Here is a 56,095-nt window from a genome sequence, read left to right on the forward strand (position 1 = left end):
CGCAGCCACCCCGCGAGAAGCCCTGCATCAGCTACTCTCAGACCAAGAAAACAGCGGTGTTGCATCGACCAGTTGAATCCACCCCCGGTACGCCGGGCGCAATTGTCCGCACGGGCAACAGTTGTCCGCACGGGCGCGATTAGCGGGCGGGGTCGACCGGGCCGGCGATCGGCGGCTGCGGGTCCGACGGCCCGGCCGCGGGCGGCGCCGATACCGGCGGGGCCGGCTGACCGTAGGCGGGCGGCGCTGTCGGCTGGTCGCCCGCGGGGTCACGTGGTGCGTCCACCGGCGGCAGGGGCGCGGACCTCGGCGGGTCGGACGGGTGCGGAGCGGCAGCACCGTCGGGCTCCACGTGTCCGGCCAGCAGGTTGCGGGCCTTGTTCAGCAGCTCCACGTTCACGATCACCTGGTAGTTGCCGGCGATCACCTGCATTGTCGAGGTGAAGTCTTTGCGCCGACGGTTGACGGCGTAGCTGACCAGGCCGAAGAGCATGCCGAAACCGGCACCCATCAGCACGGCGGCGAACACGAACGGCAGGCCGGCCGCATCAGGGGAGAAGATGAAGAACAGCAGGCCGAAGAACACCCCGAGCCAGGCCCCGGATGCCGCGCCGGCCAGCGCCACCCGGCCCCAGGTGAGCTTGCCGGTGACACGCTCAACGGTCTTGAGGTCGTTGCCCAGGATCGAGAGCTGCTTCACCGGGAAGTCGGCCTTGGCGAGGACGTCCACGGCCAGCTGGGCCTCGTTGTAGGTCTCGTACGTCGCCACGACCTCGCCCTTGGGCAGAACGGGGTACAGCGCGGCGGCGGCACGACCGCCGAAGGGGCTCTGATTGCTCATGCAGCCATTCTTCCACGCCCACCGGGAATCCCCGATGAGCTGGCTGTGCATCCGTTGGGAGAATGGCTCGATGATCAGCCAAACGGTTGCGCCGCCCGCCCGGGCCCGCACCGTACCGGAGGTGCGGCTCCGCGCATCCGGCACGGCGGTTGTGGAGCCTGTACAAGCTAAGTTATAGGTGTGGCAAACACCAGAGTCTTCGTCGCCCGCCTGGCCGGGTGCAACGTCTTCGACCCCGCGGGCGACCGTGTGGGCAAGGTTCGCGATGTGCTCGTGGTCTACCGAAAAGACGACCCGCCCCGCGTGGTCGGCCTGATCGTCGAAATTCCCGGCAAGCGCCGGGTGTTCGTCTCCATCGGCAGGGTCACCAGCATCGGCAGCGGCCAGATCATCACCACCGGGCTGATCAATGTGCGCCGGTTCGAGCAGCGCGGCGGCGAGGTGCGCGTGATCGCCGAGATGCTCGGCCGTCGGGTCGCGTTCAACGACGGTACGGGCGAAGCCTCCATCGAGGACGTGGCCATCGAGGAGTCCGCCCAGGGCGACTGGGCCATCAGCCAGCTCTTCGTGCGCCGCCCCAAGATCAGTTCATCGCCCTTCACCAAGGGGGCAACGGCGTTCGCCAACTGGGCCGAGGTCTACGAGAAGGTCACGGCCGGTGAGGCCCAGTCCGCCGAGCAGCTCATCGCCACCTACTCGGACATGAAGCCCGCCGACCTGGCGAACACCCTGCTCGACCTGCCGCGCCAACGCATGTTCGAGGTGGCAGAGGAACTGCCCGACGGCCGCCTGGCGGACGTGCTCGAGGAGATGCCCGAAAGCGAGCAGGTGGGCATCCTCACCCGGCTCGGCGACTCACGCGCCGCCGAGGTGCTCGACCACATGCAGCCGGACGACGCGGCCGACCTCATCGCACAGCTGCCAGAGGAACGCGGCGAGCACCTGCTCGACCTGATGGAGCCCGAAGAAGCCGACGACGTCAGGTTCCTGCTCTCCTACGCTCCGGACACCGCCGGTGGCCTGATGACCACCGAGCCGATCATCGTCTCCGCCGACGCCACCGTCGCTGAGGGGCTGGCCCTCATCCGCCGGCACGACCTCGCGCCGGCGCTCGGTGCGGCGATCTGCGTCACCCTGCCGCCCTACGAACCGCCCACCGGCCGGTTCCTGGGCATGGTGCACTTCCAGCGGATGCTGCGCTACCCGCCGCACGAGCGCCTCGGCACGCTGCTGGACCTCGGTCTGGACCCGGTCACCGCGGACACCTCGGCGGCCGAAGTCAGCCGCATCCTCGCCAGCTACGACCTGGTCTCCGTTCCCGTGGTCGACGAAAACCACCGACTCGTCGGGGTGGTGACGATTGATGACGTGCTCGACTACCTGCTGCCGGACGACTGGCGAAGTCACGACGACGGCGACGAGGTACGCAAACGTGCCACGGCCAGAACCCAGCTGGTAACAGGAAGCATCCCGCTGCCGGGAGTACGGAGGCACGGCAATGGCACGCGCTAACAAGAGCGAACTGCGCCTCGACACCCCCAAGGGCCTGCGCACCACCAACCTCGTCGGTCGTAAGCGCAACGGGCGCAGCAACGACAGGTTCGGCCGGTTCACCGAGGCGATCGCCCGCGGCATGGGCACGCCCTGGTTCCTGCTGGGGCTGAGCGCCCTCGTGGTCTTCTGGGTCGGCTGGAACACCCTCTCCCCCGAGGGCCTCCGTTTCGACTCCATCGAGCTGGGCTTCATCGCGCTCACCCTGGTGCTGTCGCTGCAGGCGTCCTACGCGGCACCGCTGATCCTGCTCGCACAGAACCGGCAGGATGACCGTGACCGGGTGCAGTTCGAACAGGACCGTCAGCGCGCCGAACGCAACCTCGCCGACACCGAGTACCTCGCCCGTGAGGTCGTGGCGCTGCGCTTGGGCATGAAGGACCTCGCCTCGAAGGACTTCCTGCGCGCCGAACTGCGCGCCCTGCTCGACAACCTCGACCAGCGCGACGAACAGGAACGCCGCGAACGCGAGGCCGCCAGGGACCGGGACAGCCGGGAGCTGGAAAGCCGGGAACGTGAGGCCAGTCCCCGCGACAGCCGCGGCACCATCGAGCGCTCCGCCCCGCACGAGGCGCACCCGTTTGACTGACCACCACTCGGCCGACGACAGGGTGCGTGCCGCTCTGACCCGCGTCATCGACCCGGAGATCCGCAAACCCATCACCGAACTCGACATGGTCTCCGACGTCACGATCGACGCCGACGGCGGCGCGACGGTGAGCATCCGCCTCACCATCGCCGGCTGCCCCGCGGCGACCCGGATCGAAACGGATGTGCGCGAAGCCACCGAGTCGGTCGTCGGCGCTGGCCTGGCCCGGGTGCTGGTCTCGGTGATGACGCCGGAGCAGCGCCGGGCCATGACCGAGAAGCTGCGCGGCGGTCAGGGCGCGCGCAGCCTGCAGTTCTCCCCCGACTCGCTCACCCAGATCTACGCCATCACCAGCGGCAAGGGCGGCGTGGGCAAGTCCACCGTCACCGCCAACCTCGCGGTGGCCCTCGCCGCGCGGGGCCTGCGGGTGGGTATCGTCGACGCCGATGTGTACGGCTTCTCTATCCCCGGGCTGCTCGGCTTGGTCACCCCGCCGGCGACCCCCGGCGGTCAGCCCGGCATGGTCAAGCCCACCCAGGTCGGTGACATGATCCTGCCGCCGATCGGCTTCGACGTGAAGGTCATCTCGATCGGCATGTTCGTCGACGACACCTCGGTGGCCGTCGCCTGGCGCGGACCGATGCTGCACCGCACCATCACCCAGTTCCTCACCGAGGTGTACTTCGGCGATCTCGACATCCTGTTGCTCGACCTGCCGCCGGGCACCGGCGACATCGCCATCTCGGTGGGCCAGCTGCTTCCGCACGCCGAGGTCATCGTGGTCACCACACCGCAACCGGCCGCGTCCGACATCTCCGAACGAAGCGGCGCCGTCGCCAGGCAGACCGGCCAGAAGATCTACGGCGTGATCGAGAATATGTCGGGGCTGATGCAGCCGGACGGCACCCTGCTGGAAATCTTCGGCGCCGGCGGCGGCGCCGACGTGGCCGCCCGGCTCTCGGCGGGCCAGGACAGCCCGGTGCCGCTGCTCGGCCAGGTGCCGCTCAGCGTGGCCCTCCGTAGCGGCGGCGACACCGGACTGCCCGTGGTACTCGGTGACCCCGCCGACCCGGCCGCCGAGGCCATCCAGGCCATCGCCGCCACGCTGGCCACCAGGGGCCGCGGCCTGGCCGGGCTGAGCCTGGGCATCAGCCCGCGCTGAACGCCCCCGCCGCTTGTCGGTAAGCCTGTCTAAACTGGCCAGCATGACTGCGCCAACGCTGACCGCAACCGCCCCGGTACTCCCGTTCACCGTCGAATTGGCCCGCGACATCTGCTCGACGACGGGTGAGACCGTGGGCGTCATCGGCCCGTTCACCGGCACAGAGCTGCACTCCCTGCCGGTGAGCAGCACCGTAGATGTGGCGGATGCGTACGCTCGCGCCCGCCTCGCCCAGATCGGTTGGGCCCGCGCGGGTTTCGCGCACCGCCGGGCGGTGCTCTTGCGCGCCCACGACCTGCTGCTCACCCGCCGGGAGAGCCTCCTGGACACCCTGCAGACCGAGACCGGCAAGACCAGGGGGCAGGCGTTCGAGGAGGTCTTCCAGGCCGCCGGCGTCACCCGGTACAACGCCGTAGCCGCCCGCCGGGTGTTGGGCGGGGAAACGCGCCGCTCCGGTCTGCCGGTCCTGGTCACCACCCGGGTGCGCCACCGACCCAAGGGCGTCGCCGGGGTCATCACGCCGTGGAACTTTCCGCTGAGCCTGGCCGCGATGGACGTGGTGCCTGCGCTGGCCGCCGGCTGCGGGGTCGTGCAGAAGGCCGACAACCAGGGGGCGCTGAGCATCCTGCTGCTGCGCCGCGCGTTCATCGACGCGGGCGTGCCCGCCGACCTGTGGGCCGTGGTGACCGGCGACGGCGCCGAGATCGGCGGGGCCGTCACGGCCGGCGCGGACTACGTCTGCTTCACCGGGTCGACCGCCACCGGGCTGCGGGTAGGCGCCCAGGCGGCGAGCACCCTCACCGGGGCGTCGCTGGAACTGGGCGGCAAGAACCCGATGATCGTGCTCGACGACGTCGACCCGCACCGCGCCGCCGCGCAGGCCGCCTACGCCTGTTTCTCCTCGATGGGTCAGCTGTGCGTGTCGATCGAGCGCATCTACGTGCAGCGCGCGGTGTCCGATCAGTTCCTGCGCGAGTTCGTCACGGTCACCCGCGCCCTGATCCTCGGTTCGGCGCTGGATTACAGCACGGATGTGGGGTCGCTCACCTCACAGGCGCAGCTCGAGCGGGTCACCGAACACGTCGCCGACGCTCTCGCCCACGGCGCCACCGTGCAGGCCGGCGGGCGGGCCCGGCCCGACCTCGGCCCGTATTTCTACGAACCGACCATCCTCACCGGGGTCACCCCCGGCATGCTCTGCCACGCCGGCGAGACTTTCGGCCCGGTGGTGGCGGTGTCGGTCGTCGACTCGGAGCAGGAGGCCATCCTGGCCGCCAACGACAGCGACTACGGGCTCAACGCGTCGGTGCTCAGCGGCTCGGCCCGGCGTGGTCTGCGGGTCGCCGAGGCGCTGGAGGCCGGCAGCGTGAACGTCAACGAGGGCTACCGAGGGTCGTTCTCCGCCGTGGACGCCCCGATGGGCGGGGTGAAGGACTCCGGTCTGGGCCGTCGCAACGGACCGGAAGGCTTGCTGCGCTTCGTGAACCCGGTCACCATCTCCCGGGCCACTGGCGTGCTCACTCTGCCCGTCAACGGGCAGCAGTTCGGCCGCATGGTCGGCCCGATGCTCCTCCTGGCGCGCACCCTGAAGGCGGCGAGGCGGCGTTAGCCGCCCGCCGCCGACGCGAGTTGCCCCGCGGCGGACGAGTTGCCCCGGCACAGCCGGGCAACTCGTCCACAATGGGGCAGGTCGCGAGAGGACAGTTAGTTGTTGCCGTCGTTGCCGGTGACGTGCACCGCATAGCCCCAGCAGCCGGCATCCGCCCAGTGATAGTAGTCGCCGCCGCCGGTGTCGCCGTCCAGGGCGAGGGTGAACCCGGCCTGCAGTCCGGGTTCGACGTCTCCGAGCCTGGTCATGTCGACGCCCGCGAATTCACCGTCGACGGTGTGCCTGACGGCGTGCCAGTCGTAACCGGCCTCTGCCATGCACTGGCTGATCAATCCGTAGAAGTACTCGTACTCAGCGGGGGTATCGGGAATGGCATCGGGGTTGGGCGTGCGCACCTCGACGACGTTGCCGTCGCCCTCGGCACCGCTGCCGGATGCGTCACCGCCGGTCGCTTCGTCGCCGGCGGTGCCGTCGGTGTTCGTCGTCTCGTCCGCCACGACGACCTCGTCGGGGGTGTCCGCCCCGGCACCCGTCGCCGCCGCGGCGGCAGTCGGTGTCGCTACCGGCGCGGGAGCCGTCGACGGTGTCGCCGATGGCGTGGCCCTGGCGGTCGGAGCCGATGCTGCTGCCAGCACGTTCGTCGTGGGCCGCGAATCCTGCCCGGCCGCGTAGGCCGTCGCACCCACCGACAGCACGGCGACCCCCGCGACGATTCCCACCATGATGAGACGGCTACGTGTATTGCGCATGATGCGACCTTCCCCCGGGGTATTCAGCAACACGGTGCCGCCCCACTCTCTCTGGCAAGGCTACGCCTGGTCCACGCCGGAGAGCGCTCCACGACTCCCCCCTTCCGGGGCGACCGCGCACTGCAACTCGCGAGTTGCTCCCGTGCGGACGAGGTGCCCCGGCACACCGGGGCACCTCGTCCGCAGCAGGGCAACTCGGCGGCGCTAGGTGGCCTCGGAGTCGAACGGCGCGGGCCCGGTTAGGGCGCCTTCCCTGGCACGCTTCCGCTGCAGGTAGGCACTGTCGGGGTTCGGCCCGGCGCGGCCGACCACGGCGGACTTGCCCTTCACGGGCTCGTCCTCGATGAGGGCTTCACGGATGATCCGGCGCGGGTCATACTGCCTGGGGTCGAGTTTCTTCCAGTCGACGTCGTCGAATTCCGGACCCATCTCGTCTTTCATCCGGTCCTTGGCGCCATTGGCCATGTCGCGAAGCTGGCGCACCAGCCGGCCGAGTTGGGCCGCATAGTGCGGCAACTTCTCGGGTCCGAGCAGGAAGACGGCGATGATCCCGATGAGCAGGAGTTTCTCGAACGTCAGACCGAACATGCCCTCAGAATATCCCCCCGGCGAGGCATCCCCGAACCACGGGCCGCACAGCCGTAGTCTTGACCTAATCATCTACTGGAGTTGCGGAATGTCTGACAAAGATCTCAATTGGAAATTCGCCGACGACTCGGTGGTGGAGAGCGACGCCCTGGCACGAGCCCGGCAGCAGTCCCTCGAGCTCGGCATCGACGCCATCGCCCCCTCGGTGGGCGCGCAGTCGGCCGTCATCGCCGCGGCCACCGGAGCCCGCAGCATCCTCGAGGTCGGCACGGGTGCCGGCGTGTCGGGCATCTGGCTGCTCACCGGTGCTCCCGGTGCCACCCTCACCTCGATCGACATCGAGGTTGATCACCTGCAGCACGCCAAGGCCAATTTCCACGAGGCCGGCATCCCCACCAACCGGGTACGCCTCATCACCGGACGCGCCGCCGAGGTCCTGCCGCGCATGAACGAGAACTCCTACGACATCGTGTTCGTGGATGCCGACCCGCAGTCGGTCATCGAGTACGTCGAGCACGGCCTGCGCCTGGCCCGGCCGGGCGGCACCGTCCTGGTGGCGCACGCGCTCTGGCGTGGCCGGGTGGCCGACCCTGTGCAGCGCGACGACGTCGCCACGGGCTTCCGCACCCTGCTCAACGAGATCGCCTCGTCCAAGGCCGTGATCAGCGCGCTCTCCCCCGTCGGCGACGGCCTGCTCCAGATCACGAAGCTGCGCGCGTAGCCTCGCTCCGGATACAGCAATCGGCTGTGCGGAGAACCGCACAGCCGATCAGCTGAAAACCTGTCTTACAGAATTACTACACGGCCGGGGCAACTACGCCCGCGAGCGCATCGTGAAGCTCCTTGGCTTCTGCGTCGTTCACAGAGACGACGAGCCGACCCCCACCTTCGAGCGGTACACGCACGATGATCAGGCGCCCCTCCTTTACAGCCTCCATTGGTCCGTCTCCGGTCCGTGGCTTCATGGCCGCCATGAACTCCCCTTCCATTCGTAGTCTGTACTCCTATTATCGACCATTCGGCCGTCAGACAGTAATTAGGGCGGGGTCCAATCCGCACCGTCCACGCCCCAACAGAGCAAAAGCCAGCCCCACTGGGCGCAGATCAACGCCAGTGTGACCACAACGCGGTACACGGCGTTTCGCGGCGTGGCGAGCGCTCCGAGCAGCGGGAACATCGGCATCAGCAGCCTGAACACACTCGACTGCGGAAAGAACACCGCGAGCAGGTAGAGCGCGTACGAGGCTACCCAGAGCCGCAGGTCCACACCCAGGCTCTTCACCGCCGGCGAGAACATCACCAGTGTGAAGGCGACGATCAGCGCGACAACGGCGATGATGCCCAGAGGCGACCCCAGCCACCACACCCCGCTCTGGAACCAGGCCGCAAACGGCACCAGCTCCTGGTAGCCGATGTACGCCGACCGCCAGGCCAGTTCGGTGTCGGTGTACGCGGTGACGGACCCCGTCACCAGCCAGGCGATCCCCGGCCAGGCAAGGCCCATCACCCCACTGAAAACGGCCACGAATGAGGCGGTGACAGCTTCGCGCACCGGGAACGGGTCGCGGGCGCGGCTGTACCAGCGGTAGCCGACGTGCAGGGCCAGGAACAGGGCGAAGGCCAGCCCGCTGGGCCGGGTCAGTGCCATCACGGCGATCACAGGCACCAGCACCAGGTAACGCCGCTCCAGCAGGAGCAGCAGGGCCAGGGTGAGCAGCAGCAGGTGCATCGACTCGGCGTAGCCGAACTGCAGCAGCGGCGAGAGCGGGGCGACGCAGAACAGCAGCACCGAGAACAGCGCCGTTGACGGCGTCTGCACCCGCCGCATCAGCCGGTAGAACAGCAGCGCAGTGCCCAGGCTGCAGACCACCGACACGAACACCGCCACCGGCGCCCACGGGGCCCCGGTGACCAGCGTCAGAACCCGCACCACGGCCGGGTAGCCCGGCATGAACGCCCAGGCGTTCTCGCCGACGTGACCGTCCGCGGTGACCGGCAGCACCGACGGGTAGCCGCCGACACCGACGATGTTGTACCAAAGGCCGTCCCACATGGTGGCGAACGCCGTGTAGCCGGGCTTGGCCGGCGTCCAGGCGTTCTGCCCCTGCACGCTGGCCAGCACCAGCACCAGTGAGGTGGTCACCAGCCGGGAGGCCAGCCAGATGACAGAGACTTTCAGCCACCAGGGCACAAGCCGGAAGCGGGCCTGCCAGCGCGCAGGTAGAGCACCGGTGGGGCCTCGGCGAACCGGCAGGGCCGGTGAGCGGGTGTGCGCCACCGGTCAGCCGATGGGCGCGGTCAGCCAGGCGCGCAGGGCGTCCTCGCAGTCGGTGATCTGGGTCAGCGCCACCCGCTCGTCATCGGCGTGCGCCTTGAGCGGGTCACCGGGGCCGTAGTTGACGGCCGGGATGCCCAGGGCGGAGAACCTGGCGACGTCGGTCCAGCCGTACTTGGGGCGCGGCTCCGCGCCGACGGCCTCGAGGAACTTGAGCGCGAGGGGGGCGTCCAGGCCGGGGCGGGCGCCCTCGGCGAGGTCGACCACGGTGATGTCGAAGCCGGCGAAGAGGTCTTCCAGGTGCGCCACGGCCTCCGCGGCCGTGCGGCTGGGCGCGAACCTGTAGTTCACGTGCACCATGCACTCGTCGGGGATGACGTTGCCGGCGATGCCGCCGCTGATCCCCACGGCGTTCAAGCCCTCCCGGTAGACCAGGCCCTCCACCTCCACCTCACGCGGGGTGTAGCCGGCGAGGATGTCCAGGATCGGGGCGGCCTTGTGGATGGCGTTCTCGCCCACCCAGGCGCGGGCGGAGTGCGCCCGCTTGCCGAAGGTGCGCACCTCGATCCGCACGTTGCCGTTGCAGCCGCCCTCGACCTGGCTGTTGCTCGGTTCGCCGAGGATCGCGAAGTCGCCCTCGAACAGGTCGGGACGGTTGGCGGCCAGCCGGCCGAGCCCGTTGAGATCGGCGTTGACCTCCTCGTGGTCGTACCACATCCAGGTCACGTCGACGCTGGTGTCGGCGAGCTCGGCGGCGAGTTTGAGTTGCACGGCAACGCCGGCCTTCATATCCACGGTGCCGCGACCCCAGAGGTAGTCGACGTCGCCGTCGGTCTCGAACCGGGTGGGCAGGTTCTCGTTCAGCGGCACGGTGTCGATGTGCCCGGCGATCACCACGCGCTGAGCACGGCCCAGATTGGTGCGAGCCACGATGGTGTCGCCGTCGCGGATCACTTCCAGGTGCGCGGAGCCGGCCAGGGCGGCCTCGATCGCGTCGGCGAGCGGCGTTTCGTTGCCGGACACCGACTCCACATCGCAGAGGGCGCGGGTCAGCTCGATCGACGAGGCAGACAGGTCGAGGGCGGGAACGGACGGGTCTATCGTTCGGTCGGAAGGCACTGTACCAATCTACGGCTACTAATCTAGAGCCATGGTCACCGCCCCTCCCCCCGCAGAACAGACAGCCGCCACCACTCACGCCTGGGGGTATGGCCTGGCCACGATCGCCGGTGACGGCACCGTGCTGGACACCTGGTTCCCGGCGCCGAAGCTGGGTGCGCTGCCCGCCGACCGCGACCGGTGGATCGTGCCCACCGAGCTGGAAGAGGCCGCCGGCCCCGACGCCCGCCGCAACGTGCGTCTCGAGGCCGTCACCGTCGAGATCGACCTGCAGTCGCCCCCCGCGAGCACATCGGATGCCTACCTCCGCCTGCACCTGCTCTCACACCTGCTGGTCAAGCCGAACACGCTCAACCTCGACGGCATCTTCGGCCACCTGCCCAACGTCGTCTGGACCAACGCCGGCCCGGTGCTGCCCGCCGACTTCGATCGCCTGCGGCCGTCGCTCATGCGCCACGGCATCGCCGCCACGGGCCTGGACAAGTTCCCGCCGCTGCTCAACTACGTCTCCCCGGAGCGGGTGCGCATCGCCGACGCCTCCAGGGTGCGCCTGGGTGCCTACCTGTCCCCCGGCACCACCGTCATGCACGAGGGCTTCGTGAACTTCAACGCCGGCACCCTGGGCGTCTCGATGGTCGAGGGCCGCGTGTCCCAGGGTGTCGTGGTCAGTGACGGCGCCGACATCGGCGGCGGCGCATCCATCATGGGCACGCTCTCCGGCGGTGGCACCCAGCGGGTCACCATCGGGGAGCGCGCGCTGCTCGGCGCCAACTCGGGCATCGGCATCTCGATCGGTGATGACTCCGTGGTGGAGGCGGGCCTGTACGTCACCGCCGGCACCAAGGTGGTGCTGCTGGATGCCGCGCGCACGGCCGACGGCGCCCCGCGCACGGCCAAGGCCAAGGACCTCTCCGGTGTGCCGAACCTGCTCTTCCGCCGCAACTCCCTCACCGGCGCGGTCGAGGTGCTCCCCCGCACGGCCGGCATCGTGCTGAACGCCGCCCTGCACGCCTAACGACCTGCCCAAGAAAAAAGCCCCTTCCCGATGGGAAGGGGCTTTTTCGCATCCGCCGGCTTAGCGCTGCGGGTAGTCGCGGGCGACCGAACCCGTGTACAGCTGCTGCGGGCGGCCGATCTTGGTGGTCGTGTCCAGGTTCATCTCGCGCCAGTGCGCGATCCAGCCGGGCAGCCGGCCGATCGCGAACAGCACGGTGAACATGCGCGGCGGGAAGCCCATCGCCTTATAGATCACGCCGGTGTAGAAGTCGACGTTGGGGTAGAGCTTGCGCTCCTTGAAGTAGTCGTCGTTCAGTGCGATGAACTCGAGCTCCTTGGCGATGTCGAGCAGGTCGTCCTTGACGCCGAGGGCCTCGAGTACCGCGTCGGCGCTCTCCTTGACCAGCTTGGCGCGCGGGTCGTAGTTCTTGTAGACCCGGTGGCCGAAGCCCATCAGGCGCACGCCGGCTTCCTTGTTCTTGACCCGCTCGACGTACTTCTGCACGCCTTCGCCGGAGGCCTTGATCTCGTGGAGCATGGTCAGCACGGCCTCGTTGGCGCCGCCGTGCAGCGGGCCGGAGAGAGCATTGATGCCGCCGGAGACCGACGCGAACAGGTTGGCCTCGGTGGAACCGACCAGGCGCACGGCCGAGGTGGACGCGTTCTGCTCGTGGTCTTCGTGCAGCATCAGCAGACGTTCGAGTGCCTTGCTCACGACGGGGTTCACCACGTACGGCTCGGCGAGGGTGCCGAAGTTGAGCTTGATGAAGTTGTCCACGAAGCTCAGCGAGTTGTCCGGGTACAGGAACGCGTGGCCGATGCTCTTCTTGTGCGCGTATGCGGCCATCACGGGCAGCTTGGCGAGCAGCCGGATCATCGACAGTTCGACCTGTTCGGGATCCTTGGGGTCCAGGGAGTCCTGGTAGTAGGTCGACAGCGCGGAGACGCCGGCCGAGAGCACCGACATCGGGTGCGCGTTGTGCGGCAGGGCGTCGTAGAAACGGCGCAGGTCTTCGTGCAGCAGGGTGTGCCGACGGATGCGGGTGTCGAACGCGCTCAGTTCGGTTGCGCTGGGCAGTTCGCCGTAGATCAGGAGCCACGCGGTCTCGAGAAAGCTGGAATTCTGGGCGATCTGTTCGATCGGGTAGCCGCGGTATCGCAGGATCCCGTGTTCGCCGTCGATGTAGGTGATGGCTGACTTCGTTGCCGCCGTGTTCACGAATCCGGAGTCGAACGTGGTGTAGCCGGTCTGCTTGGTGAGCGTCGCGATGTCGATGCTGGACGGGCCGTCTGTGCTGCCCAGGATCGGGAACTGCGCCGTGCCCCCCGGGTAGGTCAGAGTGGCCACCTGCGGACCCGGTACGGGCCGATCGATGAACTGCGGCTCATTGGATGGTGTTCGCTGCGCGACGTCGCTCACGGCGCCTCCCTGGATTTCAAAGCCTTGCGGCTGTTGGTCTGTGGTGGTCCGCCGCAGCACGCTCGTGGTGCTTGGCAACGATAACCCGCTTACAGCCTATTCCGCCGAGGGGCATACTGTTGCATCCGCCAAGATCGACCAGAGTCCATTGGCCCTAGGTCACAGCCGATTTCGGACCGGGCGCGCCGAGCTTTCCGGCCCGCAGCCGCCCGCCGACCCGACCTCGTGGCTCAGCGGGTCGGGCGGGTCAGGCCGAAGTGATAGGCCTCGTCGAGCACCTCGATCCAGGCGCCCACCCCGGCCTCGGCCGGCAACCGCACCCATTCGCGCATGGTGCGCCGTCCCATCACAACAGGCCGCCCGGTGTGCTGGGAGACCAGCTGGCGCACCCGGGATTCCGGAACCTTGGCGACGAGGTCGCCGTTGCGGCCGATGAACGCGAACACCTTCTCCTGCACCTTCACACCGTCGCCGTTGAAGATCTTTCCCCGCGTCACGGGCGGATGGGCCTGCAGCTCGGACACGAGCGCGTACAGCGCCCCGACGCTCACGCCGTAGCTGTCCTGAGGAGCGCTGTCGTCGACCGGATGCGCGGTGTCAGCCATGCCCTCAGCCTAGGCAGGCCGCCGCTGGTGTCCAGCCCCGGCAATGGAGCCGGGTCAGGACGTGACGAAAGCCCGCAGCCGGGCGGCGGCGGCGTTGATGCGCTCGTCGTCGGCGGTGAGCGAGAACCGTACGTGCCGGGGATAGAAGTCGCCGTAGAACGGGCCGGGACCGGCCAGGATGCCGAGCTCGGCGAGCTGCCGGATCGAGTCCCAGGCGTCGACACCGGCGGTCGCCCAAAGGTACAGGCCGGCCTCGCTGTTCTCGATGCGGAATCCCGCGGCGACCAGCGCCGGCAGCAGCACCTCGCGGCGGGCGCGGTAGCGCTCGCGCTGCACCCTCACGTGCTCGTCGTTGCCCAGCGCGGCGACCATGGCGGCCTGCAACGGGGCGGGCAGCATCAGGCCGGCGTGCTTGCGCACGGTGAGCAGACGGCCGAGCACATCGCTGCTGCCGGCGGCGAAGGCGCCCCGGTAGCCGGCCATGTTGGACTGCTTGCTCAGCGAGTAGATCGCCACGATGTTGCGCGTGTCCCCGTCGGTGACGCGGGGGTCGAGGATGCTCGGGATCGGCTCCGCGTCCCACGGGGCGGCCCAGCCGAGTTCGGCGTAGCACTCGTCATTGACGATCACGGCGCCGAGTTCGCGGGCGCGGGCCACGGCGGCGCGAAGCACCTCGACGGGCAGCACCCGCCCGTCCGGGTTGCCCGGGCTGTTCAGCCAGATCAGCCGCGTCGTCTCCGGCCACTCGGCAGGATCATCGGAGGGGAACGCATCCGCCCCGGCCATGGCCGCGCCGATCGCGTAGGTGGGGTAGGCGGCGCGCGGGTGCACGACGGTGTCGCCCTCGCCGACGCCGATCATGAACGGCAGCAGCGCTACCAGTTCCTTCGAGCCGATGGTGGGCAGCACGTTCTCCTCCGCCAGCCCGGTCACACCGCGGCGACGGGCGTACCAGTCGATGATGGCGTGCTGGAGCGCCGGGGTGCCGGTGGTCTGCGGGTAGGCGTGCGCATCCGTCGCGGAGGCCAGGGCGGCCTGCACGACGGGCGGGGTGGGGTCGACCGGAGACCCGATGGAGAGATCGACGATGCCGTCGGCGTGGGCCCTGGCCTGCTGCGCGAACGGCAGCATCGCATCCCACGGGTACTCGGGAAGTGGTTTGAGCACCTTTAGTGCTGAACCTGGGGCGGGAGCACCGAGATCACCGGGTGGTCCTTGGCGATGACGCCGACCTTGGCGGCGCCGCCGGGCGAGCCGATGTCGTCGAAGAACTCGACGTTGGCCTTGTAGTAGTCGGCCCACTGTTCGGGCAGGTCGTCTTCGTAGTAGATGGCCTCGACCGGGCAGACCGGTTCGCAGGCTCCACAGTCGACACACTCGTCGGGGTGGATATAGAGGGAGCGTTCACCCTCGTAGATGCAGTCGACGGGGCATTCGTCGACGCAGGCGCGATCCTTGACGTCCACGCAGGGCAAGGCGATGACATACGTCACAGTGGCAGGATTCCCTTCACGAACAGAGTGATCAGTCTACGCCGTCGGCCGACGGGCGGGAATTCGGGGCCACGCGATGACGAGGGCGGCGAACAGCGCGGGCGCCATCGACCAGACCGTGCCTGGCACCCCGGCTGGCACCAGCACCGAGCCGCCGGTGCTGCGGAGCGACAGCAGGAACACCGTGGCGACCAGGCCGATCGCCGCGGCGAGGACCACGAGCCTGTCGTGCACAACCAGGCGTAACCCGAGCAGGAGGGTCCCGCTGGCCAGTAGTGCCAGGGTCAGGCCGACAGGGATCGTCAGGGAGCCCAGTTCGATCGTGGTCTGGTGCGCCACAGTGCCGAGAACACCGAAGAGCGCGCCGGCGAAGAGAGCCATCAGGACGGCCAGCAGCCTGGATCCGACCGTTGGCGCCTCGAGCTCGGCCGGCTGGGCGGGGCCGCTACCGCTGGCATAGGTTTCGGTGCCGGTGACGAGGGCCTCGGTGCCGTCGTCAAGACGCACCACCCGGCCGTCCAGCCGCCACCGGCCGGGATACGCGGCCAGGGCCGCCAGTTTCTGGTGAATGTGGTCGCTGACGTCGATCGCGGTGAGCCGCACGCCGGGAACCGCCGACACCCGGCTGCTGAGGAACACCGGCACACCCTGCTCGCCTGCCGCGTCGACGGCGGCCTGGCGCAGGGCCGGGTCCACGGCGGCGGCCACGACGGCGGTGGCGTGCGCTTGGGCGAAGGCCTCGCCCAGCACCGCGCGGCGCTGCGCACCCTGCGGCTCGCCGGCCAGGACCCGCCACTGTGCAGGGTCGGTCTCACCGAGTGCCGCCCGGGCGGCTGCCACATCCGCTGCGCCGGCGGATGCCGGAGTCGGTACGGATGCGTCGCTGTCGTACGGCGTCGCCGACCCGAAGAGCACGGTGACGTCGGCGCCGTCATCCAGGAGCCGGGCGATGGTGCCGCCGGTGTGCAACGATTCATCGCCGGGTGCGTCGAGCACGAAGACCACCCGTTCGCCGTTCCCGGACATAAGCATGGGTGACTCCTGAACAACGTGGACGAGCGCGGTTGGCAAGACGTGCTGCGGCACTGGGGCCGCTGACAAATCTTAGCTGGACACATCCGGCGTTCTTACGTAGAGTGGGTGGGTAAGGTAAGCCTTACCAATTGTTGGCCCCATCACCCCACCCACAACAACCGGGAAGCACTGTGCTCGCAAACTACCTGATCGGCCTGCGCGAAGGACTCGAAGCCGCGCTGATCGTGACGATCCTGATCGCCTATGTGGTCAAGATCGGCCGCCGCGACGTTCTCCCCCGGATCTGGGCGGGCGTCGGCCTCGCCGTGCTTCTCGCCCTCCTGTTGGGCGCCATCCTCACCTTCGGCACCTACGGCCTGAGCTTCGCCGCGCAGGAGACCATCGGCGGGCTGCTCTCCATCATCGCGACGGGGCTGGTGACCTGGATGGTGTTCTGGATGCTGCGCACCGCCCGCGACCTCAAGGGGCACCTGCACGGCAACATCGACAAGCACCTCACCGGCACCGGAATGGGCCTGGTTCTCGTCGCGTTCCTCGCCGTCGGCCGCGAGGGCATCGAAACGGCCCTGTTCATCTGGGCGGCCGTGCAGGCCACCGGAGCGACCACGCTTCCGCTGGTCGGGGCGAGCCTGGGCATCCTCACCGCAGTCGGCCTGGGCGCCCTGATCTACTCCGGCATGCTCAAGATCAACCTGAGCCGGTTCTTCACCTGGACCGGTGCCATCCTCATCATCGTTGCCGCCGGAGTGCTCTCCTACGGGGTGCACGACCTGCAGGAGGCCGGCATCCTGCCCGGACTCAACGCCCTCGCGTTCAACGTCTCCGCCGTGATCCCTCCGGACAGCTGGTACGGCACCCTGCTCAAGGGCACCCTCAACTTCTCGCCGGCCACCACCTGGCTGGAGATGTTCGCCTGGATCGCGTACGTGGTGCCCACCCTGACCCTCTTCATTGTGAAGAGCCGGCAAGCGAAGCCGACGCCGACGCCGTCCGCCGTACTCCCCCAGACCGCACCCGCGGTTGTCACCCACTGACCCCACGCCCCGCACCGCCTCCCTTCTAAGGACCCCCATGCGAGCCCGCCTCCTCCCCCTCGTAGCCGCCTCAGCCGTCGGCTTGCTTGCCCTCACCGGTTGCGTCGCCAACGCCACCGGCAGCGACTCGGCCCAGGCCGCCCTCACCGTCGACAGCAGCGCGGATGCCTGCACGGTGTCGGCCGCCGAGGCGCCGTCCGGCAACCTCAGCTTCACGGTCACCAACTCGGGCGACCAGGTCACCGAGTTCTACCTGCTCGCCGAAGACGGCCTGCGCATCGTCGGCGAGGTCGAGAACATCGGCCCCGGCCTCAGCCGCGACCTGGTCGTTCAGCTCATGCCCGGCCGCTACGTGACCACCTGCAAGCCCGGCATGGTCGGTGCGGGCATCGACCAGAAGGCCTTCACCGTCACCGACTCCGGCACTGACGTCACGGTGGATGCCGACCTGGACGCCCGCATCGAGGTCGCCAACGCCAACTACGCCGCCTACGTGCGCGATCAGGTCGCTCAGCTCCTCACCGGAACCCAGGCCTTCGCCGACGCCTACCTGGCCGGCGACGATGACACCGCCCGCGCCCTGTACGCCCCCACCCGCGCCCACTGGGAACGCGTGGAGACCGTGGCGGAGTCTTTCGGTGACCTCGACCCGCAGCTGGACCTCCGTGAGGCCGACCTCGAGGAAGGCCAGGACTGGACCGGCTGGCACGCGATCGAGAAGGACCTCTGGCCCGCCGACGCGGAGGCCGGCTTCGCCGCGTACACGCCTGAACAGCGCCAGAACCTGGCTACCTTGCTCGTCGCCGACACCACGACGCTGAACGAGAAGGTGCAGGATCTGGACTTCACCCTGTCCCAGCAGACCAACGGCGCGATCGGCCTGCTCGACGAGGTCGCCACCGGCAAGGTCACCGGCGAGGAAGAGTTCTGGTCGCACACCGACCTGTGGGACTTCCAGGCCAACATCGACGGTGCCAAGGTGCTCTACGCCGGGGTGCGCGACATCCTGCTCGAGGAAGACGCCGACCTGGCCGCCGACCTCGACAGCGAGTTCGCCGAGCTGCAGGAGCTGCTCGATGCCCAGCGTGTCGGCGAGGACTTCACCCTCTACACCGACCTCACGCCCGCCGAGATCAAGGCCTTCGCCGACCAGGTGAACGCCCTCGGCGAGCCGCTGAACCAGCTGACCGCAACGCTCGTGCTCTAACATGACCGGCGCCACCAGCTCCGATTCCCCCACCGCAGACGGCCCAGACACCGGCGCGGGTCCGCAGGCACCCCGCGGCCTGTCCAGGCGCGGTCTATTCGGCCTGGCCGGCGTCGGGGTGGCCGGCCTCGGGCTGGGCGTCGCCGGCGACAGGGCCGCGCTGGCCGTCGCGGCGTCCTCTGCACAGACCAATGCCGGCACCGTCTACCCGTTCTATCAGGAGCACCAGGCCGGCATCGTCACGCCTGCCCAGGACCGGCTGCACTTTGCCGCGTTCGACGTGGCCGACGGCACCACCCGCGCCGACCTCATCGAACTGCTGCAGGACTGGACCGTCGCGGCCGCCGCGATGACCGCTGGCCGTGATGTCGGCGACTACGGTTCGGTCAGCGGCCCGTACGACGCCCCGCCGGAAGACACCGGCGAGGCCCTCGGCCTGCCGCCGGCCGGCCTGACCATCACGTTCGGGTTCGGGCCCACCCTCTTCCAGACCGCGGCCGGCGTGGATCGCTTCGGCCTGGCCGCCCGTCGACCGGCCGAGCTGGTCGATGTACCGCATTTCCCCGGCGACATGCTCGAGGAGACCAGGAGCGGCGGAGACCTCTGCATCCAGGCCTGCGCTGACGACCCCCAGGTCGCCGTGCACGCCATCCGCAACCTGTCCCGCATCGCCTTCGGGCGTGCGGCGATCCGCTGGTCCCAGCTCGGCTTCGGCCGCACCTCGTCCACGAGCACCAGCCAGGCCACCCCGCGCAACCTGTTCGGGTTCAAGGACGGCACCGCCAACATCAAGGCCGAGGAGCCGGCCGCGGTGACGGAACACCTCTGGGTGGGAGCCTCCGACGGGCCCGCGTGGCTGGCGGGCGGGTCCTATCTCGTGGCGCGGCGCATCCGGATGACCATCGAAACCTGGGACCGCACCAGCCTGCGCGAGCAGGAGACCGTGATCGGCCGCAACAAGGGCGAGGGTGCGCCGCTATCCGGCGGCACCGAGTTCACCGAACCTGATTTTGAGCTCGCCGGGCGCGCCGACCAGCCGTTGATCGACACCGCGGCGCACGTGCGGCTGGCTCATCCCAGCCAGAACGACGGTATCCGGATGCTGCGCCGCGGCTACAACTTCGTGGACGGCAACGACGACCTCGGCCGCCTTGACGCCGGGCTGTTTTTCATCAGTTTCCAGCGCACCCCCGCCAGCTTCACGGCCGTGCAGCTGAATTTGGCCCGCCACGACGCCCTGAACGAGTACATCCGCCACGTCGGCTCCGCACTCTTCGCCGTCCCGCCCGGAGCAGCCAAGGGCTCCTACGTGGGCGCGCCCCTCTTCGCCTGACAACTGCGTCGGTCGAGCCTGTCGACGCCGTGCTGAGCCTGTCGAAGTGGAGCCGTAGACCGAGCCGCCGGGTCTCGACAAGCTCGACCGACGACGGAGCGCGTTATCAGGCCGGGGCGACCGTGTAGAGCACGCCGTCGGGAGTGCCGGCGATGGTCACGATGTGGGTGGCGTTTTTCAAGGCAACCACGCCGACGTCGCCCACGTTGGCCGAGGCGCTGGTGTCAGGTACGAAGCCGGCATCGACGAGCTTCTGCTCGGCGTCGGCCAGCGGGTCCGCTGCGCCGGAGGCGACCGTGACGACCCAGCCCTGGTCGCCGTTGGTGGTGTTGCCGGCGCCGAACTTGATCTCGCCGTCGATCACGGGGATCTCCGCCGGCCAGCCGTCGGGCAGCGCGCCGCCGAGGCTCACGTCGCCGTCGGTGGCTCCCTGCACGGCGCCGTTCACGGCATCCTGCACCTTCGCGTCGGAGCAGCCGGCCAGCGCCGGCGCTACGGCCAGCACCGCCGCCAGGGCCAGGCCCATCCGCAGCGGCGACATCTTCGTCTTCAATCCAGGGGTCATGGGGTCCTCACGGTGCGGGGCTCCCGCTTGAGCGGGAACGACTGACAAAAAAACGCAGGCACCCCGCGCCGGAAAACCGGAACAGGATGCCTGCGGTCAGATCAAGCTGCGAACTAGTTTGCGTCCTGCTTCTTCAGACGCGACACGTTGCGCTGACGAGCGGATGCGGCGAGCTCCACCTTGCGGATACGAACGACGGCGGGGGTGACCTCGACGCACTCGTCTTCGCGGGCGAATTCCAGGCACTGCTCGAGGGTGAGCTGCTTGGACGGCGTCATCGACTCGAAGGTGTCTGACGTGGACTGACGCATGTTGGTCAGTTTCTTTTCCTTGGTGATGTTGACGTCCATGTCGTCGCCGCGCGAGTTCTCGCCGATGACCATGCCCTCGTAGACCTCTTCGGTCGGGTTGACGAAGAACTGCATGCGCTCCTGCAGGGCGATGATGGCGAACGGCGTCACAACACCGGCACGGTCGGCGACGATCGAGCCGTTGGTGCGGGTGTTGATGGTGCCGGCCCAGGCCTCGTAGCCGTGGAAGATCGCGTTGGCGATACCGGTACCGCGGGTGTCCGTCAGGAACTCGGTGCGGAAACCGATCAGGCCGCGCGACGGAACGATGAATTCCATGCGGACCCAGCCGGTGCCGTGGTTCGCCATGTTCTCCATGCGACCCTTACGGGCGGCGAGGAGCTGGGTGATCGCACCGAGGTACTCTTCGGGCGAGTCGATGGTGAGGTGCTCGTACGGCTCGTGGATCTTGCCGTCGACGCGCTTGACGACCACCTGCGGCTTGCCGACGGTGAGCTCGAAGCCTTCACGACGCATCTGCTCGACCAGGATGGCGAGAGCGAGCTCGCCACGGCCCTGGACTTCCCAGGCGTCCGGACGGCCGATGTCGAGAACTCGGAGCGAGACGTTACCGACGAGCTCCTTGTCGAGACGGTCCTTGACCATGCGGGCGGTGAGCTTGTGGCCCTTGACCTTGCCGATGAGCGGCGAGGTGTTGGTGCCGATGGTCATCGAGATGGCGGGGTCGTCGACCGTGATGGTCGGCAGCGGGCGCACGTCATCGGGGTCGGCGAGGGTCTCACCGATGGTGATGTCGGGGAAACCGGCGACGGCGACGATGTCACCGGGGCCGGCGCTCTCGGCCGGGTACCGGTCAAGTGCCTTGGTGATCATGAGCTCGGTCACGCGCACGTTGGAAACGGTGCCGTCGTGCTTGACCCAGGCCACGGTCTGGCCCTTCTTGATGGTGCCCTGGAAAACGCGCAGCAGCGCGAGGCGGCCGAGGAACGGCGAGGAGTCGAGGTTGGTGACCCAGGCCTGCAGCGGGTGCTCGTCGTCGTAGACGGGAGCGGGGATGTGCTGGAGGATCGCTTCGAAGAGCGGCTCGAGGTCGTCGTTGTCGGGCAGTGAGCCGTTCTCCGGCTTGGTGAGGCTGGCGGCGCCGGCACGGCCGGACGCGTAGACGACGGGAACGTTGAGGACCAGGTCGAGGTCCAGGTCGGGCACGTCGTCGGCCATGTCGGAAGCGAGGCCGAGGAGCAGGTCCTGGCTCTCTTCGACGACCTCATCGATACGGGCGTCGGGACGGTCGGTCTTGTTGACCAGGAGGATCACGGGCAGGTGCGCCTCAAGTGCCTTCCGGAGCACGAAGCGGGTCTGCGGCAGCGGGCCCTCGGAAGCGTCGACGAGGAGCACAACACCGTCGACCATGGACAGGCCGCGCTCGACCTCGCCACCGAAGTCGGCGTGGCCGGGGGTGTCGATGACGTTGATGGTGATGGGGCCGTCAGTGGCGTGGATGCCCTTGTACGAGATCGCCGTGTTCTTGGCGAGGATGGTGATGCCCTTTTCGCGCTCGAGTTCGTTGGAGTCCATCGCACGCTCTTCGGTGTGCGAGTGCTCGGCGAACGAGTTCGTCTGCTGCAGCATCGCGTCGACCAGCGTCGTCTTGCCGTGGTCAACGTGGGCAACGATTGCAACATTCCGGAGGTTATTGCGGGTAGCAATCGCCATAAAAATAGATCCTTACGAAGAATGGATGCCGCGTAAAATCACGTGCGGCGCAGAGTGGATGAGTGGGATCTCTATGGACCCAAGGGTCTATCGTACCGTATTCGGCCCGCCTCGCGTCGGGCGAGTATCGATCGCTCCTATATACAGTGCGTTCCCGGCACCTGAACAGCCGGCAAACGCTCCCCACCCCCAGATGACGACTGCCCCCCGGCGCAGGCCGGGGGGCAGTCATTTCACACGCGGACCCTAGCGGCCGAACTGGAAGTTACCGCCGGGAATGGCGGCCAGCAGCTCCTGCGTGTATGCCTGCTGTGGGTTGTCGAACACGTCGTCAGTCGACGCGGCCTCCACGATCCGGCCCTTCTGCATCACGCACACGTTGTCGGCGACGAGGCGCACCACGGCGAGGTCGTGGGTGATGAACAGGTAGGTCAGGCCCAACTCGGTCTGCAGCTCGGTGAGCAGGTTCAGCACCTGCCCCTGCACGAGAACGTCGAGTGCCGACACGGCCTCGTCGAGCACGAGCACGTCGGGCTTGAGCGCGAGCGCTCGCGCAATGGCGATGCGCTGGCGCTGACCGCCGGAGAGTTCACTCGGGTACCGGAATCGCGACGACCACGGCAGCGAGACCTGGTCGAGGAGTTCCTTGACCCGCTCCTGTCGTTCTTTCGCAGTTCCGACGCCGTGCGCTAGCAGCGGCTCCGCGATGGTGTTGCCCACGCTGTACTGCGGGTCGAGGGACCCGTACGGGTCCTGGAAGACCGGCTGCACGCGGCGGCGGAACTTGAGCAGTTCCTTGCCCTTGAGCCCGGCGACGTCCTGACCGTCGAACTCGATCGAGCCGCTGGTGATGCTCTCCAGCTGCAGCACGAGCTTGGCGACTGTGGACTTGCCCGAGCCGGACTCGCCGACGAGGGCCGTGGTGGTGCCCTTCTGAATGCCGAAGGTGACGCCGTCGACGGCCTTGAGCTCCTCGCTGCGCAGACCCTTCTTGCGGATCCGGTACACCTTGGAGATGTTGTCGATCGAGATCAGGTCCTTCACGGGAGCGAGGCTCTCGCGCTCGGCAGCCCTGGCGACCAGGGTGTCGTCCAGGGAACCGCCGCCGTAGATCCCGGAGTCGCCGACGGACGCGTGCTTGGCCGACTGGATACGCCGGGAGGCCAGGCTCGGTGCCGCAGACACGAGCCGCTGCGTGTACGGGTGCTGCGGGTTCGCCAGGATCTCCTGCGAGGGACCGGACTCGACGATCTTTCCCTTGTACATCACCACGAGCTGTTCGGCGCGCTCCGCGGCCAGGCCCAGGTCGTGCGTGATGAACAACACGCTGGTGCCGTAGTCGCGGGTCAGGGTTCCCAGGTGGTCCAGGATCTGACGCTGCACGGTGACGTCGAGCGCCGAGGTGGGCTCGTCGGCGATGAGCAGCTTCGGCCGGGCGGACAGGCCGATGCCGATCAGCACGCGCTGGCGCATGCCGCCGGAGAACTGGTGCGGGTACTGCTTGAGTCGGTCCGCAGCGTCGCTGAGTCCGGCTTCCTGCAGCACCTGGATGGTGCGGGCGCGCGCTTCCTTGCCTTGAGCGAGTCCGTTGGCCTTGATGGCCTCCTCAACCTGGAAACCGATGTTCCACACCGGGTTGAGGTTGGACATCGGGTCCTGGGGTACGTAACCGATCAGGTTTCCGCGCACCGCCTGGATGTCTTTGGGGCTGAGCTTGGTGAGGTCACGGCCCTCGAAGAGCACCTGGCCGCCGGTGATCTTGCCCGCGCCGGGGAGCAGGTCGATGATCGCCTGCGCCGTGGTGGTCTTGCCGGAGCCCGACTCCCCGACGATGGCCAGCGTCTGGCCGGAGTACAGGGTGATGTCCACGCCGCGCACGGCAGGAACGAGGCCGCGCTGGGTCTGGAAACCGACCTCGAGGTTGCGAATCTGCAGCAGGGGCTGCTCGTCGCTCTCGACGCCCCCTGGGTTGGTGTCTGTCAGTGTCTGGCTCATCGAAGCGCCCTCGCCTTCGGGTCAAGCGCGTCGCGCAGAATGTCGCCGAGCATCAGGAACGCGAGCACCGTGATGGACAGGGCGGCCGCGGGGTACAGGAGCACCTGCGGGTTGGTGACAAGGGATGTCTGGGCCTGGCTGATGTCATTACCCCAAGACATCACGCTGGTCGGCAGGCCGATGCCCAGGAACGACAGGGTCGATTCGGCGACGATGAACGTGCCGAGTGACACCGTGGCGATCACGATGACCGGGGCGATCGAGTTGGGGATCACGTGGCGCAGCAGAATCCGGAACTTCGACACACCGAGAGCTGTCGAGGCCATCACGTAGTCGGAGTTCGTGGCCGACAGCACCGCACCGCGCATGATGCGGGCGATCTGGGGCCAGGCGAAGATCGACAGCACGAAGGCCACCGAGGTGGGCGTCGCGGCCGGAAGCACCGACATCAGCACGATGGCGCCGAGGATGGTGGGGATGGCGAAGAAGATGTCGCCGACGCGGGAGACGATTGCGTCGAGCCAGCCGCCGTAGTATCCCGCGAGGGAGCCGAGGATGACTCCCATGAGGGTGACGAGTCCGGTGGCCAGGAGGCCGACGGTGACCGAGGCCCGGGTGCCGAAGATGGTGCGCGCGTACACGTCGCAGCCCTGCCGGGTGAACCCGAACGGGTGACCGGCTTCTGGACCGCCGTTGCTGTTCGCCAGCTGGCAGTCGAGGTTCGGCGACACCGAGGTGAACAGTCCTGGGAACAGTGCGACAAGGGCGATGATCAGGATCAGCACTGAGGAGATCCAGAACATCGGCCGGCGGCGCATCGAGTCCCAGGCATCCGCCCAGGTGCTGCGAGCCTTCTGCGACTCGTCGAGACGGTCAATCGGGGCTACCGGGGTGTCTTCCAGCTCCGCGACGAAGTGGGCCTGGCCACTCTTATTTGGCATAACGAATCCTTGGGTCCAGAGCTGCGTACAGCAGGTCGACGAGCAGGTTGGCGAGAACGAAGATGACCACCATGACGGCGATGAATGACACCACTGTGGTGCTCTCGCCGAGGACGATCGCCTTGTACACGGTGCCACCGACGCCGTTGATGTTGAAGATTCCCTCGGTGATGATCGCACCGACCATAAGCGAACCGAGGTCGACACCCAGGAACGTCACGACGGGAACGAGGGAGTTGCGCAGCACGTGCACCGTGACCACGCGGCGCCTGGAGAGGCCCTTCGCGGTGGCGGTGCGAACGAAGTCGGCGTTGAGGTTGTCGGCGACGCTGGCGCGGGTGAGGCGCACGATATAGGCGAAGGACACACTGGCCAGAACCAGGGCGGGGAGGATGAGTTCGCCCCACGGAGCCTCACTGCTCACTGTGGTTCTGAACCAACCTAATTGCACGCCGAAAATGAGCCTGAACAGGAAGCCGAGTACGAAGGTCGGCACGCTGATCAGGAGCAGGCTCACCACGAGGGCGCTGGCGTCGAACCACTTGCCCTTGCGCAGGCCCGCGACGAGTCCGACGAGGATGCCGGCGAAGGCTTCGAAGACGAGGGCCAACATGGCCAGGCGGAAGGTGATCGGGAACGCCCCGGCCATCACGTCGCTGACCGGTCGTCCGGAGTAGGTGGTGCCCAGGTCGCCCTGGAAGAAGTTGCCGATGTAGATCAGGTACTGCTGCAGCAGCGGCTTGTCCAGGTTGTACTGGGCTCGGATCTGTTCGATCACGCCGGGTGCCGGCGGACGGTCGCCGTACAGCGCCGCGATCGGGTCGCCTGGTAGGGAGAAGACCATGAAATAGATCAAGAATGTCGCCCCGAAGAAGACGGGGATCATTTGGAGGACGCGCCTGCCTGTGTACCACAGCATCAGGTGAGCTCCGAGAATCTTTTATGCATGAGGATCGCAATCACTGAATGAGTCTAGTCAGTGCAATGTCCGGGGCTTGACGCCCCGGACATTGCACTGCGGGTGGAACTAGGAATTAACCCTTGGTGATCTGGTAGTAAAGCGGGACGGAATCCCAGCCGAACACCACGTCGCTGACGGTGTCAGCCCAAACGCCGTTGACGTTGGAGTACCACAGCGGGATGGACGGCAGGTCCTTCAGCAGAACCTCCTGTGCAGCCTGGTACTTGGCGGTTGCGTCCTCGACGGTTTCAGCCGCGGCGCCTTCCTTGAGGAGGGAGTCGAACTCTTCGCTCGAGTAGTCCTCGTAGTTCGAGCCGGCACCGGTCTGGTACAGGGGAGCGAGGAAGTTGTACATCGACGGGTAGTCGCCCTGCCAGCCGGCGCGGGTTCCACCGGTCAGTGCGTCGTTCGAGCGGTCTTCGAGTGCTGCGGCGAAGGTCGGGTACGGCTTGCCGGTCGCGGAGATGCCCAGCGTGTTGACGACGCTGTTGATCACGGCGTCGACCCAGGCCTGGTGGCCACCGTCGGAGTTGTAGGCGATGTCGAACGTGGAGTCGCCGTACGGTGCGATGGCGTCAGCCTTGGCCCACAGCTTGACGGCCTCTTCCGGGTTGTATTCGAGAACTTCGGCGCCTTCGAGCTGGTCGGAGTAGCCGTCGATGACGGGAGAGGTGAAGTCGGTTGCCGGGGTACGGGTGCCCTGGAAGATGACGTCGGTGATTTCCTCGCGGTTGATCGACATCGAGATCGCTGCACGACGCAGCTTGCCCTCTTCGCCGCTCCAGTGCTCGAGGTAGTACGGCATGTTGAAGCCCTGGAAGATGGCTGCAGCCTGGTTCACCGAACGCTCGCCGAATTCGGCCTCGTAGGTTTCGAACGCGGAGTCCGGAACAGCGTCCAGCACGTCGAGGTTGCCGCCCTGTACGTCCGCGTACGCGGCGTCCTGGGTGGAGTAGAACTTGATCTCGAGTCCACCGTTGACGGGCTTGCGCACGCCTTCGTAACCGGGGTTGGTCACGAGGCTGATCTTCTCCTCGTGAACCCAGGCACCCTCGCCATCGAGCATGTACGGGCCGTTGCCGATCGGGTTTTCACCGAAGGCGGCCATGTCGTCGTACGCGGCGGACGGCAGCGGCATGAAGGCCGTGTAGCCGAGGCGCAGCGGCCAGTCGGCCTCGGGCGAAGCGAGCTCAACCGTGAAGGTCGTGTCGTCGACGACCTTCAGGCCGGTCAGTTCGGAGTCAACCTCGTAGTCGAAGCCCACGATGTCGTCGAAGAAGTAGGAGGCGCTCTGGGCGTTGCTGAAGAGCGCGCCGTAGTTCCAGGCATCCACGAAGGACGAAGCCGTGACGGGTTCGTCGTTGGTGAAGGTCCAGCCCTCTTCCAGCGTGACGGTCCAGTTGGTAGCGTCGTCAGACTCGATCGACTTGGCGACCTCGTTCTCGATCTCGCCGTCAGCGTTGTACGAGACCAGGCCCGCGAAGATCGACGTGGCGATCTTGCCGCCGCCGGTCTCGGTGGTGTTGGTCGGGATCAACGGGTTCTGCGGCTCGCTGCCATTGGTGCTGACAACTGCGGACGCGTCGCCGGCCGAAGTGGCCTCTTCGTCGTTGGATGTCGCGCAACCCGAAAGCGCCAGAGCGCTCACCGAAATGAGCGCGAGGGCGCTGAGGCCCATGCGGGATCTCTTCAAAATTCCTCCTGTGCAAAGGTGAAGGCGCCGCCGTGGCCGAAGCCCATAGCAGCGCGCTAGTTATCAAAACCCTAGGTACGTCAGGCGCCGGGAGCAAAACCTGACGGTAAACGTTACACAGCAGTAATGAAAGACGCACGATTCTTGCGCTTCACGCCGATTTCGCGGTTTTTTCTGCGAATCCTGCGAGGATCTCTCACGAAGCTTGGGACCAAGGTCCCTCCGACGCATGCAAGCGTTTTCAAATCCCACCGCGTAAGGATCAATTGGCCCGAAAACACGCGCGCGAGCACCAAGGGCGCAAAATAGAGGAATGCCGACCACCCCGCCCGAACAGCCCGCCACGCTCATCTTCGACGGCGACTGTGGGTTCTGCACCACCGCGGTGCTGTGGCTCCAGCGTACGCTGCCCCGGGTGCCGGCCACCGCGCCGTTCCAGTGGACCGACCTCGCTGCCTTCGGTCTCACCGAGCAGCAGGCCAGGAGCCGAGTGTGGTTCGTCGCGGGGGGCCGGCACCACGGCGGCGCTGCCGCGGTGGCAGCGTTGTTGCGTGGCCAGCCGGTTGCCGCGCTGCGGGTGCTCGGTTGGCTCGCCACGGTGCCGCCGTGGTCGTGGGCGGCCGCGGCCGGTTACAGCCTCGTGGCCCGCTACCGCTATCGGTTGCCGGGAGGCACCCCGGCGTGCCGGATGCCGAACGCGACATGAGCGACTACTCCTCCGACCCGGCCGATCCCCCGGTCCCCTCCGCGCAAACCCGCTCCCCCTCGGCGGCCGCCGATACTCCGGCGTTATCGAGGGTGCGGCTGAAATGGGAGATCGCGATCGTGCTCGGGCTCTCGCTCGGTGCCTCTGCCGTGTACTCGATAGTGTCGATCATTTCCCGACTCACGGCCGAGGTCGCGCTCAGCGATCAGTCGGCGACCATCAACGGGTCGCAGTCGACGCGCGAGTGGCTGGACTTCACCTACCAATTCCTCGGCATCGTCTTCACGTTGTTCCCGGTGGCCCTGGTGCTCTACCTGCTCTGGCGGCCCGGGCAGAGTGGGTTCCGTCGGCTCGGGGTGGATCTCACCGAGCCGCGCCGGGATCTGCTCCGCGGCGGCGGCCTTCTGCTGCTGATCGGCATCCCGGGACTCGGGCTCTACCTGGCCGGCCGCGCGCTGGGCTTCACGGTGGCCGTGGTGCCCTCACCGCTGGACACTTTCTGGTGGACGATCCCGATCCTGATCTTCTCGGCGATACGGAGCGCACTGAGCGAGGAGCTCATTGTGGTGGGCTACCTGTTCACCCGGCTGCGCGAGCTGGGTTGGAGTGCCTGGACCATCATCATCTCGGCAGCTCTGCTGCGCGGCAGCTACCACCTCTATCAGGGCATCGGGCCGTTCGTTGGCAATGCCCTGATGGGAGTGGTATTCGGTTGGTGTTACCTGCGCTGGGGCCGGGTGATGCCCCTGGTGATCGCGCACTGGGTGCTCGACATCGTCTCCTTCGTCGGCTACCCGCTCGCCCTGCTCTGGTGGCCTGCGCTCCTCGCCCCCACAACGTAAGCCGCTCCGCGTGAGGCCGGGGTTACTCGAACGCCTCGGGCGGCGGGCAGGCGCAGACCAGGTTGCGGTCGCCGTAGGCGTTGTCGATGCGACGCACCGGCGCCCAGTACTTGTTGCGGATCAGGGTGCGCACCGGGTAGACCGCGGTTTCGCGGTCGTACGGATGCGTCCACTCCCCTTCGATCACCGACTGGGCGGTGTGCGGGGCGTTCCGCAGCGGGTTGTCGTCGGCCGGCCAGGTGCCGGCGGCGACGGCATCCGCCTCGGCCTTGATGCCGATCATGGCCTCGATGAACCTGTCGATCTCGCCGAGGTCCTCACTCTCGGTGGGCTCCACCATCAGCGTGCCCGCGACCGGGAAGCTCATCGTGGGCGCGTGGAAACCGTAGTCGACGAGGCGCTTGGCCACGTCGTCGACAGTGGCCCCGGTGGCCGCGGTGAGCGGGCGGAGGTCCAGGATGCACTCGTGCGCGACCAAACCGTTGTCCCCGGCGTAGAGCACCGGGTAGTGGCCGCTGAGCTGCTTGGCCACGTAATTCGCGGCGAGCACCGCGGCACCGGTGGCCTGCTTGAGCCCGTCGGCGCCCATCATCCGCACGTAGGCCCACGAGATGGGCAGGATGCTCGGGCTGCCGTAGGGCGCGGCCGAGACGGGTCCGCCACCGTGGACGACGGTTTCGGTACCGGTGCGGCCGAGCAGGTAGTGCTCGTCGTCCTGCGCGAGCGGGTGCCCGGGCAGGAACGGGGCCAGGTGCGCCTTGGCCGCGACAGGTCCGACGCCGGGTCCTCCCCCGCCGTGCGGGATACAGAAGGTCTTGTGCAGGTTCAGGTGCGACACATCGCCGCCGAAGTCGCCGAAGCGAGCGAAGCCGAGCAGCGCGTTGAGGTTGGCGCCGTCCACGTAGACCTGGCCGCCGGCGGCGTGCACGGCGGCGCAGATCGTGCCGACCTCGTGCTCGTACACGCCGTGAGTGGAGGGGTAGGTGATCATCAGCGCGGCGAGGGTCTCGGCGTGCAGGGCGATCTTGGCATTCAGGTCGTCGAGGTCCACGTTGCCGAGCTCGTCGCAAGCCACGACGACGACGCGCATGCCGGCGAGGACCGCGGAGGCGGCGTTGGTGCCGTGGGCACTGGACGGGATCAAGCAGACCGTGCGGTCCACCTCGCCGTTGGCGAGGTGAAAACCGCGGATGGCGAGGAGACCTGCGAGTTCGCCCTGGCTGCCGGCGTTCGGCTGCAGCGACACGGTGTCGTAGCCGGTGACGTCGGTGAGCCAGGTTTCGAGCTGGCGGATGAGTTCGAGGTAGCCCTCCACATCGGCGCGCGGCGCGAACGGGTGCAGTCCGCCGAACTCGGGCCAGGTGACGGCCTCCATCTCGGTGGCGGCGTTGAGCTTCATAGTGCAGGAGCCCAGCGGGATCATGCCGCGGTCCAGTGCGTAGTCGTAGTCGGCGAGGCGCTTGAGGTAACGCATCATGCTCGTCTCCGAGCGGTGCGTGTTGAACACGGCGTGGGTGAGGTACTCGCTGGTGCGGGCCAGGTCGCCAGGAAGGCCGTCCTGGATCGCAGTCAGGTCGACGTGGCCGAAGGCGTCGCGGCCGCCGAAGAAGCCCACGACGGCGGCCAGGTCGGCCGCGGTGGTGGTCTCGTCGACCGAGATGCCGATGGTGGTGGCGTCGACCTGGTGCAGGTTGTAGCCGGCAGCAGCGGCCTGCGCGACGATGTCGGCGGCGCCGGTCGGGACCGAGACCCGCACGGTGTCGAAGAAACTGCTGTTGATCGGGTCCACGTCGATCGCCCGCAGCGCCGCGACCAGAGCGCCGGCGCGTTCGTGCACCTCGGTGGCGATCGCTTTGAGGCCCTGGGGCCCGTGGTAGACCGCGTACATGCCCGCCATGACGGCCAGCAGCACCTGAGCGGTGCAGATGTTGGAGGTGGCCTTGTCACGGCGGATGTGCTGCTCGCGCACCTGCAGCGACAGCCTGTAAGCGGGGTGGCCGGCGGCGTCGACGCTCACGCCCACGAGGCGACCGGGCATCTGGCGCTCCAGGCCCTTGCGCACGGCGAGGTAGCCGGCGTGCGGTCCGCCGAAGCCCATCGGCACGCCGAAGCGCTGGCTGGTGCCCACGGCCACGTCGGCGCCGAGTTCGCCGGGTGAAACGATCAGAGCGAGCGCGAGCAGATCGGCGGCGACAATGGCGAGGGCCTTGTTCTCGTGGGCGAGTGCGATCACGCCGGCGGGGTTCCAGACGCGGCCGGAGGCTCCCGGGTACTGCACGAAGATGCCGAAGTAGTCGCCGAGGTCCTCCGCGGTGGTGTTCTCGTCCAGGGGCAGCACGGTCAGTTCGATGCCGAGCGCGTGCGCGCGGTTGCCGAGCAGCGCGTGGGTCTGGGGCAGCGCATCCGCGTCGACGATGAACCGGTTCGACGGCGACTTGGAGGCGCGGCGGGCCAGCAGCATGCCCTCGACCACGGCGGTGGATTCGTCGAGCATCGACCCGTTGGCGGTGGCCATGCCGGTGAGATCGGCGACCATGGTCTGGAAGTTGATGATGGCCTCTAGGCGGCCCTGGCTGATTTCCGGCTGGTACGGCGTGTACGCGGTGTACCAGCTCGGGTTCTCCAGTACGTTGCGCTTGATCACGGCGGGCGTGATCGTGTCGTAATAGCCAAGCCCGATCATCGAGCGCTTCACGGTGTTCTTGTCGGCCAGGCCGCGCAGCTCCTGGATGGCCTCTCGCTCGGTCGCAGCCGGCGGCAGGGTGCTGTCGCCGCGGGTGCGGAACTGCTCGACCTGGATGGAGGCCGGAACGGCCGCGTTGACGAGCGACTCGACGCTGTCGTGGCCGAGGACGGACAGCATGCGGGACTGCGCGTTGGCATCCGTGCCGATGTGACGCTGGGTGAAGGGCTGCGACATGTGGGGATGGCTCTTTCCGGGGTCTGGTTCGGTGGTGCTTATTCGCCGGTGATGGCGGTGTATTCGGCGTAGCTGAGCAGCGCCGGGAGGGTCTCGAAGGTGATCTTGATGAGCCAGCCCTCGCCGAGCGGGTCGCTGTTGACGAGTTCGGGGCTGTCGACGACGGCGTCGTTGATCTCGGCGACGGTGCCGTCGATGGGGGCGAAGAGTTCACCCACCGACTTGGTCGACTCGATCTCGCCGACGACGGTCCCCGCGGCGAGGGCGCTGCCCACCTCGGGGAGTTCCACGAAGACCACGTCACCGAGCTTGTCGGCGGCGTAGGCGGTGATGCCGACGGTGGCGGTGTCGCCGTCGACGAGCACCCACTCGTGCTCGGCGGTGTACTGCAGTTCGGTCTTGTCTGCCATGGGGTTCCTCTCAAGGGGATGATCACGGGTTTGATCAGTACGGGGTTGATCAGTGCGGGGCGATGCGCGCTGTGGCGACATCGGGTGAGCGGATGCCCGAAGCCGGGCCATCCGCGGAGAGTGCGCTACTTGCGGCGCTTGTAGAACGGCAGCGCGATGACCGTGGCCGGCGCGCGGGTGCCACGCACGTCGATGAACACCTCGGTGTCGAGTCGGGCCAGCGCCGGCGGCAGGTAGGCCATGGCGATCGGGTAGCCGAGCGTGGGCGACAGCGCGCCACTCGTGATGACACCCTCCGCTTCGGTGGCGTCGGTGCTGCGGAAGATCCGGTACCCGGCGCGGCCGGCACGCTTGCCGGCCGAGACCAGGCCGACGAGTACGGGCGCATCGCCGGACGGACCCTCTTCGCTGGCGGTGCGACCCACGAAGTCGGTCGGCTTGGCGAGGTTGACGACCCGGCCCAGGCCCGCCTGTGCGGGGTACGTCGAGGTGGTCAGCTCGTGGCCGTAGAGCGGCATGCCGGCTTCGAGGCGCAGGGTGTCGCGGCTGGCGAGCCCGGCCGGAACCAGGTCGTGCGGCACGCCGGCGACGACGATGGCGTCCCAGAGGGCGAGGGCGGCGACGCCCGGCAGGTAGATCTCGAAGCCGTCCTCGCCGGTGTAGCCGGTGCGGGCGATGAGCACCGGCGTGCCCGCGAACGTGGCCGTGAGGGCGCGGTAGTAGCGGAGGCCCGTGAGGTCGCCGTCGATGGTGAGCCCGGCGGTGGACTGCACGATGGCGAGGGCGTTGGGGCCCTGCACGGCGATGAGGGCGGTGTCGTCGCTCTCATCCGTGACGGCGACGTCAAAACGCGCGGCACGCGCGGTGAGGGCGTCCAAGGCCTGGTCGTGGTTGCCGGCGTTGGCGACCACGAGAAAGTCGGTCTCGCCGGTGCGGTAGACGACGAGGTCGTCGATGATACCGCCGCGTGAGTTGAGGAGCAGGCTGTATTTGGCCTGCATAAGGTCGATGACCGAGAGCTGACCGGCCAGGGCGTGGTCGAGGAACTCGCCGGCCTGCGGGCCGCTGACCCGGATCTCGGCCATGTGCGACAGGTCGAAGAGTCCGGCGGTCTTGCGTACTGCGTGGTGCTCGGCGAGGTCGCTGGAGTAGCGCACGGGCATCTGCCAGCCGGCGAAGTCGGTGAAACTGGCGCCGGCGGCGACGTGGGCGGCGTGCAGCGGCGAGAAGCGTTCGGTCGCGGCGGCGGCGTTCGAGGAGGAGGTGGGGTCAGGGCTGGCCGAGGTCATGAGTTCTCCGGTTCGTCGCCGGGCAGATGCCGGACGAGTTGCTCCGGGGCTCGTTCGAACCCCGTTGGGAACTCCCCCTCTGTCGTCTGGCCTGAGAGCTTCACCGGCGCGTGCGCCGGCTTTCACCGTGGGCGGGACTTGGCAGTTCTGACCGGATCCCGCTGACGCGAAACCCGGACGCGCTGTGCTCGTCCGCTTTTCAGAGTGGCCCGTTCGATGCGGTACGAGTACCTGAGAGATTGTCGGGGAGGATTGCTCCTTCGGTGTTCGCTCGTCTCTACGACGTCGAACTCTCCCGCATCGACCGTGTGGCCCGATTTTCAGTTGATTGTCCTGCGAATGAAGTCTATCCGACCAGCGCGCCCGGGTGCGTGGCGCAGTGGGTGCAGTGTCGGTGGTAGGTGAGACGATCTCAGTATGAGTATCGCTGACGAGGTACTACCGCCAGCTCCGGACGATGACGACTACTCTCCGGAGCCCACCCTGGTCGACCGTGTCCAGACCGATCTGGTCCGGCACACCGAACGGATCGCGGCCGATGACCGCCTCATCGCCCGGGCCCAGGCCCGCCGGATCGAGCACCTACTGGACCTGCAGGACTGGAGCGAACAACCCCAGGTCGCCTCCCGGTTGCACGGCAACCCGGCGAACATCCGCCTCGCCGACGACAACGCGGCCAGCATGACCGAGGACCAGGCCGGTGCCGCCGCGTACAACCGGTGGGACGACCGGGAGGTCGCCCGTCGCACGATCGTGAGTGAGACGGCGTGTCTGACCCGGGTGGCCGAGCGCACCATCGACCGGCAACTGGACGAGGCGCGGTTCCTCAGCTCGTACGCAGCGGCCACGTTCGCGGCGTTCTCCAGAGGCGAGATCAGCTACCGGCACGCCACGACCCTGCTCGGGCAGCTACTCACTCTGCCCGATGGGGGCCAGGCGGCGTTTGAAGAGAAGGTGCTGCCCGACGCGAAACGCCTGCCGGTGGGCCGGTTCCGTGACAAGGCCCGCCGGCTGCGGGAGAGACTGCACCCGGAATCGATCGTGACCCGGCACCGGAACGCGCTGGCCGACCGGCGTTCGTACTGGGAGGCCGCCCCGGATGGAATGGCCTGGTTGCACTGGTACGGCACCGCCCACGACACCAAGGCCGCCTACGACCGGATCAACGGCATGGCCGTCAAGCTGAGGAAGGCCGGCGACCCAACTCCGGCCGACCAGGCGGAAGGCACCGACGGCGCCGGCACCGCATTCGCGCTCCGCCCATATGCCACGGAGGATATCCCGACCCGCACCCTCGACCAACTCCGCGCCGACATCACCGCCGCCCTACTGCTGGACGGAATCACGCCCGACGGGATGGGCGCCGGCATCCGCGGCACCGTCATGGTCACCGTGCCCGTGCTCACCCTGCTGAGCTTGGACGAGGAACCCGCCACCCTCGAAGGGTACGGGCCCATCTCCCCGGAGGTCGCGCGGGAGATCGCCGGGCACGCACCGAGCTTCACCCGGCTGCTGACCCACCCGGAAACCGGGGTGGTGCTCTCGCTGGGCAAAACCCAGCACAAGAACACCAAGGCCATGAAGAAATACCTGCGGGTGCGCGATGAAACCTGCCGGTTCCCGGGCTGTTCCCGACCCGCGGTGACCAGCGACGTCGACCACACCGACCCCTGGGCCGGCGGCGGCAACACCGACAGTGACAACCTCGCCCACCTCTGCGAACCCCACCACCGACTCAAACACCTCTCCCAGTGGCGGGTCACGCAGGAACCCGGCGGGATCCTGCACTGGACCTCCCCCGGGAAACGCAGCTACCGCACCGACCCCGCCAACCCGATCGGCCCACCCCGGCCACGACCACCGGTCGCCGGGCCGAAAACCCGGAAGCGACCCGCCGACGAGACCTACCTGATGCCCCGGCAGCGGCCGACCCGGCACCCGACACCGCCGGTACCGGAGAACCCACCGTTCTAGAAGCCGGAGGAGCAGCCAACGAGGCTAGAGGAGCAGCTTGAAACCCACGTGGGAGGAGGCGAAGCCGAGGCGCTCGTAGAAGCGGTGAGCGTCGAGACGGGAGGCGTCGGAGGTGAGCTGTACCAGCCGACAACCGCGTCCGCGCCCGTACTCAACCGCCCAGGTCAGCATCTCGCTGCCGAGGCCGTTGCCGCGAAGAGCGGCGCTCACGCGCACCGCCTCGATCTGCAACCGGGTAGCGCCGGACCGGGCGAGCCCGGGCAGCACCGTGAGCTGTTGAGTGGCCACCACCTTCCCGGCGGGATCGTCGACGACAACGAGCAGTTGGTCTGCCGCTTCGTCGATCGCGGTGAAGGCAGCCAGGTAGGGTGCCAGATCCCGCGCCGCGGTGGATTCCTCATCGGATCGCAGCTGGTCGTCGGCGAGCAGGCCGATGATCGCGGGCACGTCCTCAGCGAGCGCTTGTCGCAGGGTGAATGGTCCGCCGGGTAGGTCGAAAACAGCCTCAGTCATCCATCCAGCATGCCAGCGCACGTTTGTCAGCGCGGACCCGAAATGCCGCACGCCCGGACCGCCGCCGCCCACGACAGGTGGGCGGTGGCGATCCGGGCGTGTGTGCCGATGCCTCGGCCGGTTAGTAGCTGTTCGAGAAGACCGGAGCGCCGTCGACCATCTTCACGGTCCCATTGACCGAGAAATTCATGGTTGCCGTTTCCGGCGACGCCTGGCCCCGATAGTCAGTGTTCGTGTAGGTCACGGTCGCCGAGCCGCGATCTTCCGTGGCGAGGTACCACTCGTTCTTGTACGAGTTGCCCAACGACGTCACGGCCGGCTCATCGATGGTCCAGACGACATCGGTGATGGTGCCGTAATCGAACACGTAAATCGGGCAGTCGTCGGCATTCAGCACCTTCTGCGCCGCGCAGCCGGCGAGATATTCCGCCACCTGCTCATCAATGGACGAGGTGAACTTCGCCGTCGGTTCGAGCTTCAACTGCGCACTACCTGATGAAACAACCATTCCGACCTGGACCGTCTGCGGTTCGGCTGCAAGCCACTCGGCGTCCCCTGCACTGCCGATGACATAATCTCCGGCGAAGGCGAGAACCTCCAGATAACCGGACTCCTGGACTTCACTGGTCAGCTGAACGACGGTGCCGTTGACATCGACCGATTCGATACCCGGCGCGACGGAGACCGACACCGTCGGCAGCCAGACCGGGTCCAGGGTCCAATTATCGAAGAACAGGGCCGTCTTCCCGGACTTCGTCAACGTGTAGCTCGCATCCTCCTTGACCCCGTCCAGATCGATGTCGGCAGTCACCGTGGCGGTGTCGCCTGCGGTGCTGACATCGGTGATCGTGAATCCGGTGATCCGGCCCTCGGTCGCCTTCAGCACCTTGTCGGTGAGCAGCACCCCCTGCTCCCCGGAGCCGTCGACATCACCGATCGCCACGGCAGCCGATGCGTCACCGGCCACGAGCGCGTCCAGGTAGCTTTCCACCTGGTTCTGCGGGCTGTAGACCATCTGATTGACGATAGAAACGGCGATGGATGCGCCGAGCACGACGACGACACCGGCCCCGACGGCGGCGAGCGCAATCCGCACCCGACGCTTCTTCTCCGGGGTCATCGGCACGGTCGCGGTAACACCATCATGCTGGGGCAGGACCACGGCGGGCTCTCCAGAGCCGACGGGCTCTCCGGTTGCGCCGGGGGCGGCGCTGGCGACGGGAACCTTGGTCGGCTCCGGCAGCACATACGTACCGGGCACCGCGAACGGCACGCCGACCAGTCCGGTGATCTTGGCCGACCGGGTGAGGACGGCGGCGGGGAGGAGCTGCACCAGGGTCGGGGCCGCGAAGACCGCGACGACCTCGACGAGGGCGCCCAGCGCGGCGAAGACGATGAATGTCCACGCGGCCAGTCCGACGACGCCGGAGGCAGCGGCAGCCCCTTCGATCAGGGAACCGGCACCCGCGAGAAGACCGTCGAGGCTCTCGCCTGCGCCGGCCGTGTCGACGCTCGTCCAGCCGCCGATGCCACCCACAATCGAGATGACGATGCCCGCGACAGCGAACGACACCACCGTGGTCACCCACGACATGGCCGCAGACAACCTCAGCTGCCCACGACGAAGACGCAACACGGTACCCGTGACCAGGATGAGCAGTAGGTTGACCACCAGGATCAGCACAGTGGCCCAGCCGGGCAGCTCAGCGGGCATCCAGAAGCTGTTCGACGAACCGGTCAGCCCACCCAGGGCGGCCAGAGAACCACCGAACGTGAGCGGTGCGAGGTTCACGAAGCCGAGGCCGTCGACGACAGCGGTCGGAAGCCAGAAGAACGCGGTCAGGAGAGCGTTGACGCCGCCGTTGATCACGGACCAGACCAGCAGTCCCACGGTGACCAGAACGGCGAGCACACCGAGGTGCAGCCCGACGACCGGCAGCGTCGACCGCACGGATGCGAACACGGTGGTGGCGGCCGGTGCCACGACGGCAGGCGTGATGCCGGCGGCTGCGCGGGCCACCCGGGCCCGGGCGACATAGGACGCGAGGGTGCCCAGAACGAGAGCGCCCAGGAAGGCCGTGAATGACGCCGACGTTGCGGTCCCGGTGGCGGTCGTGAATCCCAAGTAGTTTTCGGAACCGTCACCGAGCACATAGGTGAGCGGTGTGACGGCCGCGACGATGACGACAAGAATCGCCAGCACCACACCGCTGAGCGCCGACAGCAACCAGCGGATGCCGCGCGTCCGGCTCGGCGCGATCCGTTCGTCCCTGCGGGCCACGAATGCGGTGGCGATGATCAGGAAGGTGGTGACCAGCAGCGGAAGCCAGAGCACGGAGACGGCGGCCGAGATCCCCATCACCGTGGCGCCGATGGTGAGCGTGCCGGCAACGGCCAGGCCAACGATCTGAGCGGGCGCCTGGAAGGCCAGTCCCCAATCGAGGGATGCGTCCGCGGCGGCGACGAACACCAGCAGGGTGAACACCAGCGCCACCAGCCAGGTGGCGGCGTAGACGACTACCGGGGCGATCGCGGCGGCGATGAACCGTTCGGCCGGGATGCCCCGCACCATCGAGGCGACGCGGGTGCCGACGGTCGGTCCGGTCGGCGCCGGTATGGTCGGCAGCGTGGCACCCGGAGTACCGTACGGAGCCGCGACCCGCTCAGTCGGCGCGGGCGGCGCAGCGGCCGGACCTGCTACCGGATCTGCTGCCGGTTCTGCTGCAGCGGCCGGCTCAGTTGCCACCGCGCTTTGGTCTGTATTGTCTGTGCCCGTTCCGGAATCGTCTCCGGAATCGGGATTCCCACCCAATTGTGAATTATTCATGCTTCCCCCAGTTATCGTTTCGAAGCGTATCGCAAACAAACAGCTGGCCAGCGGCCAAGTCCGTTCCCCGTGTAACGATCGGAACACCACTCGGCACCGGCACAATGGACCAATGCACATCACGGACGTCACCCCCGCCGATCTCGAGGCCGTGACCACCCTCTGGGAGGAAGCCGGCCTCACCCGCCCGTGGAATCCGCCCGCCACCGACCTCCATCGCGCGCTGGCCGGATCGACATCGACTGTGCTCGGTGCCTTTCGCGACGGCAGACTGGTCGGCACCGTGATGGTCGGCCACGATGGCCACCGCGGCTGGGTCTACTACCTGGCCGTCGCCGTGCCCGAGCGCGGCATGGGCCTCGGTCGCCGGCTGATGCAGGCCGCCGAAGCCTGGCTGGTGGAACGCGGCGCCGTCAAGCTGCAGCTCATGGTGCGAGAGAGCAACACCGCCGTCACCGGTTTCTACGACCGGCTCGGCTATGCGGATGCCCACGTGCGCGTTGTCGCGAAACGGCTCGACTGATCTCACTCCCCGGCAGCCGGGGTGCTTGGTTTTCCACCGGGAGCGTGATTCGCTGGGGTCATGTCGAATCAGGGGAGCTCACCCGACGAGCCCGTCGGCGCCACCGGCCTGCCGATGTTCCCGCTCGGTTCGGTGCTCTTCCCCTACATGCCGTTGCAGCTGAGGGTGTTCGAGGAGCGCTACCTCATGATGCTGGCGAGCATCCTCGAATCGGAGCCCGCGGAGTTCGGTGTGGTCCTCATCGAACGCGGCCAGGAAGTGGGCGGTGGCGAGCACCCGTTCAGCACCGGGACCGTGGCGCAGGTGCTCGAGCTGGTGGCGCCGGAGGGGTTCGTCGGCCTCGTCGCGCAAGGAGACCGGCGCATCGAGGTGATCGAGTGGCGCCAGGACGCCCCCTACCCGCAGGCCGTGGTGCGGGAGCTGCCCGCCCTGGTCTGGGACGACGCCCTCACCCCGTTGCGGGTGCTCGCCGAGCAGACCGTGCGTCGTACCCTGTCGCTGGCCAGCGAGTTCACCGACGATGCTTGGTCGGCCAACGTCGCCCTGTCCGAGGACCCCGTCGAGGCCGCCTGGCAGCTGGCCGGCATCGCCCCGGTGGGTCCGCTCGACCAGGTCGCCATGTTGCGGTCCACCAGCATGGCCGGCCTGCTTCGGGCGATTTTCGACCACACTGAAGCGGCCGCCGACGCGTACAGGGTGCCCGGCCCCGGTGAGCTGGACGCGGATGATTTGAACACGGATGACCTGGACCCTGACGACCCGAACGCCTGACCCTCGCGAGCGACCGCGACCGGCCCGTCATCAGTGCCGGCGGTGTACCGTCGCGCGCCGTTGAGCACTGGAGCATTCCGGGGCAGCATGGGGGCATGCCCCCTCAATCGTCCTCCCCCTCGTTCTCACGGTCCGTCGGCTTCCCGATCCCCCGCCACGACCGCTTCCCCGATGGGTCGGTCAAGGCCAGCGGCTTTGAACTCGACGGCAAACTCCACGGACACTGGGAGTGGTTCCGTCTCGACGGTTCGCTGATGCGTTCCGGGGAGTTCGACCTGGGTCACCAGGTGGGCTTGTGGCGCACCTGGGACCGCACCGGGCGCCTCGTGAAGGAGACCTCGTTCGACCGGTCGACCCCGGGCACCAGCCCCGCGGACCCTGCCACCCGGTGATGACATGGCCGGAAACCGGATCGGCACCGGCACAATATTCGACGCCGATGTCCTGATCGTGGGCGCCGGGCCCACCGGGCTCGCCCTCGCCCGAGAGCTGCACACCCACGGGGTCACCGCGATGATCGTCGACAGGGCAGCGGATGCAGCGCACGAATCCCGCGCGCTGGCTATCCAGGCACGCACCCTCGAGGTCCTCGCCCGCAACGGCCTCGCGGACGACCTCGTGAGCGCCGGCAACCCGACCGGGACGCTGTTGCTGCACGGGCGCGGACGCCGCCGCCGCGGCAGCCTGAGCGCTGCGCCCGCTCATGCCGTGTCCCTGTTCGACGAGGCACTGTTCGACGAGGCACTGCTCGACGAGGCACTGCTCGACGAAGCAATCGGTGACACGCGCTTCCCGTTCCTGCTGTTCCTCTCTCAGGCCGGCACCGAACGAGTACTCGTCGACCGCCTGGCCAGCGCGGGCGTCGGCATCCGCCGGGGTCTCACCCTGACGGGCCTGAGTCAGGACGATGACGGGGTCACCTGCACCCTCGACTCCCCCGGCGTGCCGCCCAGGACGGTACGCACCCGCTATGTGGTGGGCTGTGACGGCGCGCACAGCGCGACCCGGCACCTGGCCGGCATCGGTTTCTCCGGTCGAGCCTTCCCGCAGCGCTTCCTCCTCGCCGATCTGGAGGCCGACGGTCTGGAACCCGGCCGGGTGCACGTCTACCTGTCCGGAGCCGGTCCGCTGTTCCTGTTTCCTCTCGGCTCGCCGGCCGGCTGGCGGCTGCTGGTGATGCTACCGCCGGGCAGCCGCACCGGCCCCGTCACCCTGGCCCTCGCGCAGGCGGCCGTCACCCGGTACACCCGGGACACCATCGTGCTGCACGACCCGGTTTGGCTCACCGAATTCACCATCAGCAGTCGGCTCGCCGATACCTTCGCGCGCGGCCGGGTGTTCCTGGCCGGCGATGCGGCTCATATCCACAGCCCGGCCGGCGCCCAGGGCATGAACACCGGCATCCAGGATGCCGTGAACCTCGGCTGGAAACTCGCCCTGGTCTGCCGGGGCGCCGCCGACCCGGCGCTGCTCGGGAGCTACGAGCAGGAACGACTGCCGGTGGCCCGCTCGGTGCTGGCCGGCACCAACCGTGCCTTCACGGTGGCGACCAGCCAGCACCCGGTGCTGCGTGGCCTGCGGGCCGGCCCGGCCGTGCCGGTGGCCGCGTTGCTGCTGCGCAGCCGGATGGCGCGCCGCACCGGCTTCCGGCTGATCTCCGAACTGGGCATCCACTACCGGCGCAGCTCGCTATCGGTGGACGGGGTCCCCAGCCTCGACCGGGGGCCGCGGCCGGGCGAGAGATTCCCCCAGCCCGGGATGGGCGCGGTGCCGGTGTCTTCCGTCAGGACCGCAGCCGCCGGTCACGGCGCGGCACCGGGCCCGCCGGTGTTTCGGATGCTGCTCTGCGGGCCGGCCGCTGAGTGGCCCGATGCAAGGGTGCGGGAGTTTCAGGCCCGCTGGGCGCACCTGCTCACCGTGGAACTGACCCCGTCCGCACCGCGATCCCGCTGGTCGGCCGCTCCACGCGCCGCCGCCGTCTCGCGCCGACGATCCGGCCTGGCCCAGTATCTGGTGCGTTGGGACGGCTACGTCGGCTACCGCGCTGACGGCTCCGACCTTGACGGCGCCGACGCCTACCTCCTGGGGTTCGGTGCTCGACCGCTCCCGCCCTGACCGGGGGCGGGCTCGGCGGGGTCTGCTCCTCGACCGATGAACCAGTAGTAGCCATCGGCGTCCCGCCGCACCAGGTCGCCCGTGAGGTACCAGCCTCCGACGAAGCGCCGCCGGTACCGGGCGTCGTCCCGCAGGTAGCCGCGGAACATCGACGGCCAGTCGGCGCGAAAGGCGAGCTCGCCGATGGCACCCGGTTCGGTGACCAACACCACCCCACCGTCGTCCCCGCGCACGAACCGCCCGTCGGCGTCGGTGAGCAGCACGGCGGCCTGCACCCCGGGTAGCGGCCGGCCGAGCGCGCCGGGCCGAATCGGACTGCCTGGGAAATTCGCGAGCATGATGCCACCGGTCTCGGTCTGCCGCCAGGTGTCGTGCACCGGCCGCCCGAACGTCTCCTGGGCCCAGGCGAAGACCTCGGCATCGAGCGGTTCACCACCGCTGGCCACGTGGCGCAACGCCCTGAGGTCATGGGCGGCCGCGAGCGCGGGGCCGGCCGCCATGAGCATCCGGAGCACTGACGGTGTGGTGTACCAGACCGTCACCCGCTGGTCGGCGAGCACACTGTAGGTGCGCTCGGCGTCGGGCTCGCCCTCCACGATCAAGACTGTCGCCCCGTGGACCAACGGCGTGATCACGCCATGCGAATTGCCGCTGACCCAGCCGGGGTCCGCAGTGCTCCAATAGACGTCCTTCGGGTGCAGGCCGAGGGCGTAGAGCCCGGCGACATAGAGCGAGGCGACGGCATCATGCACGTGCACCACACCTTTGGGCGGACCCGTCGTGCCGCTGGTGAAGTGGAGCATGGCCATGTCCTCCGACTGCATCGCCACGATGTCGCCGTACGGCGGGGCATCGCGCATCAGCGCGACCAGGTCGACGGTGCCGGGGTCCGGTTCTCCGTCGGCATCGATGAGGAGGACCTGCACCAGCTCGGGCAGTTCTGCCCGCACCGGCGCGACGGTTTCTCGGTACAGCTCGCGGGTGGTCACGAGCGCCCGCCCAGAGCCGCGCTTGAGTCGTTGCCGCCCCTGCTCGGGGTCGAAGCCGGAGAACATCGGGCAGAACACGCTGCCGTTCTTGAGGGTGCCCAAGGCGGCCACGAAGAGTTCGGGTATGCGTCCGCAGAGGGAGAAGACCCTGTCCGCCCGCTCGATTCCCAACCGCTGCAGCACACTGGCGAAGCGTCCGGTTTGTTCGGCGAGCTCGGCGTAGCTGAGCGGGTGAGTGGTGCCGTCGATGCGCACGAACCGCAGCGCATCGTGTCCGGCGAGCGCTCCGGCAGCGTGGCGGTCCACGGCTTCGTGGGCGATGTTGACACCCCGGCCGTCCGGCAGCCCCGACAGCACCTGTCGCACCCGGTCCCAGCTGAACTCCGCATAGACCTGCCCGTAGTCGACCAGAGTCGACCGCACCACGAAGGACGCGGAGTCTGTGTCAAGCGGGGGCCGCGCCGGCGCGGGGTCTGAGGCGTTTGATCCTGCCGTCATGCCCCCATAGAACTCCTGCTCGGTCGCCCGGCATAGGGGCCGGCCACAGCAACAGGGCGGTCACAGAAACAGGGCGGTCAGCGCAGCAGGGCGAGGACGATCCGCAGCGCCACGACGGCGAGCGTCGCTCCGGCCAGCGCCAGCGCCGCCACGGTGAGGCCTCGACCTCTGGCTCCCGCGGGAATGACCCTGTAGGCCTGCATGGTGAAGTAGAGGCCGACGGCGCCGATGATCAAGGCCGGGACCGGGTACACCACGGCGACGACGAGCCCGAGCAGGGCAACCCAGAAGCCGGGCACCCGGCCGGGCGCCTTCGTCCAGTCCGCCTGGGGGGCGCCCATGGCGAGGAGGCGGTTGCCGTCCATCTTGGCGCGGGGATCGTTCACTGTGGAGCTCCTTCGAGGGTCCGTTGGACCAGATCGGCCGCGACCACTCATCGCTCCCATTCTCGTGCATCCGATGCGCCGGTGGGCGACAATCAGCCGCGGCGTCGTCCGGCGGCCGCCTCCAGCTCCAGGGGGGTGGCACTGGCCAGCGGAATGTTGAGAAAGTCAACCAGGGGCGCCAGCACCCTGAACCGTTCGACGACGGTATCGACGAAGCCGTCCGTGAGGGCAGACTCCCCGGGCAGCTGTGCGAACAGTGCCCAGCTGCGCACGCGAAGCAGGTCGGCGGCCGGATGCTCGGCGGGAAAACCCTTGGGGCCGCGAATGAGCGGCCGGCCGGCCAACGGCTCCGCCAGCCTGGCCAGCGACGCGTCGGCGAGCAGGCTGCGCATCTGGTCATGGTGGTCGAGCAGGTACTCGCGGATCGCGTGCAACTGGGGCGAGCCCGGAGAGTAGGCGCCGGCGGCCACCATCACGCCGTGCACCCCCACCTGCAGGAAGAATCCGGCGCCGCCGGCCTTCTCCAGGCCCTGCCGGGGCCAGTTCGCCGCCAGATGGGTCTTGTACGGGGTCTTGTCGTTCGAGAACCGCACATCGCGGTAGATCCGCAGCATCGCCTTCGGCGCCGGCCGCAGATAGTCGGGCGCGAACCCCGCCAACTGCAGGTTGATCGCCTCGATCACCTCGAGCATCCGGGCCTTCAGCTCAAACTCGTAAACGCCCTTGTGCTCCTCGAACCACTCACGGTTGTTGCGGTGTTCGAGCTCCTCGAGAAAGTCGAACGCCTGCTCGCTGAAATGGGGACCCACCTGCACGCTCCTTCGATCACGTCAGTCCATTGTCTCGCGGCCATCTCCGAGCCCGTTCTTGCGCGGGCCGCCTTGAACGCCCCGGCACACCGGACTAGATTCACTCCATCTACGCCATCTGGCACCTCCGGCCCCACCTCAATCGGCTCCCGAAGGGACAATCATGACCAGCGAACCGGCATCCCCCGACACCATCGTGCTCATCCACGGGCTCTGGATGACGCCCCGAAGCTGGGAACTCTGGGTTCCTTACTACGAGGCCAAGGGCTATCGGGTGATCACCCCCACCTATCCGGGCTTCGAGATCGAGGTCGAGGCCCTGCGCGAGAACCCCAAGATCATCGCGGACCTGACCGTGCCCGAGACCGTCGATCACCTCGCTGCAGTCATCGGCGCGCTCGAGACTCCCCCGATACTCATGGGCCACTCCTTTGGTGGCACCCTCACCCAGCTCCTCACCGCCCGGGGGTTGGGCGCGGCATCCGTCGCCATCAACTCGGCGCCGACGGAGGGAGTGCGGGTCACCCCGCCGTCGCAGATCCGGTCGTTCTTCCCGATCCTCAACAACCCGGCCAACTACCACCGGGCTGTCGGGTACACGGCAGAGCAGTTCCGCTACGTCTTCGCCAACACGCTGAGCCGAGAAGACTCCGACGCCGTGTACGAGCGCTACCACATCCCCGCACCGGGCAACTGGGTGTGGGCATATGGGTTGATCGCCAACTTCAAGCCGGGCAAGCAAGAAACCTGGGTGGATTACGCGTTCGACGACCGGGCCCCGCTGCTGTTCATCGCCGGCGGCGCGGACCACATCATGCCCGCGTCGGTGAACAAGTCCAACGCCGACCACTACCGCAAGTCCGCGGCGCTGACCCAGTTCCACGAGTTTCCCGGTCGGTCGCACTGGACCTGCGGGGAACCCGGCTGGGAGGCCGTCGCCGACTACGCGCTGGACTGGGCGGTGACGCACGCCAGCACCGCACACATCCGTCGTGCGGAGCTGGCCTGACGGCTGGCCCTGTTACCTGCCCGCGGATTCCTTCGCGGCGGCCTTCGCGGCCCGTTTGCTCTCGCGCACCCTGGCGAGCGATTCCGGGTCGACGATGTCGGCCACCGACCGCAGCGAGCCGTCCTCGCCGTACGGGGCGGATGCTTCGCGCCAGCCGGCTGCGGTGACGCCGAGCCGTTTGCCGAGCAGCGCCAGGAAAATCTTGGCCTTCTGATCACCGAAGCCGGGCAGTGCCTTGAGGCGGCGCAGCACCTCGGTGCCGTCGGGGGCGGCCCCGTCGGAACCGGGGGCGGTCCAGATGGCGGCGGCGTCACCGTTCCAGTCTTGGGCGACGACCTCCGCTATCGTCTGCACCCGGGTGGCCATGGAGCCCGGGAAACGGTGCACGGCCGGGGTCTGCTTGAAGATCGCGGCGAATTCATCAGGGTTGTATCCGGCGATCACCGACGGGTCGAGGGTGCCGATCCGGTCCCGGATCTTCGCCGGTCCCGCAAAGGCTGCCTCCATGGCGATCTGCTGATCGAGCAACATGCCGAGCAGGAGCGCGAACGGGTCGTCACTGAGTAGGGCGTCTGCGGCGGTATCGCCGGTGATGTGCAGCGTCATCAGAGCATTCTCGCACCGTCGACACAGATTCGCTGGACGGCCGACTCGGGTTGGCAGCGGCAGATCGCGCTGCCAGCATGGCGAGTGCCGGCGCGAATCCGGCGGACAGGAGCCGTCATGTTCGATATCCCCGCTGGCAGCGTGATGCGCAGTTGGACCGGGTGGATCAGACCGTCCGACCGCGCCTCATACACGGCCTACATGGAACGCACCGGGCTCGCCGATTACAGGTCCACCCGGGGCAATCTCGGCGCCGCGATGGTGTTCCGCGACCTGCGCGACGGTCGGTGCGAGGTGCGCACGATCTCGTTCTGGCGCGCTTACGCCGATATCGTCGCCTTCGCCGGCGAGGACATCGAGCTGGCGGTCTTCTATCCGCAGGACGACTCCTTCCTCATCGATCGCGAACTCACGGTGGCCCACTTCGACGTGGTCTGACTCCGGTTTCGTCGCCGGGCGGGCTCCCGTTTCTGCCGGTTCGGGCCGATCATGGCTGCATGGATGCCGTGGATGCCCTCAGCGAGATCGCCTTCTGGCTGGAACGAGGCCTCGCCCCGAACTTCAAGGTGCAGGCATTCCGACGAGCCGCCTCGCTCATCAGCGACCTCGACCCGGTGGAGCTCGCCGATCGGGTGCACGACGGCCGGCTGCGGGCGATGAAGGGTATCGGCGGCCGCACGGCCGAGGTGATCTCCCAGTCGCTGTACGGCCTGCCCGACTACCTGGACAACCTGCGACGGAGCGGCACAGACCCTGTGGCCACCGGCGGCCGCGAGCTGCTCGCGGTGGTTCGCGGCGACCTGCACACGCACAGTGACTGGTCGGACGGCACCACGTCCATCGAACTCATGGTGATCACGGCGCGGATGCTGGGCCGGGAGTACCTGACGCTGACCGACCATTCGCCGAGCCTCACGGTCGCGCACGGCCTGACCGCGGACCGGCTGATGCAGCAGCTCGGTGTGGTCGCCGACATCAACGCAGACGCGGGATCCTCGCCCGACCCGGTCAGGCTGCTCAGCGGCATCGAGGTCGACATCCTCGAGAACGGCGAGCTCGACCAGGACCCGGCGCTGCTGGCCCGGCTGGATGTCGTCGTCGCCAGCGTGCACTCCAAGCTGCGCGCCGACTCGCTGAGCATGACCCCGCGGATGCTCGCCGGCATCCGCAACCCGCACACCACCGTGCTCGGCCACTGCACCGGTCGTCTCGTGACAGGGTCGCGCGGCACCCGGCCGCCGTCGAGCTTCGACGCCGAGCGGGTGTTCGCCGCGTGCGCCGAGAACGCCGTGGCGGTCGAGATCAACTCCCGGCCGGAACGCCAGGACCCGCCGGACGACCTCATGGCTCAGGCCCTCGCGGCCGGCTGTCTGTTCAGCATCGACAGCGACGCCCATGCCCCCGGGCACCTGGACTTCCTGGCCTACGGCGCCGAACGCGCCGCGGCGAACGGGGTGCCCGCCGAGCGGATCGTCAACACCTGGCCGGTCGAGAAACTGCTGGACTGGTCGCGAGCCACCCGCTGAGCGACCCGCCGGCCAGCGCCCGGTCAGGATGCTTCGCTAGGTTGGAGGTCTGCCACATCGGCTGCCCCGGCAACTCACGAGGAGCTCCATGCCCATCACCGTTCAAGGCGCGATCGCCCGTTCGAAGGGGGCTCCCGTGGAGCTCACCGACATCGTCATCCCCGACCCCGGACCCGGTGAGGTCGTCGTCGACATCGATACCTGCGGAGTCTGTCACACCGACTTCCACTACAAGGAGGGCGGCATCAGCGACGACTTCCCGTTCCTGCTCGGCCACGAGGCCGCCGGCCGGGTGAGCATCATCGGCGCCGGCGTCACCCACGTGGCCGTCGGCGACTTCGTGGTGCTCAACTGGCGGGCCGTCTGCGGCGACTGCCGGGCCTGCAAGCGCGCCGAACCCTGGTACTGCTTCAACACCTTCAACGCCAGCCAGAAGATGACCCTGATCGATGGCACCGAGCTCAGCCCGGCACTGGGTATCGGCGCGTTCGCCGAGAAGACCCTCGTGCACGAACGTCAGTGCACCAAGGTCAACCCGGAGGCCGACCCCGCCGCGGTCGGGCTGCTGGGCTGCGGCATCATGGCCGGCATCGGCGCCGCCATGAACACCGGCAACGTCGCCGCCGGCGATTCCGTGGCCGTGATCGGTTGCGGTGGTGTCGGCGACGCCGCTGTGGTCGGCGCGAAGCTGGCCGGCGCGAGCACCATCATCGCGATCGACCGTGACGCCAAGAAGCTGGCCAAGGCCACCGAGTTCGGCGCCACCCACACCATCGACTCCGCCGGGCTCGACGAAGACGGCGTGGTCGCAGCCGTGCAGGCGCTCACCGGCGGCTTCGGCGCCGATGTCGTCATCGACGCCGTCGGTCGCCCGGAGACCTGGCGGCAGGCGTTCTACGCCCGCGACCTTGCCGGCACCGTGGTGTTGGTCGGCGTGCCGACACCGGAGATGATGCTCGAGATCCCCCTTGCCGATGTGTTCGGCCGCGGTGGCTCGCTGAAGTCCTCCTGGTACGGCGATTGCCTGCCGGAGCGGGACTTCCCGATGCTCACCGAGCTCTACCTGCAGGGACGTCTGCCGCTGGCGGAGTTCGTCAGCGAACGCATCCGCATCGATCAGATCGAGGCGGCGTTCGCCAAGATGGCGTCCGGCGACGTGCTGCGTTCGGTGGTGGTGCTCTGATGGGCGCGCGCATCGAGCACCTCGTCACCGAGGGCACCTTCGACCTGGACGGCGGCAGCTGGGCGTTGGAGAACAACGTCTGGATCGTCGGCGATGACACCGAGTGTGTCGTCATCGACGCCGCCCATGACGCCGAGGCGATCCTCGCGGCGGTCGGCGAGCGCCGACTGCTCGGCATCCTGTGCACCCACGCGCACAACGACCACATCGGCGCGGCCGGTGCAGTGGCGGCAGCCACGGACGCACCGGTCTACCTGAATCCGGACGACCGCATGCTCTGGGACGTCGTCTACCCGGATGCCGCGCCGAACCGCGAGCTCGCCGACGGCGACACCATCGAGGTGGCCGGGATCGAGCTGCAGGTCATCCACACGCCGGGTCACTCCCCCGGCTCGGTGTGCTTCTACGCGCCCGCGTTCGACACGCTGTTCAGCGGGGACACCCTCTTCCACGGCGGGCCGGGCGCGACCGGACGGTCGTATAGCGACTTCCCGACCATCATCGAGTCGATCACGACGAAGCTGCTGACCCTGCCCGCCCAGACCGTCGTGAACACCGGCCACGGCGAGTCGACCTCGATCGGCGCCGAGGCCCCCGACCTGCCCGACTGGATCGCGCGCGGCCACTGACAGCCCTCGAGTTGCCGCGAAATGCCCCTTGGATGCCTCCTCAGGGGCATTTTTCGGCATCTCGCGGCGAGCAAGCTACTCCGGCCGGTGGGGGTCGGCGCGGCCGCCCTCCGACTCCCGAGCCCGGTGCCCGAAGTACTCGCCTGCGGTCACCGCGCGATACGACGTCGTGACCATCTGCTCGAGCACGTCCAGGTCGACCTTGTCGAGGTTGGTGACATACAGGCAGCTCAGTGCGGCCTTGTGCGGTCCGAGCCGAGCGAGCTCGTCGGTGTAGGCGCCCAGTCCGTCGGGAAAGTAGATCGACATCGACGCCTTGCGTGGTGAGAAGCCCGCCGCGCCCGCGTCGCCCTCCCGCCCGCTCTCGTACTTGTAGTGGTACTGACCGAAGCCGATGATCGACGAGTACCACAGCCGTGCCGGCTCCCCCGTGATGCGCCCGAACATCGTCAGGAGGGTCTCGGCATCCCGCCGCCGGGTGGCGCCGGGGACGGCGTCGACGAAGGCGCGCACCTCGTCGTCGGCGGCCTGGTGGTCGGTGTGGTCGGCGGGGGTTCCTGTTGCCATGCCCCTACGGTAGCGCCGGGCCACCGACAGGGACAGGTGCCAGGGAGCAGCCTGCAAGGCTGTCTACGCGGGTTCGATTCCCGCCACCGCGTCGCCTGCGCCGGGGCCTCTGGAGCGACCCCGGCGGGCGCCGCGACGCGCGAGTCAGGCGTGCTGCTCGGTCTTGGCCAGCTGCCGGGCGAGGTCGTCCGGCGACAGGTTGGCGTCGCGGAACGCGTCCGTCAGCGGCAGCTGCAGGCGCAGGTCGGTGCCCAGGCAGAGCGCCGCGCTGCCGCTCTTGAGCTTGAAGTCGAGCACGTGGCCACCGCCGGTGCGGTCGTCGGTGATGAAGTGGGTGTGGCAGCCGGGCACGCCGATGCCCTGCTCGTAGAGCGGGGTGCGGAAGCCGACCAGGGAGCCGGACACGTTGTGCAGCTCGACGATGGCATCTTCGTCGGTCGCCTCCACCATCGGCCGGTACGGCTTCTGCTGCTTCACGACGGTGCGCATCCGGATCCACTCGAAGTCGCCGTCGATACGCAGCGCGTACATGTAGTTCTCGGATGCCGTCATGTGGTCGATGAACGCGGATGCCTCGGCGCGCACGATATTGTCGGGCAGCCGGCTCTCGATGTGCGGCACGAAGTTCGTCACCACGGCGTACGGGGTGTACGCGCCCAGGTCGGGCTTGGTCACCCCGCCGTCGGCGCGCAGCTGATAGCACTTGCCGTCGACGATGAGCATCTCCCCGTCGAGGCCGTTGAACGTGCCGATGCCGAAGCTGCCGTGGCCGAGCAGGTCGCGCACCGTCATCTCACCCTCGTAGACACCGTCGAGCAGCGCGCTCATCAGGCTGGTCTGGAAGATCTCGTGCCTGGACACGGTGATGTTGGTCACAGCAGCACGTCACTTTCCAGGTCGGCCATCAGTTCATCGCGATTGTTGCGGTAGTCCACCCGCACGTCGATGATGCTCGGGCCGTCGTCGTTCATGGCCTGCTCGAGCACCGCGGCGAAGTCGTCGAGGTGGGTGACCCGGTAACCGTGGGCGCCGAACGACTCGGCGTACTTCACGGCGTCGTAGTCGCCGAGCTGCACGCCGGAGGTGCGGCCGTACTTGCCCTGCTGCTGGAAGGCGACCATGTCGTAGGTGCCGTCGTTGAAGATGATGTGGGTGAATTTGGAGCCGAGCCGCACCGCGGTCTCCAGCTCCATGGCGGAGTAGAGGAACCCGCCGTCGCCGGACACCGAGACCACCGGGGTGCCGGGGCGCACCAGCGTCGCGGCGATCGCCCAGGGCAGTGCCACACCAAGAGTTTGCTGGCCGTTCGAGAACAGCAGGGTGCGCGGGTGGTAGGTGCGGAAGTGCCGGGCCATGTAGATGTAGTGCGAACCCACATCGCAGAGCACCGTGGTGTCGTCGGGCAGCAGGGCCCGCATCGCCAGGGTCAGCTCGGCGGGGTGCACGCCCTCCGACTCGTCGTCACGATGGACGGGCTGGTCGGCCTCGGCCAGGCGGGCGCGCTCGGTGGCGACGACCGCCGAGGCGGATGCCGACAGGGTGAGGCCATCGATCTGGCTGGCGAGCGCATCCATCGTCTCGGCCACGTCACCGCGCAGTTCGACGGTGGGCCGGTAATAGTCGTCAAGGTCGGCCGACAGCTCGTCCAGGTGGATGATGCGGCGCAGGTGATCCTTGTTCCACTTGGCGGGTTCGTACTCGACGAAGTCGTAGCCGATGGCCAGGATCAGGTCGGCCTTGTGCAGCAGAACGTCCCCGGGCTGGTTGCGGAACAGGCCGACCCGGCCGAGGTAGTGCTCCTCCAGGTCGTGGGAGATCACGCCGGCGGCCTGGAAGGTCTCCACGACGGGCAGCGCGGCAGCGCCGAGCAGGCGGTGCAGCGCGGCGACGGCCCGGTCGGAGCCGGCGCGGGCACCGGCGAGGATCACCGGGAACTGGGCGTCCTTGAGCAGCTGGGCGGCCTGGCTGATGCTGGCGGCCGGGGCCGCGCCGAGCTGAGGGACCCAGTGCGGGGTGGTCATCGACACAGTGGTGGAGTCGGTGAGAACGTCGTAGGGCAACACCACGGCCGCGGCGCCCTTGGGCTCCTGGGTGGCTTGGCGGAACGCGTTGGCGATGGCCTCCGGCACGTTGTCGGCGACGCTCACCTCGCCGGCAGACTTGGTGACGGCGGAAAGCATGCCGACGGCATCCATCGACTGGTGGGTGCGCTTGAGCCTGTCTCCGCGGGAAACCGCGCCGCAGATCGCGACCAGGGGGTCACCCTCGGTGGTGGCGGTGAGCAGGCCCGTGGCGAGGTTGGCGGTGCCGGGTCCGCTGGTGACCAGCACGACGCCGGGTTCGCCGGTGAGCCGGCCGACGGCGGCGGCCATGAAGGCGGCGTTCTGTTCGTGGCGCACCACGATCAGCTGCGGACCGCCGTCGAGGAGGGCGTCGTAGACGGGGTCGATCTTCGCACCGGGGACGCCGAAGATCCACTTGACGCCGTAGGCCTCGAGGCATTCGACGACGCGGTCGCCGGCCCGGCGGGGCGAGCCGAGTGCTGCGGAGCCGAAGGCGGTGCCGTCGACCGACTCGTCCGGGACCGTTGAATTCTGAGCCATGCCGTGCCTCCTGTAGTGCGGGTGACGCCGTGGTGTGAACCGGCGTCTCGTTCTAGCCTGCCCGATCGACCGATATAGAACAACGCCGATACCGGATGCCAATCATCTGCTTCTCAGATGAGACGTGGGAGGATGGGTGGCATGGATCTCAGGCAGCTTGAATTCTTCAGCGCCGTCGCCGGCGAGCTCAACTTCACCCGGGCGGCCGAGCGGCTCACCATCGCGCAGTCCGCGGTGTCGGCCGGGGTGCGTTCGCTCGAGAGCGAGCTCGGCGTGGAACTGTTCGACCGCAGCCGCCGGCAGATCCGGCTCACCTCTACCGGTGAACTGCTGCTGCCCAAGGTGCGCGGCGCCCTCGACGCCGTCAACGAGGTGCGGGATGTCGCCCAGCAGTCCACCCAGGCCATCACCGGCTCCATCGTGATCGGCCTGATGACGTCGGTGACGCTCGTGAACGTGCCCCGGCTGCTCGGGCTCTTCCGCACCGGGCACCCGGGTGTGGGGGTGCGGCTGCGCGCGGCGCGGCGCGGCTCGGCCGATCTCGTCGACGAGCTGGCCAGCGGCGAGCTGGACCTGGCCTTCCTGGCGCTCAGCGGAGCGGTGCCAGCGACGCTGTCGGCGGTGCCGATCGCGTCCTCCCCGATGGTCCTCGTGGTGCCCGCGGGGCATCCGCTGGCCGGAGCCGCCGGCGTGGACCTGGCCGACGTCGGCGACGAGGAGTTCATCGATCTGCCGCCGGGTTACGCGAGCCGGCAGATCGTGGACGATGCCTTTGTCGCCGCCGGGGTGGAGCGGCGGGTGATGATCGAGGTCTCCGACATCGGCACCGCCGCCGAATATGTGACCAACGGCCTCGGTGTGGCGCTGCTGCCCGAGTTCGCCGCACACGATGCGCTCAACGTGCGCCGCATCCCAGTGGCGCACGTTCCCGACTTCACCGTCTACCTCGCTGCCTCCCGCAAGCGCCGGGCCTCAGCGGCCGTGCGCGCCTTCGTCAACCTGGCCCTCTCCGGCGAGTAGCCCCGCCGATGCCCGCCCGGCCCACCCCGCCCGCTTCCGCCCACCGATGCCCGCCCCACCCGGCCCACCAACTGTTCCCGAAGCGGACATCTGCGCCCGGCGCACCGGGCGCAGATGTCCGCACGGGCAACAGTTGCGGCGCGCTCGCCCACTCGTGGCGACCTGTGTGATGCGGTGTGCCCGTGGACTGGCACGACCTGCCGGCCGGCTGACCGCCCCTGCCGCGCACCCGCGCTAGACTTCGCCTAAGGGGGAACAACGATGAAAACTTTTCGCCATCTGACCGGGGACAACGCGTACCAGCAGAATTCCGGTGTGCTGAGGGTGGGCGCCCCTCGCGCTCAGTACCGAGCGGCCGCGGGCGCGCTCCTCGTCTCGGCGGTCCTGGTCCTCACCGGCTGCGCCGGTTCGGCGCCCGCCGCGGAGGCTCCGTCCAGTGCCGCCCCGGCCCCGGCCACACCGGTACCCACCGCCGTCGGCGCCTGCCCGGAGTCCGACGGACAGGGGCCCTGGGGCGACGTCATCGCTAAGGAACAGGTCACGGACGCCGCCGGCAGCTACTGCCACACGACACTCGACCCGGCGTCAGTCGGCGCCCAGTTCGACCCCGCGGTCGTCGATCTCGACTCGCTGGCGACGTACGGCTTCACCATTGAGGACGCCGAGACCGCACAGCGAGCGGCGCTCATCTACGTGACGGAAGCAGGGCTGGACTCTGCCCTCCTGGACGACTCCGCGACCGCCGACGCAGCCTGGTTCGAGAGCGCCTCGCCGTGGTTCACGCCTGCGGGTCACACCGCCCTGACACCCCAGGTGGCAAGCTTCGGGCTCAGTGAGGCCGGGGTCATCGTTTCCCAGAGTCTGCCGTCGCCGCTCACCAGGGACGGCGGTCCGCGTGCCACCAACACGGCCGTCGGCGTCGACAAGATCTTCGGCACCCTGAGCGTGGACCAACAGACTCCCCTGCTCCTGGTCCGCACGACCGTCACCGTCGACTATGCCGCCACCGATGCGGCCATCGTGGAAGCGGCCATCCGTGACGAGCGCGGGACCACGAGCCTGAGCGAGGACAGCCTGCGGGCGAGCGCACCCACCCTGTTCGACGGTTCAGACGACGAAGGACTCGTGCTAGTCGGCGGCTTCAACGTGGGCTTCGCCTCCGGCGACCTGACGGCGATAGAGTACATCAGCGCCGCATGGACCCTGTCCACCGGCGACGGAGCACTGCAGATCGACGCCATCGAGCCCGAGCTGGACCCGAGCCTGCGCTAGAGCTGAGTCCGCCCGGAGTCGCCACGCGGTGGGCGCCCGCCCATTCCGCCCCCAACTGCCACGCCCTCGCCCGCTCTTCCCGGCCGCCGTGGCCGGTGCCACGATGGGTCCACGCTGAGCATGCACGTTGAGCATCAACACGAGGAGCGAGGAACGAGGCGACGATGACGATCGACGTGAGCCCGGCCCACGACTTCGACGAGATGGCGACCATGTTCGCGCCGAAGAAGCCCGAATCCTCGGTCTGCTGGTGCCTCTCCTGGCGGCTGGACTCGAAGCAGAACCGCGCGCTCACTGGCGCCGCCAGAGCCGACAAGGTGCGG

Annotated in this window: 53 protein-coding genes, 1 tRNA gene and 2 riboswitches (1 of these 56 cut by a window edge); of the genes, 25 read left to right on the plus strand and 29 right to left on the minus strand. The window is 68.3% G+C overall.

All coding sequences use genetic code 11. The features are described from left to right. Window positions 1-139: 139 nt before the first annotated feature. Window positions 140-841, minus strand: coding sequence for a general stress protein (locus E3T22_RS03965; protein WP_241983588.1), 702 nt, complete (start codon window positions 839-841; stop codon window positions 140-142). Window positions 842-1,021: 180 nt separating this feature from the next. Between E3T22_RS03965 and E3T22_RS03970 the strand changes: the two genes are divergently transcribed. Genes E3T22_RS03970 through E3T22_RS03985 form a run of 4 tightly spaced genes read left to right on the plus strand, consistent with a single transcriptional unit; the run spans window position 1,022 to window position 5,752 of the window. Then, window positions 1,022-2,353: a magnesium transporter MgtE N-terminal domain-containing protein gene (locus tag E3T22_RS03970; protein WP_134480714.1), complete on the plus strand. Its 1,332-nt coding sequence runs from the start codon at window positions 1,022-1,024 to the stop codon at window positions 2,351-2,353. Then, window positions 2,340-2,981: a DUF1003 domain-containing protein gene (locus E3T22_RS03975; protein ID WP_088455631.1), complete on the plus strand. Its 642-nt coding sequence runs from the start codon at window positions 2,340-2,342 to the stop codon at window positions 2,979-2,981. Before E3T22_RS03970 ends, E3T22_RS03975 begins: the two co-directional genes overlap by 14 nt. Continuing rightward, the gene (locus E3T22_RS03980; RefSeq protein WP_241980345.1) at window positions 2,974-4,143 is read left to right on the plus strand and encodes a P-loop NTPase; all 1,170 of its coding nucleotides are present in this window, start codon (window positions 2,974-2,976) and stop codon (window positions 4,141-4,143) included. The genes E3T22_RS03975 and E3T22_RS03980 overlap by 8 nt, the downstream gene beginning before the upstream one ends. Before the next feature lie 43 nt (window positions 4,144-4,186). Further along, entirely contained in the window at window positions 4,187-5,752 is a 1,566-nt protein-coding gene (locus E3T22_RS03985) for a succinic semialdehyde dehydrogenase (RefSeq protein WP_134480715.1), read from the plus strand. A gap of 95 nt (window positions 5,753-5,847) precedes the next feature. Here the strand turns inward: E3T22_RS03985 and E3T22_RS03990 are convergent, their stop codons facing one another. Together E3T22_RS03990 and E3T22_RS03995 are read right to left on the minus strand one after the other, a co-directional pair. Then, window positions 5,848-6,501, minus strand: coding sequence for a hypothetical protein (locus E3T22_RS03990; RefSeq protein WP_134409529.1), 654 nt, complete (start codon window positions 6,499-6,501; stop codon window positions 5,848-5,850). A 204-nt stretch (window positions 6,502-6,705) separates the two neighbouring features. Next, a complete protein-coding gene (locus E3T22_RS03995; protein WP_088455627.1) occupies window positions 6,706-7,089 on the minus strand; it encodes a twin-arginine translocase TatA/TatE family subunit in 384 nt (127 codons plus the stop codon). A gap of 88 nt (window positions 7,090-7,177) precedes the next feature. Here E3T22_RS03995 and E3T22_RS04000 point away from each other — a divergent pair, with 88 nt between their 5' ends. Continuing rightward, complete coding sequence (locus E3T22_RS04000; protein ID WP_088455626.1) at window positions 7,178-7,810, plus strand: O-methyltransferase; 633 nt, start codon at window positions 7,178-7,180, stop codon at window positions 7,808-7,810. Between the two features lie 76 nt (window positions 7,811-7,886). Here E3T22_RS04000 and E3T22_RS04005 read toward each other — a convergent pair whose 3' ends face one another. The 3 genes from E3T22_RS04005 to dapE form a co-directional block, all read right to left on the minus strand. Next, window positions 7,887-8,063: a DUF3117 domain-containing protein gene (locus E3T22_RS04005; protein ID WP_088457918.1), complete on the minus strand. Its 177-nt coding sequence runs from the start codon at window positions 8,061-8,063 to the stop codon at window positions 7,887-7,889. Window positions 8,064-8,125: 62 nt separating this feature from the next. Continuing rightward, window positions 8,126-9,232 (minus strand): mannosyltransferase family protein, encoded by a 1,107-nt coding sequence (locus E3T22_RS04010; protein WP_241983589.1) that lies wholly within the window; start codon window positions 9,230-9,232, stop codon window positions 8,126-8,128. A 138-nt stretch (window positions 9,233-9,370) separates the two neighbouring features. Then, window positions 9,371-10,483 carry a succinyl-diaminopimelate desuccinylase gene (gene dapE / locus E3T22_RS04015; protein WP_103459493.1) on the minus strand — a complete coding sequence of 371 codons (1,113 nt, stop codon included), beginning with the start codon at window positions 10,481-10,483 and terminating at the stop codon, window positions 9,371-9,373. 31 nt (window positions 10,484-10,514) lie between these two features. Between dapE and dapD the strand changes: the two genes are divergently transcribed. After that, entirely contained in the window at window positions 10,515-11,498 is a 984-nt protein-coding gene (dapD, locus tag E3T22_RS04020) for a 2,3,4,5-tetrahydropyridine-2,6-dicarboxylate N-succinyltransferase (protein WP_134480716.1), read from the plus strand. A 60-nt stretch (window positions 11,499-11,558) separates the two neighbouring features. Here dapD and E3T22_RS04025 read toward each other — a convergent pair whose 3' ends face one another. The 5 genes from E3T22_RS04025 to E3T22_RS04045 form a co-directional block, all read right to left on the minus strand. Continuing rightward, complete coding sequence (locus E3T22_RS04025; protein ID WP_198414983.1) at window positions 11,559-12,854, minus strand: citrate synthase; 1,296 nt, start codon at window positions 12,852-12,854, stop codon at window positions 11,559-11,561. Between the two features lie 275 nt (window positions 12,855-13,129). Next, window positions 13,130-13,504, minus strand: coding sequence for a hypothetical protein (locus E3T22_RS04030; RefSeq protein ID WP_134480717.1), 375 nt, complete (start codon window positions 13,502-13,504; stop codon window positions 13,130-13,132). Window positions 13,505-13,558: 54 nt separating this feature from the next. After that, complete coding sequence (dapC, locus tag E3T22_RS04035; RefSeq protein WP_134480718.1) at window positions 13,559-14,671, minus strand: succinyldiaminopimelate transaminase; 1,113 nt, start codon at window positions 14,669-14,671, stop codon at window positions 13,559-13,561. Between the two features lie 2 nt (window positions 14,672-14,673). Next, window positions 14,674-14,997 carry a ferredoxin gene (gene fdxA / locus E3T22_RS19210; RefSeq protein WP_066594116.1) on the minus strand — a complete coding sequence of 108 codons (324 nt, stop codon included), beginning with the start codon at window positions 14,995-14,997 and terminating at the stop codon, window positions 14,674-14,676. Between the two features lie 36 nt (window positions 14,998-15,033). Continuing rightward, complete coding sequence (locus E3T22_RS04045; protein WP_134480719.1) at window positions 15,034-16,029, minus strand: hypothetical protein; 996 nt, start codon at window positions 16,027-16,029, stop codon at window positions 15,034-15,036. A 173-nt stretch (window positions 16,030-16,202) separates the two neighbouring features. Here E3T22_RS04045 and efeU point away from each other — a divergent pair, with 173 nt between their 5' ends. The 3 genes from efeU to efeB are packed head-to-tail and all read left to right on the plus strand — an operon-like array spanning window position 16,203 to window position 19,606. Next, on the plus strand, window positions 16,203-17,066 hold the full coding sequence (gene efeU, locus E3T22_RS04050) for an iron uptake transporter permease EfeU (protein ID WP_088455620.1): 864 nt from the start codon (window positions 16,203-16,205) through the stop codon (window positions 17,064-17,066). 37 nt (window positions 17,067-17,103) lie between these two features. After that, on the plus strand, window positions 17,104-18,273 hold the full coding sequence (gene efeO, locus E3T22_RS04055; RefSeq protein WP_134409526.1) for an iron uptake system protein EfeO: 1,170 nt from the start codon (window positions 17,104-17,106) through the stop codon (window positions 18,271-18,273). Window position 18,274: 1 nt separating this feature from the next. Continuing rightward, a complete protein-coding gene (efeB, locus tag E3T22_RS04060) occupies window positions 18,275-19,606 on the plus strand; it encodes an iron uptake transporter deferrochelatase/peroxidase subunit (RefSeq protein ID WP_134480720.1) in 1,332 nt (443 codons plus the stop codon). Between the two features lie 106 nt (window positions 19,607-19,712). Here efeB and E3T22_RS04065 read toward each other — a convergent pair whose 3' ends face one another. The 6 genes from E3T22_RS04065 to E3T22_RS04090 form a co-directional block, all read right to left on the minus strand. Continuing rightward, on the minus strand, window positions 19,713-20,171 hold the full coding sequence (locus tag E3T22_RS04065; protein WP_134480721.1) for a hypothetical protein: 459 nt from the start codon (window positions 20,169-20,171) through the stop codon (window positions 19,713-19,715). 113 nt (window positions 20,172-20,284) lie between these two features. After that, window positions 20,285-22,195, minus strand: a complete 1,911-nt coding sequence (gene typA / locus E3T22_RS04070; protein ID WP_088455616.1) for a translational GTPase TypA — start codon at window positions 22,193-22,195, stop codon at window positions 20,285-20,287. A gap of 246 nt (window positions 22,196-22,441) precedes the next feature. Then, window positions 22,442-24,190: an ABC transporter ATP-binding protein gene (locus E3T22_RS04075; protein ID WP_088455615.1), complete on the minus strand. Its 1,749-nt coding sequence runs from the start codon at window positions 24,188-24,190 to the stop codon at window positions 22,442-22,444. Further along, the gene (locus E3T22_RS04080; RefSeq protein WP_088455614.1) at window positions 24,187-25,131 is read right to left on the minus strand and encodes an ABC transporter permease; all 945 of its coding nucleotides are present in this window, start codon (window positions 25,129-25,131) and stop codon (window positions 24,187-24,189) included. Before E3T22_RS04080 ends, E3T22_RS04075 begins: the two co-directional genes overlap by 4 nt. After that, entirely contained in the window at window positions 25,121-26,050 is a 930-nt protein-coding gene (locus E3T22_RS04085) for an ABC transporter permease (RefSeq protein ID WP_088455613.1), read from the minus strand. The genes E3T22_RS04080 and E3T22_RS04085 overlap by 11 nt, the downstream gene beginning before the upstream one ends. 115 nt (window positions 26,051-26,165) lie before the next feature. Continuing rightward, complete coding sequence (locus E3T22_RS04090; RefSeq protein ID WP_088455612.1) at window positions 26,166-27,785, minus strand: ABC transporter substrate-binding protein; 1,620 nt, start codon at window positions 27,783-27,785, stop codon at window positions 26,166-26,168. A gap of 313 nt (window positions 27,786-28,098) precedes the next feature. Here E3T22_RS04090 and E3T22_RS04095 point away from each other — a divergent pair, with 313 nt between their 5' ends. Continuing rightward, on the plus strand, window positions 28,099-28,491 hold the full coding sequence (locus E3T22_RS04095) for a thiol-disulfide oxidoreductase DCC family protein (RefSeq protein WP_134480722.1): 393 nt from the start codon (window positions 28,099-28,101) through the stop codon (window positions 28,489-28,491). After that, window positions 28,467-29,333 (plus strand): CPBP family intramembrane glutamic endopeptidase, encoded by an 867-nt coding sequence (locus E3T22_RS04100; RefSeq protein ID WP_241983590.1) that lies wholly within the window; start codon window positions 28,467-28,469, stop codon window positions 29,331-29,333. The genes E3T22_RS04095 and E3T22_RS04100 overlap by 25 nt, the downstream gene beginning before the upstream one ends. A gap of 22 nt (window positions 29,334-29,355) precedes the next feature. Here the strand turns inward: E3T22_RS04100 and gcvP are convergent, their stop codons facing one another. The 3 genes from gcvP to gcvT form a co-directional block, all read right to left on the minus strand. Then, entirely contained in the window at window positions 29,356-32,253 is a 2,898-nt protein-coding gene (gcvP, locus tag E3T22_RS04105; protein WP_134480723.1) for an aminomethyl-transferring glycine dehydrogenase, read from the minus strand. A gap of 38 nt (window positions 32,254-32,291) precedes the next feature. Continuing rightward, window positions 32,292-32,663: a glycine cleavage system protein GcvH gene (gene gcvH / locus E3T22_RS04110; protein ID WP_088455608.1), complete on the minus strand. Its 372-nt coding sequence runs from the start codon at window positions 32,661-32,663 to the stop codon at window positions 32,292-32,294. Window positions 32,664-32,788: 125 nt separating this feature from the next. Next, window positions 32,789-33,952 (minus strand): glycine cleavage system aminomethyltransferase GcvT, encoded by a 1,164-nt coding sequence (gcvT, locus tag E3T22_RS04115; RefSeq protein WP_134480724.1) that lies wholly within the window; start codon window positions 33,950-33,952, stop codon window positions 32,789-32,791. A 72-nt stretch (window positions 33,953-34,024) separates the two neighbouring features. After that, window positions 34,025-34,160: riboswitch (glycine riboswitch) on the minus strand. A gap of 1 nt (window position 34,161) precedes the next feature. Beyond that, window positions 34,162-34,260, minus strand: a riboswitch (glycine riboswitch). A 109-nt stretch (window positions 34,261-34,369) separates the two neighbouring features. Between gcvT and E3T22_RS04120 the strand changes: the two genes are divergently transcribed. Beyond that, window positions 34,370-35,926 carry an HNH endonuclease signature motif containing protein gene (locus E3T22_RS04120; RefSeq protein ID WP_134480725.1) on the plus strand — a complete coding sequence of 519 codons (1,557 nt, stop codon included), beginning with the start codon at window positions 34,370-34,372 and terminating at the stop codon, window positions 35,924-35,926. A 24-nt stretch (window positions 35,927-35,950) separates the two neighbouring features. Here the strand turns inward: E3T22_RS04120 and E3T22_RS04125 are convergent, their stop codons facing one another. Further along, window positions 35,951-36,439, minus strand: coding sequence for a GNAT family N-acetyltransferase (locus tag E3T22_RS04125; protein WP_134480726.1), 489 nt, complete (start codon window positions 36,437-36,439; stop codon window positions 35,951-35,953). A gap of 121 nt (window positions 36,440-36,560) precedes the next feature. After that, window positions 36,561-39,185: a hypothetical protein gene (locus E3T22_RS04130; protein ID WP_134480727.1), complete on the minus strand. Its 2,625-nt coding sequence runs from the start codon at window positions 39,183-39,185 to the stop codon at window positions 36,561-36,563. 193 nt (window positions 39,186-39,378) lie between these two features. Here E3T22_RS04130 and E3T22_RS04135 point away from each other — a divergent pair, with 193 nt between their 5' ends. From E3T22_RS04135 to E3T22_RS04150, 4 genes are all read left to right on the plus strand, one after another. Further along, the gene (locus tag E3T22_RS04135) at window positions 39,379-39,789 is read left to right on the plus strand and encodes a GNAT family acetyltransferase (protein ID WP_088455603.1); all 411 of its coding nucleotides are present in this window, start codon (window positions 39,379-39,381) and stop codon (window positions 39,787-39,789) included. Between the two features lie 60 nt (window positions 39,790-39,849). Next, window positions 39,850-40,560: an LON peptidase substrate-binding domain-containing protein gene (locus tag E3T22_RS04140; protein WP_240632407.1), complete on the plus strand. Its 711-nt coding sequence runs from the start codon at window positions 39,850-39,852 to the stop codon at window positions 40,558-40,560. A 95-nt stretch (window positions 40,561-40,655) separates the two neighbouring features. Next, window positions 40,656-40,952 (plus strand): toxin-antitoxin system YwqK family antitoxin, encoded by a 297-nt coding sequence (locus E3T22_RS04145; protein ID WP_088455602.1) that lies wholly within the window; start codon window positions 40,656-40,658, stop codon window positions 40,950-40,952. 4 nt (window positions 40,953-40,956) lie between these two features. Beyond that, window positions 40,957-42,675 (plus strand): FAD-dependent oxidoreductase, encoded by a 1,719-nt coding sequence (locus tag E3T22_RS04150; RefSeq protein WP_134480728.1) that lies wholly within the window; start codon window positions 40,957-40,959, stop codon window positions 42,673-42,675. On the opposite strand, the gene E3T22_RS04155 is transcribed toward E3T22_RS04150, so the two are convergent. The 3 genes from E3T22_RS04155 to E3T22_RS04165 all read right to left on the minus strand — a co-directional run bounded on the left by E3T22_RS04155 (window position 42,636) and on the right by E3T22_RS04165 (window position 45,357). Further along, window positions 42,636-44,162 (minus strand): AMP-binding protein, encoded by a 1,527-nt coding sequence (locus E3T22_RS04155; RefSeq protein ID WP_134480729.1) that lies wholly within the window; start codon window positions 44,160-44,162, stop codon window positions 42,636-42,638. The genes E3T22_RS04150 and E3T22_RS04155 overlap by 40 nt on opposite strands. Before the next feature lie 77 nt (window positions 44,163-44,239). Further along, the gene (locus E3T22_RS04160) at window positions 44,240-44,548 is read right to left on the minus strand and encodes a hypothetical protein (RefSeq protein ID WP_134409515.1); all 309 of its coding nucleotides are present in this window, start codon (window positions 44,546-44,548) and stop codon (window positions 44,240-44,242) included. Window positions 44,549-44,640: 92 nt separating this feature from the next. Beyond that, on the minus strand, window positions 44,641-45,357 hold the full coding sequence (locus tag E3T22_RS04165; protein ID WP_088455598.1) for a DUF2461 domain-containing protein: 717 nt from the start codon (window positions 45,355-45,357) through the stop codon (window positions 44,641-44,643). A gap of 163 nt (window positions 45,358-45,520) precedes the next feature. Here E3T22_RS04165 and E3T22_RS04170 point away from each other — a divergent pair, with 163 nt between their 5' ends. Beyond that, window positions 45,521-46,366 carry an alpha/beta hydrolase gene (locus E3T22_RS04170; protein WP_134480730.1) on the plus strand — a complete coding sequence of 282 codons (846 nt, stop codon included), beginning with the start codon at window positions 45,521-45,523 and terminating at the stop codon, window positions 46,364-46,366. 12 nt (window positions 46,367-46,378) lie between these two features. On the opposite strand, the gene E3T22_RS04175 is transcribed toward E3T22_RS04170, so the two are convergent. Beyond that, window positions 46,379-46,972 (minus strand): HhH-GPD-type base excision DNA repair protein, encoded by a 594-nt coding sequence (locus tag E3T22_RS04175; RefSeq protein WP_134480731.1) that lies wholly within the window; start codon window positions 46,970-46,972, stop codon window positions 46,379-46,381. Window positions 46,973-47,089: 117 nt separating this feature from the next. On the opposite strand from E3T22_RS04175, the gene E3T22_RS04180 reads away from it, so the two are divergent. From E3T22_RS04180 to E3T22_RS04195, 4 genes are all read left to right on the plus strand, one after another. After that, a complete protein-coding gene (locus E3T22_RS04180; protein ID WP_240632406.1) occupies window positions 47,090-47,410 on the plus strand; it encodes a hypothetical protein in 321 nt (106 codons plus the stop codon). Between the two features lie 59 nt (window positions 47,411-47,469). Further along, complete coding sequence (locus tag E3T22_RS04185) at window positions 47,470-48,498, plus strand: PHP domain-containing protein (RefSeq protein ID WP_134480732.1); 1,029 nt, start codon at window positions 47,470-47,472, stop codon at window positions 48,496-48,498. 88 nt (window positions 48,499-48,586) lie between these two features. Next, the gene (locus E3T22_RS04190; protein WP_134409513.1) at window positions 48,587-49,681 is read left to right on the plus strand and encodes an S-(hydroxymethyl)mycothiol dehydrogenase; all 1,095 of its coding nucleotides are present in this window, start codon (window positions 48,587-48,589) and stop codon (window positions 49,679-49,681) included. Continuing rightward, the gene (locus tag E3T22_RS04195) at window positions 49,681-50,310 is read left to right on the plus strand and encodes an MBL fold metallo-hydrolase (protein WP_174776257.1); all 630 of its coding nucleotides are present in this window, start codon (window positions 49,681-49,683) and stop codon (window positions 50,308-50,310) included. The genes E3T22_RS04190 and E3T22_RS04195 overlap by 1 nt, the downstream gene beginning before the upstream one ends. A gap of 75 nt (window positions 50,311-50,385) precedes the next feature. Here E3T22_RS04195 and E3T22_RS04200 read toward each other — a convergent pair whose 3' ends face one another. Beyond that, window positions 50,386-50,877 carry a DUF1801 domain-containing protein gene (locus E3T22_RS04200; protein WP_134480733.1) on the minus strand — a complete coding sequence of 164 codons (492 nt, stop codon included), beginning with the start codon at window positions 50,875-50,877 and terminating at the stop codon, window positions 50,386-50,388. Here E3T22_RS04200 and E3T22_RS18975 point away from each other — a divergent pair. After that, window positions 50,857-50,971 (plus strand) — tRNA-Cys (locus E3T22_RS18975). The two genes, E3T22_RS04200 and E3T22_RS18975, sit on opposite strands and share 21 nt — an antisense overlap. A gap of 50 nt (window positions 50,972-51,021) precedes the next feature. Here the strand turns inward: E3T22_RS18975 and budA are convergent. Further along, entirely contained in the window at window positions 51,022-51,753 is a 732-nt protein-coding gene (budA, locus tag E3T22_RS04205) for an acetolactate decarboxylase (RefSeq protein WP_240632405.1), read from the minus strand. Continuing rightward, window positions 51,750-53,480, minus strand: a complete 1,731-nt coding sequence (gene alsS / locus E3T22_RS04210) for an acetolactate synthase AlsS (RefSeq protein WP_088455592.1) — start codon at window positions 53,478-53,480, stop codon at window positions 51,750-51,752. Before alsS ends, budA begins: the two co-directional genes overlap by 4 nt. 141 nt (window positions 53,481-53,621) lie before the next feature. On the opposite strand from alsS, the gene E3T22_RS04215 reads away from it, so the two are divergent. The 3 genes from E3T22_RS04215 to E3T22_RS04225 form a co-directional block, all read left to right on the plus strand. Next, on the plus strand, window positions 53,622-54,500 hold the full coding sequence (locus E3T22_RS04215) for a LysR family transcriptional regulator (protein ID WP_088455591.1): 879 nt from the start codon (window positions 53,622-53,624) through the stop codon (window positions 54,498-54,500). Window positions 54,501-54,761: 261 nt separating this feature from the next. Continuing rightward, window positions 54,762-55,772, plus strand: a complete 1,011-nt coding sequence (locus tag E3T22_RS04220; protein WP_088455590.1) for a hypothetical protein — start codon at window positions 54,762-54,764, stop codon at window positions 55,770-55,772. A 164-nt stretch (window positions 55,773-55,936) separates the two neighbouring features. Further along, window positions 55,937-56,095, plus strand: the beginning of a protein-coding gene (locus tag E3T22_RS04225; RefSeq protein WP_134480734.1) for a GNAT family N-acetyltransferase. It continues 441 nt past the right edge of the window; the window shows 159 of its 600 coding nt (coding positions 1-159); its start codon is at window positions 55,937-55,939; its stop codon lies off the right edge, out of view.

Origin of the sequence: Cryobacterium sp. TMB3-10, assembly GCF_004402305.1 — a bacterium.
GTDB lineage: Bacteria > Actinomycetota > Actinomycetes > Actinomycetales > Microbacteriaceae > Cryobacterium > Cryobacterium zongtaii.

Excerpts from the sequence above, each read along its gene's own strand:
- E3T22_RS04085 (WP_088455613.1), bottom strand. The coding sequence starts at position 26,050 with ATGCTGTGGTACACAGGCAGGCGCGTCCTCCAAATGATCCCCGTCTTC.
- E3T22_RS04170 (WP_134480730.1), top strand. The coding sequence starts at position 45,521 with ATGACCAGCGAACCGGCATCCCCCGACACCATCGTGCTCATCCACGGG.
- typA (WP_088455616.1), bottom strand. The coding sequence starts at position 22,195 with ATGGCGATTGCTACCCGCAATAACCTCCGGAATGTTGCAATCGTTGCC.
- E3T22_RS04000 (WP_088455626.1), top strand. The coding sequence starts at position 7,178 with ATGTCTGACAAAGATCTCAATTGGAAATTCGCCGACGACTCGGTGGTG.
- E3T22_RS04175 (WP_134480731.1), bottom strand. The coding sequence starts at position 46,972 with ATGACGCTGCACATCACCGGCGATACCGCCGCAGACGCCCTACTCAGT.
- E3T22_RS04075 (WP_088455615.1), bottom strand. The coding sequence starts at position 24,190 with ATGAGCCAGACACTGACAGACACCAACCCAGGGGGCGTCGAGAGCGAC.
- efeO (WP_134409526.1), top strand. The coding sequence starts at position 17,104 with ATGCGAGCCCGCCTCCTCCCCCTCGTAGCCGCCTCAGCCGTCGGCTTG.
- E3T22_RS04005 (WP_088457918.1), bottom strand. The coding sequence starts at position 8,063 with ATGGCGGCCATGAAGCCACGGACCGGAGACGGACCAATGGAGGCTGTA.
- E3T22_RS04200 (WP_134480733.1), bottom strand. The coding sequence starts at position 50,877 with ATGGCAACAGGAACCCCCGCCGACCACACCGACCACCAGGCCGCCGAC.
- E3T22_RS04030 (WP_134480717.1), bottom strand. The coding sequence starts at position 13,504 with ATGGCTGACACCGCGCATCCGGTCGACGACAGCGCTCCTCAGGACAGC.
- alsS (WP_088455592.1), bottom strand. The coding sequence starts at position 53,480 with ATGGCTCAGAATTCAACGGTCCCGGACGAGTCGGTCGACGGCACCGCC.
- E3T22_RS04155 (WP_134480729.1), bottom strand. The coding sequence starts at position 44,162 with ATGACGGCAGGATCAAACGCCTCAGACCCCGCGCCGGCGCGGCCCCCG.
- E3T22_RS04190 (WP_134409513.1), top strand. The coding sequence starts at position 48,587 with ATGCCCATCACCGTTCAAGGCGCGATCGCCCGTTCGAAGGGGGCTCCC.
- E3T22_RS04215 (WP_088455591.1), top strand. The coding sequence starts at position 53,622 with ATGGATCTCAGGCAGCTTGAATTCTTCAGCGCCGTCGCCGGCGAGCTC.
- E3T22_RS03985 (WP_134480715.1), top strand. The coding sequence starts at position 4,187 with ATGACTGCGCCAACGCTGACCGCAACCGCCCCGGTACTCCCGTTCACC.
- E3T22_RS04150 (WP_134480728.1), top strand. The coding sequence starts at position 40,957 with ATGGCCGGAAACCGGATCGGCACCGGCACAATATTCGACGCCGATGTC.
- gcvH (WP_088455608.1), bottom strand. The coding sequence starts at position 32,663 with ATGGCAGACAAGACCGAACTGCAGTACACCGCCGAGCACGAGTGGGTG.
- efeB (WP_134480720.1), top strand. The coding sequence starts at position 18,275 with ATGACCGGCGCCACCAGCTCCGATTCCCCCACCGCAGACGGCCCAGAC.
- E3T22_RS03975 (WP_088455631.1), top strand. The coding sequence starts at position 2,340 with ATGGCACGCGCTAACAAGAGCGAACTGCGCCTCGACACCCCCAAGGGC.
- E3T22_RS04135 (WP_088455603.1), top strand. The coding sequence starts at position 39,379 with ATGCACATCACGGACGTCACCCCCGCCGATCTCGAGGCCGTGACCACC.
- E3T22_RS04095 (WP_134480722.1), top strand. The coding sequence starts at position 28,099 with ATGCCGACCACCCCGCCCGAACAGCCCGCCACGCTCATCTTCGACGGC.
- E3T22_RS03965 (WP_241983588.1), bottom strand. The coding sequence starts at position 841 with ATGAGCAATCAGAGCCCCTTCGGCGGTCGTGCCGCCGCCGCGCTGTAC.
- E3T22_RS04180 (WP_240632406.1), top strand. The coding sequence starts at position 47,090 with ATGTTCGATATCCCCGCTGGCAGCGTGATGCGCAGTTGGACCGGGTGG.
- gcvP (WP_134480723.1), bottom strand. The coding sequence starts at position 32,253 with ATGTCGCAGCCCTTCACCCAGCGTCACATCGGCACGGATGCCAACGCG.
- E3T22_RS03995 (WP_088455627.1), bottom strand. The coding sequence starts at position 7,089 with ATGTTCGGTCTGACGTTCGAGAAACTCCTGCTCATCGGGATCATCGCC.
- dapD (WP_134480716.1), top strand. The coding sequence starts at position 10,515 with ATGGTCACCGCCCCTCCCCCCGCAGAACAGACAGCCGCCACCACTCAC.
- E3T22_RS03990 (WP_134409529.1), bottom strand. The coding sequence starts at position 6,501 with ATGCGCAATACACGTAGCCGTCTCATCATGGTGGGAATCGTCGCGGGG.
- E3T22_RS04185 (WP_134480732.1), top strand. The coding sequence starts at position 47,470 with ATGGATGCCGTGGATGCCCTCAGCGAGATCGCCTTCTGGCTGGAACGA.
- gcvT (WP_134480724.1), bottom strand. The coding sequence starts at position 33,952 with ATGACCTCGGCCAGCCCTGACCCCACCTCCTCCTCGAACGCCGCCGCC.
- E3T22_RS04065 (WP_134480721.1), bottom strand. The coding sequence starts at position 20,171 with ATGACCCCTGGATTGAAGACGAAGATGTCGCCGCTGCGGATGGGCCTG.
- E3T22_RS04125 (WP_134480726.1), bottom strand. The coding sequence starts at position 36,439 with ATGACTGAGGCTGTTTTCGACCTACCCGGCGGACCATTCACCCTGCGA.
- E3T22_RS04145 (WP_088455602.1), top strand. The coding sequence starts at position 40,656 with ATGCCCCCTCAATCGTCCTCCCCCTCGTTCTCACGGTCCGTCGGCTTC.
- E3T22_RS04045 (WP_134480719.1), bottom strand. The coding sequence starts at position 16,029 with ATGCTTATGTCCGGGAACGGCGAACGGGTGGTCTTCGTGCTCGACGCA.
- E3T22_RS04220 (WP_088455590.1), top strand. The coding sequence starts at position 54,762 with ATGAAAACTTTTCGCCATCTGACCGGGGACAACGCGTACCAGCAGAAT.
- E3T22_RS04195 (WP_174776257.1), top strand. The coding sequence starts at position 49,681 with ATGGGCGCGCGCATCGAGCACCTCGTCACCGAGGGCACCTTCGACCTG.
- E3T22_RS04120 (WP_134480725.1), top strand. The coding sequence starts at position 34,370 with ATGAGTATCGCTGACGAGGTACTACCGCCAGCTCCGGACGATGACGAC.
- E3T22_RS04080 (WP_088455614.1), bottom strand. The coding sequence starts at position 25,131 with ATGCCAAATAAGAGTGGCCAGGCCCACTTCGTCGCGGAGCTGGAAGAC.
- E3T22_RS04140 (WP_240632407.1), top strand. The coding sequence starts at position 39,850 with ATGTCGAATCAGGGGAGCTCACCCGACGAGCCCGTCGGCGCCACCGGC.